The sequence below is a fragment of the Kitasatospora sp. NPDC048545 genome, from assembly GCF_040651155.1.
Taxonomy (GTDB): Bacteria; Actinomycetota; Actinomycetes; order Streptomycetales; family Streptomycetaceae; genus Kitasatospora.
In genome coordinates this window covers 1-56,093 of the sequence record NZ_JBEZIQ010000056.1, presented here as the reverse complement: position 1 = coordinate 56,093, position 56,093 = coordinate 1, and the positions used below count along the sequence as shown (strand labels likewise).

Below are 56,093 nucleotides of genomic sequence, written 5' to 3'. Positions count from 1 at the left end.
GTGCCGGTCGTCGCGCTCGCGGCGGACATCGCGCGCCTGCCGGACCCGGAGGCGGGCGACGTCGGCGCACACGGCGCACACGGCACACGGGAGGCACCCGGCGTCCTCGGTGCGGAAGCCGACGACGACGGGCCCGCCGCCGTCGCCCCCGAGACCGGTCCGACCGTCACGCCCGCGCTCGCCGCCGTCCCCGACCTGCAGCGCGCCGCCGAGGCCGTGCTGGACCAGACCGGAGCGACTCTCGGCGCCCGCGCCGTGGCGGTCTGGCTGGGGCTGCCCGGCGGAGCGCTCGCCCTCGCCGCACACGCCGGGCTGCCCGCCGACGAGGCCGCCGCGTGGGCCCGGGTGCCGCCCAGCGTCCGCACCCCGGCGCAGCGGGTGGTCGGCGGCGCGGCCACGGAGCTGTGGCCCGGCGAACCGGGCACCGACGCGCCGTCGGTGGGCACCGGCACGGCCCGGGCCGTCCTCCCGCTGCTCGACCGGGGCCGCCGCTCGGGCGCGCTGGAACTCGTCTGGGCCGCACCCGCCCCGCCGTTCGGACCGCCGCAGCGCCGCCGGCTCTACGCGCTCGCGGACCTCTGCGCGACCCTGCTCGGCCCTCCCGGCGACGCCGCCGCGCCCGAGGAGGCCGCCGCCCTCCTGGAGGGACTGCTCACACCCGCCCTGCTGCTGGAACCCGTCGTCCGGGACGGCCGGGCCGCGGACTTCACCATCAGGCGGGTCAACGACCGGTTCCGTGACCCGCTCGGCCGCCCCCACGACGCGCTGGAGGGCGCCTCGCTGCTGGAGACCTACCCGGTCGCCTGCGCGGCCGGCCTGCTCGACCGCCTGGTCCGCGCCCACGAGACGGGGGCGGCGCAACCGGCCGAACGCGTCCGGCTGGCCTTCCGGGGCACCGGGCCCGGCGCCCCCGCCGCCACCCCCGCCGCCGTCCTGCTCGCGGTCGTCCCGTTCGGCGGCCGGCTGCTGGTCAACTGGCGGGCGCAGGACGACCGCGGCGAGGACGACGAGTCGACCGACCTGCTGCGCCAGGCCCAGCGGCTCGCCCGGGTCGCCGGGTTCGAGGAACGGCCGGCCGAAGGCCGGATCCGCTGGAGCGAAGGGCTGCACGACCTCTACGGGCTGCCGCCGGACGCGGCGCCGGTGCCGCTGGCCCGGCTCGCCCGGCACACCCACCCGGACGACCGGCCCGCCATCCGGCGCCTGCTGGACACCGTCCGGCAGCGCCACCGCACCGCCTCGGCGGTCGTCCGCCTCGACCGGCCCGACGGCACCCACCGCTTCACCCGGGTGATCGCCGAGCCCGTGCTCGACGACCTCGGACGGCTCACCGCCATCCGCGGCGCCTACCTCGACGTGTCCGCCCAGCACTGGACGGAGGTCGCACTCGGCGCCACCCGGGAACGGCTCGCCGACATCGAGCAGGAGTCGGCCGAACGCGCCCAGCTGGCACTGCGCCTCCAGCAGGCCATCCTCCCGGCCGCACCGCCCCCGCTCGGCGTCACCGGCGTGCACGCCGCCGTCCGCTACCGCCCCGCCGCCAAGCGCGACCGGGTCGGCGGCGACTGGTACGACGTGCTGCCGCTGCCCGGCAAACGGGTGCTGCTCGCCGTCGGCGACGTGGCCGGGCACGGCGTCGGCGCGGCCACCGGCATGGTGGCGCTGCGGCACGCCCTGCGCGGCCTCGCGGTGACCGGCGCCGGCCCGGGGCGGCTGCTGGAGTGGGCCAACACCGTCGCCCTGCGCGAACCCGGACAGGTCACCGCGACCGCCGTCTGCGTGCTGCTCGACCCGGTCGGCGGCGAACTGCGCTGGGCCCGGGCCGGACACCTGCCGCCGATCCGGCTCGGCGCCGACGGAGCCCAGGTGCTGCCCCTGCCGCACGGCGTGCTGCTCGGCGCCCTGGACGACGCCCGGTACGAGGAGAGCACCGCCCGGCTCGACCCCGGGGACGTCCTGCTGCTCTACACCGACGGGCTGGTCGAACGCCGGGACCGCCCGGTCGAGGAGTCGGTGGAGCAGCTGATCCGCGCGGCCGGCGCACCCGGCCCCGACCTGGAGCAGTACCTGGACCGGCTGCTCGAACTGAGCCCCGCCGACACCGACGACGACACCTGCCTGATCGCCGTCCAGACCGAGTAGCCGGCCGGTCGCGGGCGACCGGGCCGTTACGGATCCCACGGCCCGGGTAGGCGCGACCCGTCGGGGACCGAGTTCGGAACGGAAGGGACGTCCACGGTGTTGCCGGGACTTCTGCTGGTGTCGGCGTCCGGCGCGTTCGTCGGCCTGTTGGTCGCGAACGACCCCGCCGACGGGCCCGAGCACCAGGCGACGGTCCCGGGCAACGACCTCGTGGCGCCGGAGGAACGGGCCGTCGAACAGGGCGGCAGGGAGACACCGGAACGACCGGGAGGCCGACGGCGACACCTGTTCGGACACTGACCACCACCCGTCCCACAGGCACGGAGGAGAGGCGATCCCATGTCGGGGGTCCGGCCGCCGTCCGCACGGCAGGCGCCGCAGGCACTACGGCTGCCGCTCGCGGACCGGTCCGGCGCGGCGGCCGAGGCCCGCGCCGCCACCGCCCGGTTCCTGTCCGACGTCGCGGACCGGGAGACGGTCCGCGACGCCGTGCTGCTCGTCTCCGAACTCGTCGGCAACGCGCAGCGCCACACCGCCGGACCCGGAGCGCTCCTGCTCGTCCGGGCCGACGGGGCACTGCGCATCGAGGTCAGCGACGCCAGCCCGCGCCCGCCGACACCCCGGGCGCCGTACACGTCGAACGGCGCGGGCGGCCTCGGCCTGTACCTGGTGGACCGGCTCAGCCGGCGCTGGGGCTGGCACGCCATCGGGCCGGGCAAGGCCGTCTGGTGCGAACTGCGGATCCCGCCGTAGCGGTGTCCCCGGCCCGCCCGGCGGCCGGCCTGACGGACCTTCGGTCCGCTGCGGCTCGGCCCGGTCCCGTCCGGCCCACTACCGCTCGCCGACCCCCGGCAGCACCGGCTTCACGTCCAGCACCGGGGTCCCGTCGATCGCCTCCAGGCCGCTGACCCGCAGCCGCAGGCCGTCCACGGCCAGGACGGTCACCCGGTGCAGCCCGATCGGGTTCGGCCGGTCCGGCGAGCGGGTCGCGAACACCCCGGTCTCCGGCCGGGACCGGTCCCCGCGCGGATGCACCGCCAGGACCTCCCGGTCGGCCCGGTCCAGCCAGGTCAGCAGCAGCACCTCCTGCCCGGCCGTCAGGTCCCGCAGCCCCCGCTCCACCGGAGCGTCGAACACCAGCCAGGCCTCCGGCCCGCCCTCGTCCCCCTGCCGGGGCGCCCCCGCCCGCGCCGTCAACGGCGACTCCACCCGCCCGATCGCCCGCACCTCGAAACACCGCTCCTGCTCGCCCTGTCCGCTCATCGCGCCCTCCGTGCGCCGGGGTATCCGTCCGTGAGCACCGTAACGCGGTGTGTCCGAATGTCGGTGATCCGGTGCAGACTGGAGTTTCCCTCTCGTGGTTGATGGCAGAGATGAGACGCCATGAACGAGTACGACGGTGAACTCCCCCCTCGCAACCCGGTCTTCAGTACCGAACTCGACCGCCTCCTCGACCTCGACCGAGCCGACCTCGGAGTCCCCGAGCACCCCGGCCTGTGGGAGCGGCTGCGCGCCGACCGGCGGCCGGTCGCCCGGCGCGGACTGCTCTGCCCCACCTGCCTCGACGCCCGCCCCGGCCGGCCGGAGTGGATGTACCTGTCGCTCCGTCAGGGGCGGCGCATCGCCGGCCACCACAACCCGCGCCGCCGCGCCCACCACGAACCGCGCCGCGCGGAGCGCGAGGCCTACCAGGAGCGCTACGCCCGCGCCGCCGCGCGCGACGGGCACGCCGTCGAGATCGAGCCCCGCGCGGCCGACGGCCGCTGCCGCGCCGCCGTCCTGGTCACCGGCGCGGACGGCCGCCGCTTCGGCTTCGAACCCCAACTGTCCTACGTCAGCGCCCGGTTCGTACGGCGGCGGGACCGGATCGCGCGGCAGGACGGCATCACCGCGGTCTGGCACACCGTCGACCCGAAGGCGCCGCTGATCGACCGGGTCCCGTGGGCGCGCACCGACGACCTGCCGGCGCAGGCCATCCGGGAGGGCCGCGACCTGCTGGTGCGCGGCGGCGTGCGTCGGCTGCGGCTGCTGAAGTGCGACCACACCGCGCCGGGGCCCTGCCCGGTGCGCGGCGGCGGCCGTTGCCACCGCTGGCACCCGAACTGGGAGGTGCTCGTCCCGCGGATCGACGACTTCGTGCGCCGCGTCGCCGGCGGCGTCTACGTCCCGGTCACGCTGCGCACCGCCGCCGACGGCACGCTGCGCTTCTGGGCGCCCGAGCAGGACCGGCGGCGGTACGTCGCGAACGGCGGAGCCCTCGCGGAGCCGGTCACCCGGCCGTCGATCCCCCGGCAGCGCGGCAGTTCGACCGGACGGCGGGAGGTCGAGTGCGTCCGGGTCCGCGAACCGCGGCACCACGCGCCGGTCCCGCTGCTGCCGCCCCGGGACACGGGCGAGCCGTACGTCGCGGCCGTGACGGTGGACACGCCCCTGTCCGCTCACCGGGTCATCCCGCCGGTGCGCGCGGGCCACTGCGCGGCCGGGCGGATCCCCTGCGGCGTGCCGGGGGCCCGGCTGTACCCGGGCGGCTGGTTCTGCGACGACCACCGGCCGGGGGCACCACGGTGACCGCACCCGGCCCGGGGCGTGGGGTCGACGGCCCCGTGCGGGACACTGCCCGGCACCGGTCCGGCTGCACCGGCTCACCCCGGGCGTACCGGAGCTCCTGGCGCAGACTCCGACCGGTGGTCGTTCCGCTGTACGACTAATCCACCCCTGCGGGTGGTGCGGGCGTATCGCTGCCGTCGTGCGCCGGGCCGCACGCCTATAAAGGGCCCGTCCTGTTGATCAACTGATGGGTTCTCACCATGGTGCAAGCCGTCCTGCGGGTACTCGCCGCAGCCTCGCTCGCCTCCGCGCTCTCCGCCGTCGCCGTCGCCCCGGCCGCGGCCGTCTCCCCGGCGGTACCCGCCGCGCGGGCGGCCGCGGACGACGACCTGACCACCCCCTGCGGTCCCGTCCGCGACTACCGGGCCTCGGACTGGTGGCGCACGACGACCGAGCCGCAGATCGCCCAGCCGGTCGCCTCCACCGCGACGAACGAACGCTGGCAGTGGCGCTACGACGTCAACACCCTGTGGCGCGGCGACACCCGGGAGAATGTGGAGGACATCTTCCGCACCGGCTTCACCCCCCGGGGCGACCAGGTCACTCCGCTCGCCGAGTACATCGTCCAGGGCGGCGGGCAGAACAGTGCGCACCTCAGCACCAGTTGCGAGATGTGGGTGGCCCAGAAGTTCGCCACGTACGGGGCCGCCAAGACGGGCTGGGTCTACGAGATCTACGCCCCCGGCGGCATCGACGTCAACGCGACCGCCCGGCTCAACGACTACCAGTCCCCCTACCTCTGGAACAAGGAGATCGACTTCCCCGGCGGGGTCGAGGGCCGGTACCTCAAGGGTGCCTGCAAGTACCACCTGACGTACACCGACCCGGACACGAAGGTCAGCACCTTCGAGAACCTCGGCTGCAAGACCAACGCCGACTTCGCGCCCTTCAAGTAGCAGCCGGCCGTCCGACACCGCCGTCGGGCGGCCTCAGCGCGTGCCGACCGGGGGAAGCCGCTCCAGGATCCGCTCCATGCCGCTGGTCCAGTTGGCCTCCAGGGCGGTGACGGCCTGTTCCATGTCGCCGTCGAGGAGGCACTGGGCGATTCGCTCGTGCTCCTCGGCGGCGCGTTCGAGGATCCCGTGGTCGCCGACCACCACGCGCTCGTAGCGGTGCAGGGTCAGCTTCAGCGAGTCGATCATCTCGCGCAGCCGGGTGTTGGCGCAGCCGGAGAGCAGCAGCGCGTGCCAGGCGTCGTCGTAGCGCTCTATGGTGCCGTGCGGGGCCTGCGGTGCGGAGAACGCGCGGGCCTCGGCCAGCAGCCGGGGGGCGATCGCGGACAGGTGCGCCGGGTCGGAGGTGCGCAGGGCCAGCGACTCCAGGGCGATCAGGATCGCGGTGAGGTCCAGGAACTCCTGCTTGCCGGTGGGGGCGAAGCGGAAGCCCTTGCCGCGTTCGCTGGTGATGATTCCCTCGCGCTCCAGGCTGATCAGGGCCTCGCGCAGCGGGGTCCGGCTGACGCCCAGTTCCTCGGCGAGCTGGACCTCGTTGATCGACTCGCCGGGGGTGAACCGGCCGCGGCCGAGCTGCTCCAGGAGTTCGTCCTTCACCTGCTCGCGCAGCGGACGCCGCTCGATCGCCATCGGGCTTCCCTTCTTTCCGGTTCCGTAGCGTACCGGCCGGGCGACCGGTGCTTTCGCCCGGCCGCCGGACGACCGTGGGGCTGTGCGGTGTGCGGTGTGCGGTGTGCGGTGTCGCGTGCCGTGCGCCGAGGGCTCAGGCGGTGCCGGCGCCGTCGACGGCGATGACCGCGCCGCTGACGAAGGCGGCGGCGTCGCTCGCCAGGAAGGCGACGGTCTGGGCGATGTCGCGGGGCCGGCCGATCCGGCCGAGCGGGCGGTCGGCGGCGTCGGCGTAGAAGGCGTCCGCGCTCTCGCCGAGCTGGCGGGCCTCCTCGGCGAGCATGCCGGTGTCGGTGTCCCCGGGGCAGACGCAGTTGACCCGGATGTTGTCGGGTCCGTGGTCGATGGCCATGGCCCGGGTCATGTTGACCACGGCGCCCTTGGAGGCGCAGTACGAGACGGCCCGGCCGCCGCCCCTGATGCCCCAGCCGGAGCCGGTGTTGACGATGCTGCCGCCGCCGGCCGCGGCCATCAGCGGCACGACCAGCCCGCTGAGCAGCATGACCGAGCGGACGTTGACGGCCATCACCAGGTCCCAGTCCTCGTCGGTGATCCCGGTGACGGTGGACCGGCGGATGATGCCCGCGTTGTTGAACAGCACGTCCACGCCGCCGTGGTGGTCGACGGCGGTACGCACGGCCCGTTCGCAGTCGGCGCGCCGGGAGACGTCGCCGTGCACGAAGGTGCCGCCGATCTTCTGGGCGGCACTTTCGCCGCGCGCGGCGTCGACGTCGACGAGGACGACAGCCGCGCCGAGTTCGGCGAGCAGGGCGGCGGTGGCGCGGCCGATGCCGGAGGCGGCGCCGGTGACGATCGCGCGCTTTCCGTGCAGGTCGATCATGGGGGAGCTCCTCTACGGGTCGGAATCAGGCGGATCAGGCGGGCGGATCGGTCAACCGGATCAGGCGGATCAGGCGGGCGGATCGGTCAGGCGGAGAGGCGGTAGACGGCGCAGGATCCGCGGCCGGTGATCACCCGGACGTGCCCGGAGAGGGCGTCGTCCAGCGCGGGGTCGCCGGTGTCCAGGAGCAGCGGGCGGCCGGCGAGGGCGGCGAGCTTGGCCTCGGTGGCGAGGACGAGCAGCCGCTCCCGGCCCGCGGCGCGCAGCAGTCCAGGGGTGAGCTGCTGGTTGCCGCGCCCGAGCAGGAAGCCCTGGCCGCCGATGGGGGAGAGGGCGATCCAGGGGGTGGCGGGCAGGGCGCGCAGCTGGTCGGCGCGGGCGTCCCGGAGCAGCACGCGGGCGGTGCGGCCGGCCCGCAGCCGCAGCAGGTCCACGCCGGTGAGGCTGGCGTGCGGCGCGCCGAGCGCGGTGGCGACGGCGTGGGTGGTGCTGCCGGGGCCGAGGACCAGCAGCCCGTCCGGGCCGACCCGTTCGGCGACCTCGGCGGCGAGTCCGGCCGGTGCGGCCGGGTCGGGTCCGGCGCTGCCGGTCTTGCGCTGCTGGACCCGTTCGGGCAGCACCGGGACGGTGAGCCGACCGTACAGCCGGGCGGAGACCCGGCCCTCGCGCAGCGCGGCCTCGTCGCGGTCCACCACCTCGGCGGGCTCCAGCCGCACGCCGCGCCCGGCCGCCCAGGCGGTGGCCACCTCGGCGGCCGCGCGGGGGTGGACGGCGAAGACGGCGGAGTGCATCTTGACCCCGGCCGGGATCCCGAGGACGGGCAGCCGGGGCTCGGGGCCGAGCGCGTCGAGGACGTCGCGGGCGGTTCCGTCGCCGCCACAGAACAGCAGCAGCCGGGCGCCGGCCGCGACCAGGGCGCGGACCGCCGCGCGGGTGTCGGCGGCGGTGGTGTCCGGTCCGGCGGGCCGGTGAACGGTCCGGGCGGGCAGGCCGGCCGCCGTGGCGGCGTCGGCGCCCATCGGCCCGGCGGCGGTGATCAGTTCCACCGGGGGGAGGTGCCGGAGGGTGAGCGACGCCCTCAGGACCGCCTCCGGCCGGGCCCCGAGTTCCCGGGCCCGCCGCTGGACATCGGCGCCGTCGCTGCCCTTGAGGCCGACCCGGCCGCCGAGACCGGCGACCGGGTTGACCACGAGTCCGACCAAGGGTCCGGTCACGGCTGTTCGGGCCGTTCCGCGTGCTCGGTCTGCCCCGTCTGCCCCGTCTGCCCGGCCTGTTCGGCCTGCTCAGCGTGCTCCGCGTGCCCGGGCCGCCCGGCCTGTTCGGTCTGCTCGCCGAGGACCTTGCGGCGGTAGGCGCGCCAGCTGACGGCCCAGACCGCCGGGTCGTCCAGCGACTCGGGCCGGACCCGGTGGACAGTGGAGCGGTGCGGTGCGGTGCGGACGGTCTCCGGGTCCTCGTACGCCTCGCGGGCGACCTCGGCGAGGATCGCCGCGTACTCGTCCAGGTCGGCCCGGGAGTAGGACTCGGTGGGTTCCAGGGTCATCGGCTCGGGCACGACGTACGGGTGGTGGCTGGTCCAGTAGTGGGTGCCGAAGTCGGCGGCGCGGTGGCCGAGGTCCTCGCTGTGCAGTCCGGTGTCCTCGTTGAGCCGCTGCCAGCTGTACCGGACCTGTTCGACCCGGGGCCGTCCCTCGGCGTACGGCACGGACACCCCGGGGATCCGCCGGACCCGGTGCAGCAGGTAGTTGTTGTTGAGCACGGCGGTCTCGGCGGCCTCGCGCAGGCCTTCGGCGCCGAGCGACATGATCCAGGCGTAGGCGCGCACCAGGTTGGGGACGACGCCGAGGTACGGGCGGACTTTGCCGATGGACTCCGGCCGGTCGTGGTCGAGCCGGTACCGTCCGCCGTCGAACTCGACCGTGGGGCACGGCAGGTAGGGAGCGAGTTCGGCGGTGACGCCGCAGGCGCCGGCCGCCGGGCCGCCGCAGGCGTGCGGGGTGGAGAAGGTCTTGTGCAGGTTGAAGTGGCACAGGTCGAAGCCGGCTTCGCGGGCCCGGGTGATCCCGAGGATGCCGTTGGCGTTGGCCTGGTCGTAGGCGCACAGGCCGCCGGCCTCGTGGACGATCCGGACGAACTCGGCGATCCGGGGGTTGTAGATGCCGGTGTCCTCGGGGTTGGTGATGAGCAGCGCCGCGGTGCGCGGGCCGACGGCGGCGCGCAGCGCGTCGATGTCGGGGTAGCCGTCGGCGTCCGGGTGCAGGGTGATCACCCGGTAGCCGGCGGTCTTGGCGCAGGCCGCGTTGGAGGGGTGGGAGAAGGCGGTGGTGATGACCTCGTCGCGCCGGTCGCCCTCGCCGCGGGCGGCGTGGTGGGCGCGGATGACGGAGACGTTGGTCCAGATCGCGGCGGAGCCGGCGCCGGGCTGCAGGCTGACCCGGTCCATGCCGGAGAGTTCCTTGAGCAACTGCTCCAGCCGGTGGACGAGTTCGAGCACGCCCTGGACGGTCGAGGCGTCCTGGGCGGGGTGCAGCGCGGCGATCCTGGGGTCGCGGACGAAGGTGTCGTTGACCTTGGGGCTGTACTTCATGGTGCAGGTGCCCTGTCCGACGTCGACGTTGAGGTCGGCGCCGAGGTTCTCCTGGGAGAGCCGCAGGTAGTGCCGGAGCACCTGCTGCTGGCCGAGTTCGGGCAGTGCGGGCGGTGTTTGGCGCCGCAGGGCGGCGGGCAGCCGGTCGGCCGGGTCGCCGACGGCGGCGGTGACGGCGGGCTCGGGCAGTGGGGGCAGGACGCCGCGCTCGCCGGGGGAGCCCAGTTCGAAGACCAGCTTCTCGTCCCAGCGGGCCTGGTGGAAGCGGCGCAGCGCGGGTTTGGGGGCGATCCTGGGGTCGACCGGCGCGTGCTGCTGATGATTCGTCACTTCACGATCTCCTCAAGGGCGTCGGCGAGGTGGTCGAGGTCGGCCCGGGTGTGCTGCTCGGTCACGCAGTACCGGCCCTCGTGCGTCCCGGCCGGGGTGCCGCCGTGCAGGCCGCGGGCGAGCAGGGCGTCGGAGACCTCGGCGGCGGTGTGCCCGCCGGTGTAGCGGACGGTGAAGTCGGCGAAGTGGACGGCGCCGGGGTCGTCGAGTTCGACGCCGGGGACCTGCGCCAGGCGCTGCCGGGCGTAGGCGGTGTGGGCGAGGACGGTCCCGCCGATCTCGCGCATGCCCTGCGGGCCCATGAGCGCGAGGTAGACCCCTGCGGCGATGCCGTGCAGGGCGGCGGCGGTGCCGACCCACTCCTTGCCCTCTTCGCGCAGCGCGAAGGAGGTGCGGTCGTACGCGACGTCGCCGAAGCCGTACTCGCCGGGGACGTCGGTGGGGGCGAGGCCGAAGAGGCGGCTCGGGTACTCGGCGACCAGGCGTTCGTCGTCGGGGCTGCCGATGAAGCCCGCGTTGCCGCCGCCGAAGCTCGGGTGGATGCCGAGCGGCTGGAGGTCGCCGCAGGTGAGGTCGGCGCCGAGGTCGGCGGGCGGGCTGAGCACCCCGAGACTCAGCGGGTTGACCTGGGCCACGGCCAATGCTCCGGCCGCGTGGGCGAGTTGGACGTAGTCCGGGAGCGCCGGGTCGATCCGGCCGCGGTGGTCGGTGAGTTGGGCGTACACGGCGGCCACGTCGCCGTCCGCGAGTGCGGCCCGGACGGCCGCCGGCTCGGCGGCCACCGGGTGGAGCTCGTGCACGCCCCGGGTGTAGTCGTGGATCCGGGAGAGCCGGTCCGGGTCGATCGCGCCGACCAGCAGCAGCCGGCGCCGCCCGGTGGCCCGTCCGGCCATCCGCAGGGCGGTCGCGGCGGCCTGGAACCCGTCGTACGTCGGCACGTTGACGACGTCGACGGCGAGCAGTTCGGCCATCAGCGACTGGTACTCCCACAGGGCCTGGAAGCGGCCGTGGTCCTCGTAGGGCTCGCCCGCGTAGGCGGTGAGGAACTCGCTGCGGTTGACGATCTCGTCCACCACGGCGGGCACGTGGTGGCGGTAGCAGCCGGCGCCGAGGAAGCTGCGGCCGGGCGGGACGGCGGTGTTGCGGGAGAGCAGGTCCTCCAGGTGGGCGACCAGCCGGGCCTCGGAGTCGAAGGGTTCGGGGAGTCGCAGTGGGCGGTCCAGCCGGAGCGCGGCGGGGATGTCGGCGTAGAACTCCTCGACGTGCTGTGCGCCGACCGCCGCCAGCATCGCCCTCCGCACCTGCGGGGCGGAGTTGGGGATGTACGGGTGGGTTCGGGGAACGCGTGTGCTCATGCCGGCACCTTCCGCGATTTCCGTCACAAGCCTTGACGGTCTTGTGAATGCTGAGTTCTGTATACAGCATTCGGCATTCACCAGTCGGGAGGCAAGATGTCCGCACGAACCCGGCCCGGAGAAAACCCCCAACTCGCCCGTGAGCAGCGGGAATTCCCTCAAGGCCCGGCCCGTCGCCGACTGCTCTCCGCCGGACTCGCCGCCGGCGCCCTGCTGATGACAGGCGCCACGGGCTGCGCCACCGGCGGCAGCGGTTCCGCGGACGCCAAACGGCTCACCGGCAGCCCGGACGCCACCGCCACCGGGAAGGTCACCGTCTGGTCCTGGGACACCGCGGCCAAGGCCCTGCAACGGCTCGGCCGGACCTTCGAGCAGACCCACCCCGGAACGACCGTCGAGGTCGTGGACATCGGCTACGACAACGCCTACGACAAGATCACCGTCGGACTCGGCGCCGGCAGCGGACTGCCCGACGTCCTCACCGTCGAGGGCCACAGACTGCCCAGCTACATCGGCAACTTCCCGAACGCCCTGGTCGACCTCACCGACCGGGCCCGCGGACTGGAGAGCCAGTACCCGAAGGACTCCTGGCGCGCCGTGACGGACGCCAGGGGCCGGGTCTTCGCGCTGCCCTGGGACAGCGGCCCGTGCGCCCTGTTCTACCGGCGCGACCTCTTCCGGCAGGCCGGCGTCGACCCGGCCGCCCTCGCCACCTGGGACGACTACCTCTCCGCCGGCACCGCCCTCAAGTCCGCCACCGGCAGGAAACTGCTCATCCTCGACGGCAAACGGGACAGCCTCTTCGCCCAGCTGCTCCAACAGCAGGGCCAAGCCTGGTTCGTGGACGGAAAGGTGGCCGTCGCCTCACCCGCCGCCGAACGCGCCCTCACCCTGCTGAAACAGCTGGTCGACCGCGACCTCGTCGACTTCGAGAACGGCTGGGACGGCCTGGTCTCCGGCACCCACGACGGCAAGGCCGCCACCACCCCCACCGCCGCCTGGTGGGACGGCACCCTCACCACCGAACTGGCCGACCTCAGCGGCAGGTTCGGCGTCGTACCGCTGCCCGCCTTCACCCCCGGCGGACCCCGCACCTCCAACAGCGGCGGCTCCACCCTCTGCGTCACCGCGCAGAGCCGGAACCCGGAGACCGCCTGGGCGTTCCTGTCCCACCTGCTCGCCGACAAGGCCAACCAGGCCTCGATGATGCAGCACGAAGGACTCTTCCCCGCCTTCCTCCCGGCCCTGGACGACCCCTGGTTCCAGCAGCCCGCCCCCTACTACGCGGGCCAGCCCGTCATGCGGCTGTTCGCCGACCTCACCCGCGCCATCCCCACCGTCGAGCGCACCGCCGACGACGCCAAGGCCGGCGACATCGTCACCACCGCCGTCAACCAGGTGCTGCACAACGGCGCCGACCCGGGCACCGTGCTGCGCTCCGCCGCCCGCCAGATCGCCGCCGCGACCGGCCGCCAGCCGGCCGCGTAGGAGCGGACGCCATGACCAGCAGCGTCCCCGTCCGCCTGCGCAAGCCGGACCGCGCAGCCGCCCCCGCGACCGCGACCGCCCGCCGCCGACGGCGCCCCCCGCACCGGGCGGCCTGGCTGTTCGCCGGGCCCACCGCCGCGCTCTTCACCGCCTTCTTCGCCTACCCGCTCGGCGCCAGCCTCTACCAGAGCTTCACCGCCCGACGCGACGGCGCCGACGTCTGGGTCGGCCTGGACCAGTACCGCCGGATGCTGCACGACCCGGCCTTCCTGCAGTCCCTGACCAACACCGGCCTGATCCTCGCCGTCCAGGTCCCGGTCATGATCGGACTGGCCCTGGTGCTCGCCGTCCTGCTCAACCAGTCCTGGCTGCGGTTCCGGGCCGGCTGGCGGGCGGTGTTCTTCCTGCCCGCGATCACCACCCTGGTCGCCTACGCCGTCGTCTTCCAGGTCCTGCTGCGCACCGACGGAGGCCTGGCCAACCAACTGCTCCAGTCGCTCGGCCTCGGCCCGGTCGACTGGCTGAACTCGCCGACCTGGGCCAGGATCTCGCTGATCGGCTCGGTCACCTGGCGCTGGACCGGCTACAACGCCGTCATCCTGCTCGCCGGCCTGCAGGCGATCGGCCGCGACCAGTACGAGGCCGCCGCCCTCGACGGCGCCGGAACCGTGCGCACCCACACCGGGGTGATCCTGCCGCAACTGCGGCCCGTCGTGCTGTTCTGCGTCGTCACCTCCACCATCGGCACCCTCCAACTCTTCGACGAGAACTACGTGCTGACCCGAGGCGGCCCCGGCGACGCGACCCTCACCCCGGTCGTCTACCTGTACAAGGTCGGCTTCCAGCAGCTCGACTTCGGCTACGCGGCCGCCATCGCCTGGACCGTGGTGCTGATCATCGCGGCCGTCTCGCTGCTCCAGTTCCGGCTCTACGGAAGGGAACGCCGCCGATGACCACGCCGCCGGAACGGCACGGAGGGCAGACGTCCCCCAGGCCGCCGGAACGGAACGGAGAACCACCCACGGCAGCACCGCCGGAACGGAACGAGAGGCCGACGGCCGGCCCGCGGCCGGCCACCCCGCTGCCCGCCCGCCTCGGCCGCGCCGCCGTCCTCGGCGCCCTCGCCCTCGGCGCCGTCGTCAGCCTGCTGCCCTTCGCCTGGATGCTGATCGCCGGAACCCACAGCAGCTCCGAACTCTTCCACTCCCCGCCGCCGTTCCTGCCCGGCGGGGAACTGCTGCGCAACCTGGCCCGCCTCCAGCAGAGCGTCGGTTTCGGCCGGGTGATGCTCAACAGCCTCGGCATCGCCGCCGTCCACACCGTGCTCAGCTCGCTGCTGTCCGCCATGTGCGGCTACGGGCTCGCCAAGTACCGCTTCCGCGGCCGCGGCCTTCTGCTCGGCCTGGTGCTGGCGACCATGATGATCCCGTTGCAGGTGCTGCTCGTCCCGCTGTTCCAGATGATGGCCGACCTCGGCTGGATCGACAGCTACCAGGCCGTCGTCCTGCCATTCCTCGCCAACTCCTTCGGCATCCTGCTGATGCGCCAGGGCTTCCTGGACTTCCCCGACGAACTGCTGGAGTCCGCCCGGATCGACGGCTCCGGCGAACTGCGCACCTTCTACCGGGTCGTCCTGCCGTGCGTGCGGCCGCAGTTGGGCGCGCTGATGATCTTCACCTTCATGGGGCAGTGGAACAGCTTCATCTGGCCGCTGCTGATGCTCGACACCCAGGACCGGTACACCGTGCCGGTCGCCCTCAACACCCTGACCGGACTGACCCACGTCGACCACTCCGGCCTGATGCTCGGCTCCCTCCTGGCCACCCTCCCGCTGATGCTGCTCTTCCTGCTCTTCCAGCGGCAGTTCGTGGCCGGCCTGCTGGGCGGAGCGCTGAAAGGATGACCGTGGACCGTCTCACCCGGGTGCCCGGCCTGCTGTACGGCGGGGACTGGAACCCCGAGCAGTGGCCCGAACCGGTGTGGGCCGAGGACGTGAAACTGATGGCCGAAGCCGGGGTCAACCTGGTCACGGTCGGCGTCTTCTCCTGGGCCCGCCTCCAACCCGACGCCCACCGCCGGGACTTCGGCTGGCTGGACCGCCTGCTCGACCTCGTCCACCGGCACGGCATCGCCGTCGACCTGGCCACCGCCACCGCCTCGCCGCCCGCCTGGCTGGTCCGGGCCCACCCCGAACTGCTGCCGGTCACCGCCGACGGCGTCCGGCTGGAGTTCGGCTCGCGCCAGCACTACTGCCCCTCCTCGACCGCCTACCGGGCCGCCGCCGTCCGGCTCACCCGGATGCTCGCCGAGCGCTACCGCGACCACCCGGCCCTCGCCCTGTGGCACATCCACAACGAGTACGGCGACCACGTCCAGGAGTGCTTCTGCCCCGCCTCCGCCGCCCACTTCCGCCAGTGGCTGCGCGAACGGCACGGCACGGTGCAGGAGTTGAACCGCTCCTGGGGTACCGCCTGCTGGTCCCAGGGCTACGGCTCCTTCGAGCAGATCGAGCCCCCGCGCACCGCGCCCGGCCCGGTCAACCCGACCCAGCTGCTGGACTGGCGCCGGTTCTGCTCGGACGCGCTGCTCGCCCTGCACCGCGCCGAGAAGGCCGTCCTCGACGAGGTCTCGCCCGGCGTGCCCGTCACCACCAACTTCATGTCGATGCTCAAGGCCCTCGACTACTGGGAGTGGAGCCGCCACGAGGACCTCGTCGCCGACGACGCCTACCCCGACCCGGCCGACCCCCGCGCCCACGTCAACGCCGCCATGAACTACGACCTGATGCGCTCCCTCAAGGGCGGCCGGCCCTGGCTGCTGATGGAACAGGCCCCCTCCGCCGTCAGCTGGCGGCCGGTCAACCTGCCCAAGCGCCCCGGCCTCTACCGCCTCTGGTCCCTGCAGGCCCTGGCCCGCGGCGCCGACGGCATCCTCCACTTCCAGTGGCGCGCCGCCTCCGCCGGCGCCGAGAAGTTCCACAGCGCCATGCTCCCGCACCGGGGCACCGCCTCGCGCGGCTGGCAGGAGACCGTTCGCTTCGGCGCCGAACTGCGCCGGCTCGGCGAACTCGCCGGCAGCCGGCTGCGCGGGCGCACGGCCGTGCTGCTCGACTGGGAGAGCTGGTGGGCCCTGGAACTGGACGACCACCCGTCCGCCCGGATGCGCTGGCTCGACCTGCTCCGCCCCTGGTACGCGGCCCTGTACGACCGCGGCGTCACCGTCGACTTCGTCCCGCCCACCGCGGACCTCGGCGGCTACCCGCTGGTGCTCGCCCCCAACCTCTACCTGCTCGACACCGCCACCGCCGACCGGCTCACCGCCCACGTCCGGGCCGGCGGCCACCTCGTCTGCGGCCCGTTCAGCGGCATCGCCGACCGGCACGACCACATCCACCCCGGCGGCCACCCCGGCCCGCTGCGGGACCTGCTCGGCCTCGTCGTCGACGAGCACTGGCCGATCCCGGACGGGACGCGCACCACCGTGACGCTCGACGGCGCCGAACTCCACGCCGCGCACTGGAGCGAGTGGATCGAGACCGAAGGCGCCGAGACCCTCGCCCGCTACACCTCCGGCGATCTGGCGGGCCTCCCGGCCGTCACCCGCCACCGGTACGGCACGGGGAGCGCCTGGTACCTCAGCTGCCACCTCGGCGCCGACCTCGGCCGGGTGCTCGACCTGCCGCTCGCCGAGGCCGGGGTGCACGCGGAACTGCCGGGCCTGCCGCCGGACGTCGAAGCCACCTGCCGCCACGGCGCCGACGGCACCCGGTACCTCTTCCTGCTCAACCACGGCCCGGTCGAACGCCGGGTGCCCCTCGCCGCGCCCGGCCCCGGCCCGTCCACCGGCCCCGGCCCGTCCACCCGTACCGACCGGAACACCGCCGCCGACCGGAACACCGCCGCCGACCTGCTCGCCGGCACCGACCTGCTCACCGGCACCGCCGTCGCCGCCGCCGTGACCCTGGCGCCGCTCGGCGCCGCCGTCCTCCGACTCCCCGCCGCCGAGGAGCGCCCGTGAACCCGCTGACCCGCCGCCGCCTCCTGGCCGGCTCCGCCGCCCTCGCCGCCGCCGGCACCCTCGTCCCGCCCGCCGTCCCGGCCGCGGCCGACACGCCCGACGACACCGCCGACCCCGCGGAGCCCCACCCAGCCGGGCCCGACGACCGCTACGCCGACGTCCTCGACCTGCACGGCACCCCCGCCCAGGCCTACCCGGGCGACCCGGACGGCACCAACCCGATCACCGTCTTCGCCGACCTCGGCGCCTGGCACGCCTACGCCCTGCCCCGCCCCACCGACCCGCCCGGCGGCTTCACCGGCCCGCTGTATGTCGCCCAGGAGTACCCCTGGTGGCTCAGCGACGGCCTCACCCGCCTCCACCTCACCGAACAGGGCCGCGCACTCGACCTCACCGCCGGCGGCCCGCCGCGCGGCACCTCGCTGCCCGGCCTGCTCCGCCTCTCCCACGACCTCGGCGACGGCCTCACCCTCACCCTGGAGCTGCGCTTCGCGGGCAACCGCACCGCCCTGCTCCGCGCCCGCCTCACCAACGGCGGGGCCGCCGCCCGCACCCTGCGCGCCGCCTGGACCGGCACCCTGCTGCGGCCCGCCACCGGCCCGCAGCGCAACGCGCCGCAGCTGGTGGCGGGCGGGCGCGGCGCGGAGGTCCGCTTCGCGCGCGTGCGGCAGACCTGGGACTACCTGACCGACGGCACCGAGCGCTTCGTCGTCCGCCACGCCCAGCCGGTCCGGGTCACCGTGAACGGCGACGGCCACCGCACCGACCTCGCCGACCCGGTACGGCTGGCGCCCGGGCGGACCCTCACCCTGGACTGGACCGAGAGCTACACCTTCACCGACGCCGAGCACGACCGGGCGGCGGCCGAGGCCGACGTCGCGCTGCGCGCCCCCGAGCGGGTCGCCGCGGCCGGCACCGCCCGCTGGGCCGGGTACGTCGCCCGCGCCACCGAGGGCGTCCCCGCCGCCCGCCGCCGCACCGCCGTGAAGTGCGTGCAGACGCTGGTCACCAATTGGCGCAGCCCCGCCGGGCGGATCCGGCACGACGCCGTCACGCCCACGCTGTCCTACAAGTGGTTCAGCGGGGTCTGGGCCTGGGACACCTGGAAGCAGGCCGTCGGCACCGCCGTCTTCGCGCCCGGCCTGGCCGCCGACCAGATCCGGTCGGTGTTCGACCACCAGGTCCCGCCCGGCTCCGCCGACCGCCCGCAGGACGCCGGGATGGTCCCGGACTGCGTCTTCTACAACGACCCGGGCACCGGCGGCGGCAACTGGAACGAGCGCAACTCCAAGCCCCCGCTGGCCGCCTGGGCGGTGTGGGAGGTCTACCGGCGCAGCGGCGACCGCGCCTTCCTGCGCGAGATGCTGCCCCGGCTGACCGCCTACCAGGACTGGTGGTACCGCACCCGGGACCACCACGGCGAGGGCCTGTGCGAGTACGGCGCGACCGTCGACCCGGCCAACGCCACCCCCGAGGACTGCCGGCAGGCGGCCGCCTGGGAGTCCGGCATGGACAACGCCCCGCGCTTCGACGCCGCCACCGTGGTGTCCAACCGGGACGCGGCCGGGACGCTGCTCGGCTGGTCGCTCACCCAGCGCTCGGTCGACCTCAACGCCCACCTGGCCGCCGACCACCGCCACCTGGCCGCGATCGCCGCCGAACTGGGCGACCGGGCCGGCGCCGAGCGGCTGCGCGCCCGGGCCGGGCGGATCGACGCCGCCGTGCGCGACACCATGTACGACCCGGTCGGCGGCTGGTTCCACGACACCGACCTGGCCACCGGCGCCCGGCTCACCGAGCGCGGCCGGGGCATCGAGGGCGTGCTCCCGCTCTGGTCCGGCAGCGCCACTGCCGCCCAGGCCCGTACGGTGCGGCGGCTGCTGCTCGACCCGGCGGAGTTCGGCACGCCGCTGCCCTTCCCGACGGTCGCCCGCAGCTCGGCGGCCTTCGACCCGGCCGGGTACTGGCGCGGGCTCGCCTGGCTCGACCAGACCTACTTCGCGGTCGAGGGCCTGCGCCGGTACGGCTGGGACGGGGACGCCCGCCGCACGGTCGAGCGGCTGCTGGCCACCGCCGCCGGGCTCGCCGGTGACGGTCCGCTGCGGGAGAACTACGACCCGCTGACGGGGGAGGGGCGCAACGCGACCAACTTCAGCTGGTCGGCGGCGCTGCTGCTGCCACTGCTGCGGGAGTGAGCGGCTTTGGCTCCGGGCCGTCCGACCGGGCATGATCGGGGCATGGTCGAACGAGTCATTGCAGCGTGTGACGGAGCAGCCAAGGGCAACCCGGGTCCGGCGGGCTGGGCGTACGTGGTGGCGGACGCCGCCGGGGTGCCCCAGCGCTGGGAGGCCGGGGCGCTCGGGCGCAGCACCAACAACGTGGGCGAACTGACGGCGCTGCAGCGGCTGCTGGCGGCGACCGACCCGGCCGCTCCGCTGGAGGTGCGGCTGGACAGCACCTACACCCGCGACTCGGTGACCAAGTGGCTGAAGGGCTGGAAGCGAAACGGCTGGAAGACGGCGGCCGGCAAGCCGGTCGCCAACCAGGAGCTGATCCAGTCGATCGACGCGCTGCTGGAGGGCCGGGACGTCACCTTCGTCTACGTCCCGGCCCACCAGGTGGACGGCGACCCGCTGAACGCCATCGCCGACAAGGCCGCCAGCGACGCCGCCCGCACCCAGCAGGACGCCGCCGGCACCGCCGCCGACCTCCCCGAGCCGGACCCGGCCGCCGCCGTCAAGCCCCGCACCACCCGGGGCGGCACCCGCGCCGCGGCCGGCGGCGGCACGTCCGGCGGCACCGGCGGCACCGCCGCGAAGCGCGGCTCCTCGGGCACCTCTCGCACCCTCGCCGCCCGCTACCCGGGGACCTGCCCGTGCAGCCGTCCGTACGCCAAGGGCGACAAGATCACCAAGGTCGGCAGCAGCTGGGGCCACCCGGAGTGCGTCGCCGCCCACGCCTGAGCCGGGCCCGCCTGACCAGGCCCCGCCCGGCCCGACCAGGCCCCGCCGAAACCGTTCACACCTGAGTCATCGGCCGCCGCGTGCCGTATGGATGGGTGGAGTTCCGGAGGAAGGTGAGCGCGGTGATCGTCTCGGAGACGGCGGAGTTCCACGTCGGGGACCAGGTGTGGGTCTACCGCGAGTCGTCCTACGCCGCGGTCGAGAGCGCCGTCGTCGAGGCCGTGCCGGAGGACCGGAGCCTGCGGCTGGTGTTCGCGGACGGTCGCCGTGGCCATCTGCGCTCGGGGCGGGTCGAGGTGCCGGCCCGTCGTTCCGGGCGGGTGGCGTAGAAACGGAACGCGACCGGCCGGCTGCGTGGTCGCGGCCGGCCGGCCGGTCGGTCGTGGTGGAGCGGTGGAGTGGTGCGGCGTCAGCTCGGCTGCGACAGCTCCTTGATGTCCTCGAAGCTCATGCCGAGCGCGTTGAACGCGCGGGCCTGGGACTCCGGGACGCCGAGCTTGGCGAGCTCCTTGAGCTGGGCGTCGGTGAGCGGGGCCGCGGCGGTGGCCGGGCCGTCCGCGGGGTCGAGGCCGCCACCGGGGCCGGCGGCGAGGCCGAGCACCGCCTTCATGAGGTCGGCGCTGGTGAGCTTCACCGCGCCGGCCGGGGCCTGGACGTCCGGGGCCGACTGGTTGAAGGCGAGCTTCACCGGGAAGTTGACGCCCGGCCTGGCCTTGCTCGCCAGCTGGGCGAGGTCGAAGGTGGCCGAGGAGAAGGCGCCGTTCTTCAGGTAGAGGTCGACGCCGACCTTGCGGTCCGGGACGTCGCTCGGCGCCTGGGCCGGGAACTTCTTGAACTGCTGCGGGAACTTGTCCGCTACCGGCTTGACGGCCTTGAACAGCTCGTCCACCAGCCGGCGGGCCGGGGCGCTCACCCAGATGTGCTCGGCGCCGTCCGTCTTGCCCTTGTCCTCGTACGTGACGGTGCGGCCGATCACGTCCTTGAGCGAGTTGAGGAGCTGCTTGGCGGCCTCCGGGTCGGCGGTGGGCGCGGCGCTCGGGGCGGCCTTCCCGCCGTCGTTCTTCTTCGCCTCGTCGGCGAGCTCCTGGAGGTCGAGCGAGACCCACTTGCCGGCCAGCGCGTCCTTGACCGCGCCCAGGTCCGCGGGCAGGTCCTTGCTGACGGCGTCCACCTCGGACGGGTCCTCGCCGATCAGCTTGACCAGGCCCTTGGCGTCGACGTGCAGGTAGCCCTTGGCGTCGACCTGGCGGTACTCCAGCAGCGCGGCGCCGCTGCGGTCGGAGAGCACGTAGGAGAGGCGCACCGACTTGTCGAGCGTCAGGTCCTTGTTCGCGGTCGAGCCCTTGGCCTCCTTGAAGGCCTCCAGCTCCTTGAGCGGCTTGTCCGCGGAGACCGCGACGGCGAGCGTGAGCCCGGACATCGCCTTGGCGCTCTTCTCGTCCACGCCGCCGTCGCCCTTGTCCGCGGTGGCCTTGGCGAAGGCGACGATCTGCTCCGGGGTGGCGTCGATGGAGAGCGCGAAGCCGGCCGACTTCCCGTCACCGACCTTGTCGAAGGCCTTGGACACCTTCTGGGCGGCGGAGAGCTGCTCGACGGTGCCGCAGGCGGCGAGGCCGGTGGCGAGGACGGATGCGGTGACGGCGACGGGCATCGCACCGCGGGCGGCCTTGCGGATGGCGGTGTTGATGGTGCAACTCCTGTGTGACTGGGCCCGGTCGGTGGACCGGAGCTTCCCTCCCCTGTGGCGTGCAGCGCCACAGCGTTCACACATCCGATCACACCATCGGCAAGCCGTCACACGATTATTTGGCACAGGCTTTAACCGATCCGGCGGAGAACAGCCGTGACGGCCTGCTACGTGTCCGGCTCGGCGAAGGCGGGAATGGGGCGGCGGAGGCCCGTCGACCATGCCGAACGATGGCAGAACCTTTGCCGGGAAAGGGTGTTCAGGGCCCGATCACCACCTGTTAGCCTCAGCCGATTTCCCGCCGGGCAAGGTCGGCGGACACGACGGGGTAAGAGGTACCGAAAGCATGGCAATACGCCGGGCGAAGCAGAAGGCCCAGGTCATCGAGAAGCTCTCGCAGGTGGCACCGCCGGGGGAGACCTTCATCGCGTGCGTGCATGTGGAGACCGGCCCCAGCCCGTGGCTCAACGCGGTGTTCGACGAGGTGCCGCTGCTCGGCCTGATCGTCGCACTGACCCGCCGGTTCTACTTCCTGACGCTCACCAACAGCTCGATCGTGGTCAACACGGCCAGCCGCTGGACCAACCGCCCCGGCGAGGTCGTCGCGGTCTTCCCGCGGCACGCCCTCCCGGTCAGCCGGGTCAAGCGGGCCTCGATCTGGAGCTCGATGTACCTGCAGCTGCCCAACGCCGCCAAGCCGACCCGCCTGAACATCCACCGCTACTGGCGCGCCGAACTGGACCAGCTGAGCACCGCCTTCCCGCCCGGGTCGATCGACCCGTCCTCGCAGCCGTTCGAGCTCGCGCCCAAGGGCATGCCGTACCCGGGTCAGCAGGGCCAGCCGTTCCCGCAGCAGCAGGCCTACCCGGCGCCGCCGGCGCAGCCGTACCCGCCGCAGCAGGGCCAGCCCTACCCGCCGCAACAGCCCTACCCGGCACAGCCGTACCCGCAGCAGCAGGCCTACCCGGCGCCGCCGGCGCAGCCGTACCCGCCCCAGCAGCCGTACCCGCCGCAGCCGGGCCAGCCGTACCCGCCGCAGCAGGGCCAGCCGTACCCGCCCCAGCAGCCGTACGGCGGCCAGCCGGGCCACCCCGCGCAGCGGTGACCCCGCCCCGGGCGGCCTGAAGGCGGCCTGAACACGTGTCGGCCCCGGCTCCCGCGAGGGAACCGGGGCCGATCGGCTTCGCCGACTACAGCTGCTGCAGGAAGACGACGACGAAGCCGACGGCGACGAGGACGAGCCCGAGGACCAGGCCCACCACGGTGGGCGTCAACCGGTCCCGGAACTGCTTCTCCGGGCGGATGCGCTGCGTCGCGTGGGTGCTGTACTCCCACCAGTTCACCACCTGCTGGAAGTTCACCCCGAAGTCGGCGGCCGGGTAGATCGCGCTGGTCTGAAGTCCCGGCAGCGAGCGGCGCCGCCCGTCGGTCAGGAAGATCCGCGCGGCGTGCGACGTCATGCCGTTGCCCTTGGTCTCCCGCACGTCGACCCAGCGGATGTCCTGCCACGGGTAGGTGCGGCCGCGCCCGATGCCCCAGCAGACGGTGACGCCGTCGGCGCCGACCCGGCTCCAGGACCGCCAGCCCACCGCGAAGCCCGCACCTCCGAGCACGAGCGTCCCGAGGACCAGCCAGAGCGTGGACAGGGCGCCCAACTTCATCCCGCCGAAGACGAGTTGGAGGGTGAGCACGGCGAGCAGGGGTACGAGATTCGACCACGAGGGCCGGAACAGGTCTTTCCCCCGGAAGATCAGTTCGTTCACACGGCGCACACTACGCCTGGGTTCGCGGGGTGGAGAAGGGGGGTGGGGCGTCGCCTGCGGCACCACCCGCCCCGGCGGGCGGACGCTCCGCCGGTCCCGCATCGCGCCGGTCAGCCCCCGTCGTAGTCGGTGGCGGCCAGGACGGCCAGGCGGCGGCGGTCGCGGGCGACCGTCAGCAGGGCGAAGTCCATGCCGTCCTGGTTGAACCAGTCGTTGGAAGCCTCGAAGGCGTACCAGTCGCACCCTCGGGCCCGCTCCGCCACCTCGGGGACCGGGGTTCCCTCGGGGGCGCCGACCAGGGCCGTCAGCGAGCGCCAGGCGGCCAGCCGGCCGTAGGCGCCGTACCACCACCCGTCGCTGTGGCCGCCACCGAGGGACGCCGCACCGAACAGGCGGGACCAGGCCTCCGCCGCCGAGCCCGGGACGACCGTCAGCCGGTCCGGTGCGGCCGGCACGTCCACCAGGCAGTCCAGCGGCAGCGCGGCCAGCAACGGGTGGACCGCCGGCCGCCCGGTGAGCGGCTCGTCGAGGAGGAAGACAGCCGACTCCACCCGCCCGTCGGATCGCCCCGCCCAGCGCTCCACCGCCGCGGTGAGGGCCGGCTCGTCGGGCCCCCGGTGCACCCCCGGCGCCGGGGCCGGTACCGCGGAGCCGACCGGCAGCGGCCTGCCGTCCGGCAGCCCGTACCGGACGCCGTACGCGGCGCCTCCGCGGGAGTACCGGGGCAGCCTCGGCTCGCCCTCCAACGGCATCAGCGACCAGGGCAGCAGGGCGAGCGGGTGCCCGGCCCAGGAGGGCGAGGACTCCGCCCAGGCCACCGCCTCGGGCAGCTCGGCGATCGGTGCGCCCCGGAGCGCCGACTCCTGGACCAGGCAGGCCCGCAGCTCGTCCGGGGCGTCGTCGTGCGCCCGGCCGGGCGCGTACAGCACCGCCAGGTCCGCGGTGCTCTGGTGGGCGGCCAGTACGGCGGCCGCCCGGCGGACCGACCGTCCGGTGCGCGGGCCGTCGGAGAGGCCGAGCCGCACCGCGTGCGCCACGTTCTCCCGCCCGGGCGTGGTGACGAGGTCCCAGAGGATCCGGTCGAACAGGTACCGGTGCTCGGCGCCCTCCCGGCCGGAGCCGTAGCGGGCGTTCAGCGCGGCCGCGACGTCGGCCAGGTAGCCGGTGTCCCCGCGCCCGAGGTGCTCGTCGAGGAGCCGGCAGACGTCCCCCACGAACTCCCGGCCGGCCAGTCCGTCGACGAGCCGCTCGATCTTCTCCGTCATGCGGGTGAGCCTACGGGCCTGTGGGGTGGGCCCACGGTGCCGGACGGAACGAACCGCTGCCGACGTCTTGTCAGGCGGCCCGGCCCTCCCTACCGTCGAGTGGCGAAACTGACAGACCGTCTCACAAGACGTCGTGCCACCCCGTGAAGGAGCGACGATGCCCAGGACAGGTCCCCGGCGCCGGTTCGGCGCCCGCCCCCTCTGCACGCTCGTGGCGGCCCTCGGCCTGCTCGCCCCGGCCGCCGCCACCGGAACCAGCGCCGCCGCCGCACCGGCCCTGCGGGAGGTGATGTTCGTCGGCAACAACTGGGACGGCACCGCCGACGTGATCGAGTCCTCCGGCGCCCTCACCAAGGTCGGGCGGATCGATGTCATCCCCGACAAGGACCAGCGGCTCGCCGAGATCTACCTCGACCCCGTGAAGCTGGCCTTCTTCCTCGGGGTGCGGCTCGGCCCCGGCGAGGGCCACGACCAGTTCGTCGACGACATGTACAGCACGCCGGACGGCACCGCTGTGGTCGTCTCCCGGCCCAGCTTCGCCGACGTGGTCTCCCTGGACCTCGCCACCGGCCGGATCAACTGGCGCTTTCCGGTGGCGGGTTACCGCGCCGACCACATGGCGCTCTCGCCCGACGGCACCCGGGTGGCGGTCTCCGCCTCCACCGCGAACACGGTCCACCTCCTGGACGTCCGCACCGGCGCCGAGCTCGGCTCGTTCCACACCGGGGACAAGCCGCACGAGAACATCTTCACCGACGGCGGCCGGCAGCTGTGGAACATGTCCATCGGCAACGTCGAGACCGCCCTGGACGCGCCGTGGCTGGACTGGACGAAGGGCGACCGGCACATCACCGTCGTCGACGCGGCCACCCTGGCCCCGGTCCGCGTGATCGACATGCGCAAGCGCCTCGACGACGCCGGGCTCGGCGGCCTGTCCAACGCCGTCCGGCCCGCCGTCTTCTCCCCGGACGGGACCCGGCTCTACTTCCAGGTGTCGTTCTTCAACGGCTTCCTGGAGTACGACGTGGCGGCCGACCGGATCACCCGGGTGAAGACCCTGCCCGTCGGCCCGGCCGCCGGCACGGACCGCACCACCTGGCCCAACGACTCCCGCCACCACGGCCTGTCGATGAGTCCGTCCGGCGACCGGATCTGCGTCGCCGGCACGGTGGACGACTACGCGACGGTGGTCGACCGCGCCACCCTCCAGGAGGGGCCGCTGGTGCCCGCGTCCAAGCCGTACTGGGCGACGGTGAGCGGCGACGGCAGGTCCTGCCTGATCTCGGAGAGCGGCGCCGACCGGGTCACCGCGATCGACTTCGCGACCGGGCTCAGGACCGTCTCGGTCGCGGTCGGCCGGCACCCGCAACGGGTCCGGCTCGGCCACGTGCCCACCGGCTGGACCGGCCCCACGACGAGGTAGCCCCGCACGGACCGGGTGCCGCCGGTGGTTCCCGGCCTCCGAATACGCCGCCGGCACCCGACAGGCCTGCGCCGCCCAGCCACCCGGCCGGGTGCGCGGGCGCCGGGTGCGTGGGCGGCGTGTCGGAGAGTTGGCGGAATCGTGTCCCTCACAACGGCGGCCCCGTTGACCGCCGGCCCGCCGGAGGGTTGGCTCGGCCCGGAGCGGCCGCGCGGGGGCGGGAGGCGGGGCGGCCCGGCCGAAGGGGAGGAAACGTCATGAAGACCACGACGGTACGGGCGGTCTGCGTCCTGGCGGCCACGCTGCTGGCGGGCACCGCGGCGCCGGCCGCGCAGGCGCAGCCCGCCCCCGTGCGGGACGACACCGTGCGGGTGAACGTCGCGCCGGACGGCACGCCTGCCGACGACTGGTCCGAGCCGCTCGGACTGAGCGCCGACGGCCGCTACGCCCTCTTCACCTCGCTGGCCTCGAACCTGGTGCCCGGCGACACCAACCGCCTGTACGACGTCTTCGTCCGCGACCTGTGGACCCGGCGCACCGAGCGGGTCAGCCTCGCCGACGACGGGGCGCAGCTGGACGGTTCGACCGTCCAGGCCGCGATCAGTGCCGACGGGCGGTACGTCGCCTTCAGCAGCGACGCCCGGAACGCCGTCCCGGGGCAGCCCGGCAGCGGCCGCACCGACGTCTACGTCCACGACCGCAGCACCGGCCGCACCGAGCGGCTCACCGCCGGCAGCGGCGTCGGCAACTCGCTCGGGCCGGTGATCAGCGCCGACGGCCGCTACGTCGCCTACTCCTCGGACCGCGCCGACCTCGCCCCCGGGGCCGGCCCCGGCACGGCGAACATCTACCTCACCGACCGGTCGACCGGCAGCACCCGGCTGGTCACCACCGGCCACGACGGCGCCCCCGCCGACGGCAGCTCGGTCGAGCCGTCCCTCAGCGCCGACGGCCTGACCGTCGCCTTCCGCTCGAAGGCGGCCAACCTGCTGGCGCCCGGGTCGTCCCCGGTGCAGGCCGCGCCCGTGCCCGCTCCGGCGAAGCCCGCGCCGTCCCGGCAGCTCTTCCCGCTCTACGCGTACGACGCGCGCACCGGCCGGATCCAGGGCGCGAGCATCGACGCGGGCGGCACCCTGCGTGACGCGGTGCGCCAGGCCCGGCTGAGCCCCGACGGGCGGTTCGCGCTGTTCCGGGTGTTCCAGCCGGACCAGGGCGCCACCCGGGTCGCCCTCTACGCCCGGGACCTGCGCGCGGGCACGGTCACCGAGGTGGCCGCCGACGGCACCCAGCCGGCCGTCATGACGGCCGACGACCGCTGGGTCTACTTCGCCTCGGACGTCGGCACCCTGGTGCCCGGCGACACCAACGGCGTCGCGGACGTCTTCCGCCGCGACCTGTGGACCGGCCGGGTGGAGCGCGTCGGCACCGCGGCCGGCCCGTCCTCCTCACCCGCCGTGGACGCGTTCGGCACCACCCTGGTGTTCGGCGCCCTGGACGGTGGCCGTCAGGACGTCCTCGCCCGCCACCTGCCGCTGTTCTGACCGACCCCCGCCGTCGGCTCCCGGAGGGTGCGGCGCGCCGCGACCAGGGTGAGCAGGCCCCACAGGACGGCGGCCGCGGCGCTGACCCAGACGCCGCTGCCGCGGAAGGCGAGGTCGTCGTCCAACGGGGCCGGCGGGGCCCAGCCCTGCGGGTCGACCAGCACGTTCATGGTGGTGCCGACGTCGGACCTGCCCGAGCAGCCGAAGCCGCCGACCGTGCCGTGCGGCAGCGGCTGCCCGTCGGCGCGGCGGATGTCGCAGACCCAGCTCACCCGCCCGCTGCGGTCCTTGGAGCTGTGGGCGCCGGTGACCACGACCGCGGTCTCCACCCCGCGGTGGGCGGTGATCTGCGCGCGGATGCTCGCCGTCGGAAGCACCATCAGCAGCACACCGAGCAGGACGGCCGGCCAGATCACCCAGCCGCGCGCCCGGATGAATCCCAGCCCGATGACGCCGGCGGTGAACGCCAGGAACGCGGGGATCGTGCAGAGGACCTGGTAGTCCGGGTCGGTGGCGATCGCCAGCAGGCCGATCACCGGCACCGGGGTGAATCCCACCAGCCACGCCGTGCGGCGGACGGCCCGGGGCGACAGTTCCGGCACCGGGCGTCTGCGGACCCGCTTGGGCGGCGGGACCACCCCCGGGGCGAGCGGTCGCTTCTGCTTCTTCTTCCTGCCTGTCATGGAGCCCCCGTTCGGTCGTGCCTGGTGCGGTGCCCGGTTCCGTGCTGCCTGCCTGCCGCCGTGCAGGCGGCCGGGCGCGCCCGTTCCCGTGCCTGCGCCAGTGTGACCTCAGCCCCGGCCGCCCGGAAGGGCGGGTGCCGGACCGCCGAACCCGGTGAGCCTCCGTCAGGCCGTTCGTACAGGAGTTACCGACGAGTTCATCAGGCGCTCGTCCGACGTCTTGCGGACCGTGCCGACGGGCACGTCGGATACACGACGTCCCGCCACCCGGCGGGTCCACGACACGCCCCACGGAGCCCAGATGCCGCTGCCGTCCGTCCGCCGTGCCCTCGCCGTCGGCGCCGCCGCCACCGTGATCGCTGCACTCGGCGCGGCCCCCCAGGTCGTCCGGGTGCACAGCGCGCCCTGGACGGTGAGCAGCTGGGGCAAGAGCTACACCTACACCGACCTCTCCGACCACTACCCGCTCGCCGCGCACTGACGCACCGCCGGTACGGGACCGGACCGCCGGGCGCGGGCACTGTCCGGGGGTGCGTCAGTGGACGTGGTGTGGGATGCGTCACCGTCACGCCCCGGAGGCGGTTCGGCCCCTTACGATCCTGAACGCCGAGGTCAGGCGCCGTCGTACCCCGACGGCGCCCGCTCGGTGTCCAGCGATCGGCCCGAGGAGAAGCGCACGTGTCCACCCCCACCACCGCGCCCGACAGCTACTACCAGCGCACCGGCGAGAACCGCTACAAGCCCACCGCCCAGGCCCAGGGCGCCTGGCACCCCGACGAGCAGCACTTCAGCCCGCTCGGCGGCCTGATCGTCCACGCGATCGACCGGTACCGGGCGGACCGCCCCGGCAACGGCCTCGCGCTGGCCCGGATCAGCTTCGACATACTCGGCCTGATCGCCCTCGACGAGGTCGAGGTCACGGTGGAGACCGTGCGGCCCGGTCGCACCATCGAGCTGGTCGAGGCCACCGTGGTGATCGGGGAGCGCGCCGTCGTCCGGGCCCGCGCGTGGTTCCTCGCCGAACTCGACACCACGGCCGTCGCCGGGACGCACGAGGAGCGGCTGCCCGCGCCCGAGGAGTTCGAGCCCTGGGCGATGAGCGGGATGTGGGGCGGCGGCTACATCTCCTCGATCGACGTCCGCCACCGGGCCACCGCCCCGGGCCGCGCCGCCGCCTGGATCTCCACCCCGGTCGAGCTGGTCGCCGGGGAGGCCGGCAGCCCGCACGCCTCCTTCGTCGCCCTGGTGGACACCGCCAACGGCATCGCCGCCCGGCAGGATCCGACCGAGTGGATGTTCCCCAACACCGATCTGACGATCCACTTCTTCCGCCGTCCCGAGGGCCGCTGGACCGGTCTGGACACCACCGTCAGCTTCGGCCCGGCCGGCCACGGCGTCACCAGTACCGTCCTGCACGACGAACTGGGCCCGCTGGGCCGCGCCGAGCAGATCCTCACCGTCCGGCCCCAGAGCGGGAGTTGACGTCCGGATCCGTCGAGCGGATCGAGGGCGCCGGGCCGGCCGCGCAGGCGCTCGGCCGCTGACCCGACGGGAGCCCGGCGGCGCCACCGCGAGGGGCGGCGCCGTCGGGGCGGGCGCCCGGACTCGCCCGCCCGGGCTCACGCGGGCGGGCTCAGCCGGGCAGTGAGTCCATGAAGGAGCTGACGGAGAAGACCGCCTTGCCCGGACCGGCCGGTCCGTAGCCGGGCGGGGAGGAGAGGCCGAACTCCTCCAGGGTCGCGCGGTAGGTCTGCAGCAGCCGGATGTGGTACTCCAGCGGCGCGCCCTGCGGGTTGGCCTTTCCGAGCGGGGTGGTGGGCTCGGGGCACCAGGTGGTGAAGCGCGGGACCACGCCGTGGGACATGAAGTAGCGCAGGCCCTCCTCGGTGGAGGCGATCGCCTCGTCCACGGTGGTGAAGCCGAAGGGTTCGGCCATCTCCACGCCCGCGACGAAGTTGGGGATCACGTTCTCCGGGCCGAACACCTCGGTGGAGTCGAGGATCCGGCGGTGCCACTCGTCGCGGCCGACGTAGCGCTCCTTGCCCGGGCAGTAGAGCTCGAAGAGCCGCTTGTCCCACACCTCGAAGTTGGGGTGGTAGATCCGCACGCCGTAGTCGTGGAAGCGCTGGACGTCCTCGCGCGGCAGCGCCTGCGCCACGACCTTGCCGATCCACCGCCCCGGGAAGCGTTCCTCGATGGCCTTGGCGTACCGGCCGTAGAAGTCGGCCTCGTCCCGGCCGCCGACCTGTGAGGTGATCGCCCCGCCGGTGAGGGTGTACGCCTGGGAGGTGCGGGCGGTGTCGTACCGGTCGATCAGCGCCAGCGCCTCCAGCACCTCCTCGACCGGCTTGACCCCGGTGTACGGGCGGCCGGCGGCCTTGTGCTGGCGCCAGTTGTGGTTGATGTCGCAGTACTGGCACTCCTCCTTGGCGCCGAAGTACTGGCAGACCCGGAACACCGTGAGGTAGATCAGGTAACCCCACTGGATGGTCGGGGCGACCTCCATCACGGACTTCCCGTTGGCGAGCGTGTGCCGGTAGTAGTCGGGCATCGGCGGAAGGCCGACGTCGGCGATCCGCGAACCGTCCAGGTAGAGGCCGAGCGTCCCGTCCTCGTCGGCACCGACCCGGTACGGCGAGTCCGGGTTGACCCGCACCGACACCACCGTGCGGCGCAGCCCGTACGGCCCGCCGGTCAGCACGACCTCCTCCGGCGGCCGGTTGAGCGCGGCGGCACCCAGTTCGGGCAGGGTGCGGTGGTCGAAGGAGAAGATGAAGTACGACTTGGGCTTGACCTCACCGCCCCCGTCGGCGCCCGCGCTGCCGCTGAGCGCGGACTCGTCGAAGGCCATGCCGCCGCGCAGCAGGTCCTCCTTGATCACCGCCTCCCGGGGCACGTCGGGATAGCGCTCCATGAGCCCCTCGACGAGTGCGGTACGGCTGTGGGCCTGGCTCTCCATGCGCTGGTCTTCCTTCCTGGCCCCGATCCTCCACGGCGCCGTGCCCATTGTTCTTCCCCTTACGCGGTCGGCCGCGCACCGGTCGCCCGGGGAAGATCCATCCGGGCGGCGCCGGCGGGTCATTCGCCGTCGAACGGCCGCCGTCGGAAGGGCGAGGTGTGCCCGACGCGAGCGGGACACGACGGTGGGCGCCGGGTTGACGCGGTGCGCGGGCGGGTCGGGCCCGACGGTCCGGTTCCGGGGCGTCGGGGCGCGGGACGGACCGATGCATGACAGGGGCGTCCTCGAACGCCGGCAGCACGAACGTTCACCCTATCGGGTGTAGAAGATCGTCCGGTGCGTTCCGGAACGCACCTGCGCGCCTACGGTTGGGAACCGAGTCGGACGGGCCCCGGCGCCCGGAGTCCCACGGCCCGGAGTTCCCTTCCCGGCAAGCCGTATGACGGTCCGTCATATCGTGCGATCCTTCCCAGAGGAGGCTTCATGCCCCTGCGTGTCAGACCGGACTCCCCACCCGGGCCCGCCACCACGGCGGTGGGCTCATGAGCTCCCCGGCGATCGAGCGGATCCTGCGCGGACCTACCGGACTGGGCACCGCCGGGCTGCAGTTGAGGCCGGAGGCTACGGTGCCGGAGGCCGTGACGCCGGAGCCCCCGGCGCTGCGGGCCGTGACACCGGAGGTCGAGGTGCCCGGCGCCCGGACGGCCGAGGCGCTCAGGCTCGAGGTCGCGGCACCCGAGGTCGCGGCACCCGAGGTCGCGGCACCCGAGGTCGCGGCACCCGAGGTCGCGGCACCCGAGCTGCCGGTCCCCGGGGTCTCGACTGCGGAGGCCCCGGTGTCCGAGGCGGTGGTGCCCGACTCGGTGGTGCCCGACGTCCGGGTGCCCGACGCCCGCGACCTGCCCGGTCCGGCCCTGCAGGTCCCCGCCCTGCACGTCCCCGCCCTGCCCGGGCTGTCCGGTCCGGCCGTCCCCGGGGCGGCTGCGGCCGCCGAGGCACCGAGCGGCGGCAAGCCCAGGGCCGGCGACCCGATCCCCGGTCTCTACCACCACCCGATCGCCGAGCCCGACCCGGCCCGGGTGGAGGCGCTCAGCCTGAGGATCAAGGCCTGGGCGATCGACGAGATCGAGCTCTACCCGCCGGAGTGGGAGAAGGACTTCGACGGGTTCTCCACCGGGCGCTACATGGTGGCCTGCCACCCCGACGCGCCCAGCGTCGACCACCTGATGCTCGCGGCCCGCCTGATGGTGGCCGAGAACGCGGTGGACGACTGCTACTGCGAGGACCTCGGCGGATCGCCGGTCGGCCTGGGCAGCCGCCTGCTGCTCGCGCACACCGCGCTCGACCCGCTGCACACCACGCCGGAGTACCACCCGGCCTGGGAGGCGTCGCTGTCCGAGGACCCGCCCCGCCGGGCGTACCACTCGGCGATGCAGTACTTCACCCACGCCTCCACGCCCTCCCAGTCGGACCGCTTCCGGCACGACATGGCGCGGCTGCACATGGGGTACCTGGCCGAGGCCGCCTGGGACGAGACCGACCACGTCCCGGAGGTGTGGGAGTACCTGGCCATGCGCCAGTTCAACAACTTCCGCCCCTGTCCGACGATCACGGACACCGTGGGCGGCTACGAGCTGCCCGCCGACCTGCACGCGCTGCCCGCCATGCAACGGGTGATCGCGCTGGCCGGCAACGCCACCACGATCGTCAACGACCTGTACTCGTACACCAAGGAGCTGTCCAGCCCCGGACTGCACCTGAACCTGCCCGTGGTGATCTCCGAACGCGAGGGCGTCCCGCGCAAGGAGGGCTACCTGAAGGCCGTCGAGGTCCACAACGACCTGATGCGCGCCTTCGAGGCCGAGGCGGCCGCGCTGGCCGTCGCCTGCCCGGTGCCGGCACTCGTACGGTTCCTGCGCGGCGTGGCCGCATGGGTCGACGGCAACCACTACTGGCACCGGACCAACACCTACCGGTACACCCTGCCCGACTTCTGGTGACCGCCCCGCCGGCGCCACCCGTTTCCCGTTGACCATCCGTAAGAACCCTGGAGTTGACCCATGTCCCTGACCGACGACCTCACCACGTCCGGCACCATCCCGGGCCCCGCGACTCCGTACCAGGGTGACATCGCACGCTACTGGGACCACGAGGCTCGCCCGGTGAACCTTCGTCTGGGCGATGTCGACGGCCTCTACCACCACCACTACGGCATCGGCGAGATCGACCGCGCCGCGATCGGCGACCCGGCCGACAGCGAGCGGGAGAAGAAGGTGATCGCCGAGCTGCACCGCCTGGAGTCCGCCCAGGCCGACGTGCTGCTCGACCACCTCGGTGACATCCCGGCCGACGGCACCCTGGTCGACGCCGGCTGCGGCCGCGGCGGTTCGATGGTGATGGCCCACCAGCGCTTCGGCTGCCGGGTCGAGGGCCTGACCCTCTCCACCCAGCAGGCCGACTTCGGCAACAAGCGCGCGGCCGAGCTCGGCATCGGCGACTTCGTCCGGTCCCGCGTCGCCAACATGCTGGCAATGCCCGTCGAGACCGGGACGGTCGCGGGCTCCTGGAACAACGAGTCCAGCATGTACGTCGACCTGCACGACCTGATGGCCGAGCACTCCCGGGTGCTCAGCGTCGGCGGCCGCTACGTGACCATTACCGGCTGCTGGAACCCGCGCTACGGCCAGCCGTCGAAGTGGGTCTCGCAGATCAACGCCCACTTCGAGTGCAACATCCACTCCCGTCGCGAGTACCTGCGGGCGATGGCCGACAACCGCCTGGTGCCCCAGGCCGTCATCGACCTGACCCCGGACACCCTGCCGTACTGGGAGCTGCGGAACACCACCTCGCTGGTCACCGGCATCGAGGAGGCGTTCATCGAGTCCTACAAGGACGGCTCGTTCCAGTACGTGCTGATCGCGGCCGACCGGGTCTGATCCGGGTCCGCTCCGGGACCGATCCGGGACCGATCCGGGACCGATCCGTTCCGTGCCCGGAACCGCCGGTACGGCTCGACGGTGGCCTCCGCGCGCATGCGGGGAGGCCACCGTCGTGTGCGCGCGGGCCCCGCTACGGCCGGGTGAAGGTGAGGTGCGTGACGCCGCTCGGACTGGCCACCGCCTCGGTGCGGAACCGCTGTTCGAGCCCTTCGAGACCGGTCCAGAGCGACTCGCCCCGGCCGAGGAGGATCGGCACCACGACCACGTGCAGGTGGTCGACCAAGTCGGCCTCCAGGAAGGCCCGGACGGTGCGCGGGCCGCCACCGATCCGCACGTCCCCGCCGCCGGCCGCCTCGCGGGCCTGCCGCAGTGCCTCCTCCGGCGTGGCGTCGATGAAGTGGAAGGTCGTGCCGCCCTCCATCTCCAGCGTCGGGCGCGGGTGGTGGGTGAGGACGAAGACGGGGGTGTGGAACGGCGGGTTGGGGCCCCACCAGCCCTTCCACTCCTCGTCCTGCCAGGGGCCGCGCTGGGGGCCGAACTTGTGACGGCCCATGATCTCCGCCCCGATGCCGTCGCCCCAGGTGCGGGCCATCGCGTCGTCCACGCCGGTGTCGCCGCCCTCCTTGCCCTGCATCCGCCGGAACGTCCGGGTGCCGAAGAACCAGCCGTGCAGCCGGTGGCCCGCGTGGCCGAACGGCGCGTCGAGGCTCTGCCCCTCGCCGGTGCCGTAGCCGTCGAGGGAGATCGAGAAGTTGTGGACCCGGACCAGGGACATCGGCTTCCTCCGCCGTTCGGCGCCTCGGTGCGGGCTGGCCCGCACCCTGTTCGCGGGCCCACGCTAACCTGCGGGCCCGGTGTCCTGAGGCTCCGTCACCGTGCCTGGCGTGGCGTGGGCAGCGGTCCGTGCGTGCGGGGGCGTCCGGGCCGGCCCGTGCGGGCCGGGCCCGAGTGCCGGATGTGGACGAAGGGGAGGGGACCGGGGGAGAAGCAGTGCACCCGTCACGCTATTGTCGTGCCTTCTTCATGCGAAGCACGCCCGGGTCGGCGATGCTTCGTCGGGCCGCCCGGAGGTGGGCGGCCCGCACGTTCCGAACCTCGGGGGGTTCCCATGACCATGCGCCGTACCCTGTCCGGATTCCTCGCGACCGGCCTGCTCGCCGGTGCGGCCGCGCTGTTCGCGACCGCCCCGGCGGACGCCGCCCCGAGCCGCACGGGCGACCTGCCGTTCGGCTCGGCCACCACCGTCGGCCTGCACAACACCTACGACCCGGCCGCCTTCCCGTACCTGGCCCAGGGGTTGGACACCGGCACCGGGATGATCGAGCTGGACCTCTGGCCGAACGTCGTCACCAAGGAGTGGAAGGTCAGCCACTCCAACCCGCTCGGCAACGGCAACAACTGCACCGCCGCGACCACCCCCGCCCAGCTCTACGGCGGCGGCACCGACAAGAACCTGGAGAACTGCCTGGACGACGTCCGGGTCTGGCTCGCCGCGCACCCGGCGGCCGGGCCGCTGGTCGTCAAGCTGGAGCTCAAGCCCGGCTTCTCCGCCAACCTCGGGATGGGCCCCGACCAGCTGGACGCGCTGATCGCCCAGCACCTCGGGTCCGCCGTGCTGCGCCCCGCCGACCTGCTGGCCAAGCCCGGCGGCGGCTCCTATCCGAGCCTGGACGCAGCGGTGCGGGCGGGCAACTGGCCGAGCCGCTCGGCGCTCGCCGGGAAGGTGCTGCTTTACGCGATCCCGGGAACGGTCGAGTTGGGCAACCCCTTCGACACCCTGCACACCGACGTCGAGTACGGGCGGCACCTGCGCGACCTGGCGGCGGCGGGCCGGATCGGCCAGGCCCAGGTGTTCCCGTCCGTGCTGGGCGCCGCGGCGGGCGACCCGCGCGGCCGGTACACCGGAGCGGACGCCTCGATCCGGCCGTGGTTCGTCGTCTTCGACGGTGACGCCGCGACCTACCTCAACGGCATCGACACGTCCTGGTACGACGCCGCGCACTACCTGTTGGTGATGACCGACGCCCACAAGGTCGCGCCGGAGATCAGCGGCACCGACCCGACGGCCGACCAGGCGCGGTCCCGGGCCCAGCAGTTGGCGAAGGCGCACGCGAGCATCGTGTCGAGCGACTGGCGCAAGGTGACGGCCGTGCAGTCCCTGGTGCTGCCGCGCGGCTGACGCCCGGACGGCGGCGGGCCGGCCCGGCCCGCTGCCCCGCCGTCCTGCGGCCGTCTCCGCCTCGCGGGTGGCAGTCGGCACCGGCGGTGACCGACCAGGTCACGTCGCCTGTGAGTACGTCGAGTTGACCCCGGATGAAGAGTTGGATCAGGGCTTCCGGGCGGCCCGGACCGTCGCCATGCTGGTTGTCATGACCCGAACTCTACGCGCGTGGAAGACCCGCGTCGCCGCCACCGCCACCGTTGCCCTGGTCACCCTCGCGCCGATCGCCGTCGCCACCGAGGCGCATGCCGCGGTGAGCGGCTCGGTGTGCAAGTCCGCGCTGCCCTCCCAGGCCCGCACCACCCTGAACCTGATCGCCTCCGGCGGCCCGTTCCCGTACAGCCAGGACGGCGTCGTCTTCCGGAATCGGGAGCGCGTGCTGCCCTCCCAGTCGACCGGCTACTACCACGAGTACACCGTGGTGACTCCGGGCTCCCCGACCCGCGGCACCCGCCGGATCATCACCGGCAAGCAGTACCACGAGGACTACTACACCGCCGACCACTACGTGACGTTCCGCAAGGTCGACTTCGGCTGCTGACCCGGCCCGACACACCACTTCCTCAGGGCCCCGGCGCCGCACCCCCGCGCCGGGGCCTGCGGCGTGCCCGCGATAGCGTCGGCCCCGCACCGTCCGACTCCCTGGGAGGTTCCCGTGCCACAGATCCTGGTCGACCACTCGGCCGAACTCGACCTCGACCGGGCGGCCCTGGCCGACGAGGTCCACCGGGCGATCACCGGCGTCATCGACACCACCGTGGCCGACTGCAAGACCGTCTTCCGCCCCGCCGGCCACCACCGGGTCGGCGACGGCACCACCGGCGAGGCCGTCGTCCTGGTCGAGGTCAAGATCCTGGCCGGCCGCAGCGCCGAACAGCGCGCCGAACTGACCGACCGGGTGCTCGCCGTCCTGCGCTCCGCGATCGGCGTGCCCGCCGCCATCGGCGTCCAGGTCACCGAACTCGACCGCGACACCTACCGGTTCGTCCACCACGCCGGGCACTGACCGGCGGGCGGAAGCACAGCGGTCCCGTGTGCCCGGCCGGGAAGCCGGACACGCGGGACCGCTGTCGTCCGGGCGGGGATCAGTCCGTCGGGCAGTGCGTTCCCGCCGCCGGAACGGTGCCGTCCAGCAGGAAGGCGTCGACCGAGGCGCGGACGCACTTGCTCGCGCCGTACGCGGTGTGGCCCTCGCCGTCGCGGGTGAGCAGGACGGCGTTGCCGAGCTCGGCGGTGAGCTTCTCGGCCCACGCGTACGGGGTGGCCGGGTCGCCGGTGGTGCCGACCACGATGATCGGCGCGGTGGCGGTGGACGTGATGACGTGCGGCTTCTCGGTGGCGCGGAACGGCCAGATCCGGCAGTCCGGGTCGAAGAGCGCCGAGAGCGGGTCGTGCTTGCTGACCAGCGGGGCCTTGGCGGCGAGGTCGGTGAGTGCCGCCTGCAGCTGCTCGCCGGCCGGGGCGTCGGTGGCGCCGTCGGCGCAGTGGATGGCGGTGTAGGCGTCGGCCGAGGCCTCGTAGTGGCCGTCCTTGTCACGCCCGTTGTAGCTGTCGGCCAGCGTGAGCAGGTCGTCGGCCTTGCCGCGCGCCATCGCCCAGCCGAGGGCGTTGCGCAGCCCGCTCCAGGCCTTCTCGCCGCCGTAGAGTCGGCTGATCACACCGGTCCAGGCCGCGCTGGAGGTCAGGGTGCGGCCCTTGGAGGACTTCAGCGGCTTGTCCTTGAGCCCGTCGAGGAAGTCGGCGAGCTTCTGCGGGGCACGGCCGGCGTCGGTGCCGAGCGGGCACGGGTTCTTGGTGACGCAGTCGGCGGCGAAGGCCTTCAGGGCGCGTTCGAAGCCGGCCTGCTGCTCGATGTTGTGCTGCACCAGGGAGAAGGAGGGCGAGGTGGCGCCGTCGAGGACGAGCCGGCCGACCCGGTCCGGGAACTCCTCGGCGTACAGCGAGCCGAGGTAGGTGCCGTAGGACATCCCGAGGTAGCTGAGCTTCTGGTCGCCGAGGGCGGCCCGCAGTACGTCCATGTCCCGGGCGGTGTTGCGGGTGCCGACGAAGGGGAGGACCTGGGCGTACTTGGCCTGGCAGGCGTCGGCCAGTTGCTTGCCGTGGTCGTCGCCGGGCGCGTCGGTGTTGAGCCAGCCGTCCCGGGCCTGGTCGTCGAGGCACTTGAGCGGGCTGGTGCCGGCCACGCCGCGAGGGTCGAAGCCGACGATGTCGTACCGGTCGTGGACCGGGCCGTCGAAGTCCTTCGGACTGTAGGTGACCATCTGGACGCCGGAGCCGCCCGGGCCGCCGGGGTTGAGCAGCAGGGAGCCGATCCGCTGGTCGGCCTTGGTGGCGGGGTTGCGCACCACGGCGACGTCCAGCGCTCCGGTGGCCGGGGCGGTGTAGTCGAGCGGCACCTTGAGGGAGGCGCACTGCAGGGCCGAGGTGTCGGCGTCGTTCTGCGGGTCCTTCGGGCAGGCGGCCCAGGCGAGTTGCTGGCCGTAGAAGGCCTTGAGCGCCGGGTCGGCGGCGCCGGTCGGCTTGGCCGTCGGCGTGGGGGTCGGGGCGGCGCTCGGCGCGGCGGCGGCGGCCGTGGTGGCCGCGGGCGCGGCCTTGCCGCTGCTCCCGCCGGTGCAGCCGGCCAGCAGGGCGGCGGCGGCGAGGGTCGCGGCGGCGGCGGGCAGGGCGCGTCGGGAGGTTCGGGTGATCATCGAATGCACCGCACACAAATATCACCGGGTTGTCACATCCGTCACATCGGATTTTCAGGCTCGACCCCTCACCGGACCCGGCGGCCGCCCGATTCCACCGTGCCCCGAACGGTGTCATGCTGAGGTCATGACAGACAGCAGTGCGGTGATCCCGCTCCGTGAGCGGTCGGAAGTCGGCGGTCGGCGGCGGGAGTTGGCGGCGGCGACGGTCGGGTCCGTGGTCGAGTCCTTCGACTGGAACATCTACGCCGTCCTCGCGCCGTACTTCGCGGCTGACCTCTTCGGGCACGGCAAGCACGGGGTCAGCGGCATGCTCGGGGCATACGTGACCTTCGCGGTGGGCTTCGGGGCCCGGCCGGTCGGCTCGTACCTGATCGGGAGGCTCAGCGACACCCGGGGGCGCAGGTTCGCGCTCAGCCTCGGCATGACGGTGATCGCCGCGGCCAGTCTGGGCATCGCGGCGGTGCCGGGGCAGGCCGGGATCGGTGTCTGGGCGGCGGTGGTGGCGGTCGTCGCGCGGGTGGTGCAGGGCCTTGCCTTCGGCGGGGAGGCGCCGAGCGTGGCCGCGTACGTGACCGAGACCGCCCCGCCGCGGCACCGCTTCGCCTTCAGCTCGGTGTCCTACGGCGGGATCATCCTCGGCTCGCTGCTCTCCTTCGGGGTACTCACGCTGCTGATCCACACCATCGGCAAGTCCGGTCTGGAGAACGGTGGTTGGCGCTGGGGCTTCGTGGTCGCCGGGCTGCTCGGGCTGGCCGCGGTCTGGGTCCGGCGGTCGGCGCCGGAGAGTGCGGAATTCCATCGGGCCCGGGCACACGCGGCGGTCGGCGGCCGCCCGCCGTTCCTGCGGATGCTCCGCACGCACCGGTGGGCGGCCCTCACCGTCTTCCTCAACACCCTCGGCGGGACGGTCGGTTACTACTTCGCCCTGGTCTACCTGCCGCAGTACGCCGCCGCGTACCACGTGATCGACAAGGAGTCGGCGGCCTCGTTCATGACCGTGGTGCTCGGGGTGGTGCTGGTCACCATGCTGCTCACCGGCGCCGCCGCCGACCGCTTCGGTCTCCTGCCGGTCGCCCGGATCGGGTTCGGCCTGCCGATCCCGCTGGTCGGGCTGCTGCTCGCGGGGCTGCGCCAGGGCTGGCTGCCGTTCCAGGTCGTCGCCGTGCTGCTGGGAATGCTGGTGGCGACGGTGCTCGGCACTCTCAACGTCTTCACCGGGCTGCTGTTCCCGACCGAGGTGCGGGCGGTCGGCCTCGGCGTGGTCAACGCGGCCACCATCGCCGCGTTCGGCGGCACCTTCCCGCTGCTCGCCGAGTGGCTGGGCGACCGGCACCGCCTCGGCGTGATCCCCTGGTACGTCACCGTCTGCACGATCGGTCCGGCCCTCGCGCTGCTGACGGCGACGAAGGTGCCCTCCTTCGCGGCCGCCGTCGCGAAGGGCCGGACCGTGGCCGGGCGTTCACCCGCATCCGACTGACGGACGATCATCGGCTGTGGTTGAGTGGTCCGGACAGACGCCGAACGGGGAGGGCGAGCGTGGACGCCAACACGCCGGACAACAGTGCACCGGACAGTGCAAGGGGCAGCGGGTCGCAGCGCAGCGCATTCGACGTCGGCGCGCCGGGGACGGCCGCACCCGACGCGGCCGGATTCGGCACCGACGCGTCCGGCACCGATGCGTTCGGCGTCGACGCCTCCGATAGCTGGCTCACCGAGGCCGATTTCGAGGCGCCGCCGCAGGTCGACCTGCGGACCGACCGGGCGCACTCCGCCCGGGTCTACGACTACCTGCTCGGCGGCAAGACGAACTTCCCCGCCGACCGCGAGGTCGGCGACCGCGTCATGGCCGACCTGCCCGGCGCCCGCGAAGGAGCCACCGCCGCCCGCGCGGTGATGCACCGGATGGTCCGCCGGCTCGCGGAGGTGCACGGCATCCGGCAGTTCCTGGACGTCGGCACCGGCATCCCCACCGCGCCCAACCTGCACGAGATCGTCCAGTCGGTGGACCCGGCGTCCCGCGTGGTGTACGTGGACAACGACCCGATCGTGCTGGCCCACTCGCGCGCGCTGCTCACCAGCACCCCCGAGGGCCGTACCGCCTACGTCCAGGGCGACCTGCGCGATCCGGAGCTGTTCCTGGCGGACCCGGGGGTGGCCGCCACCCTGGACCTGACCGAGCCGGTCGCGCTGACCCTGGTCAACATCGTGCACTTCCTCTCCGACGAGGCCGCGCACCCGCCCGTCCGCAAGCTCCTGGACGCGCTGCCCGTCGGCAGCTTCCTCGCGCTGACCGCCGGGACCGGTGACACCGCGCCCGACCGGGCCGAGATCGGCGCCCGCCGCTACGCGGAGGCCGGGATCGAGGTGCACATGCGGTCCCGCGAGGGTGTGGAGCGCTTCTTCGCGGGGCTCGAACTCGACGCCCCGGGTGTGGTGCTGATCAACCATTGGCACCCGGAGCTGGGCGAGGCCCCGTCCCCGTCGTTGGCCGACGAGCAGGTCCCGGTGTACGGGGGAGTGGGCCGCAAGGTGTAGCCGGCGGTGGGGCGCGGCCGTTCGGCTACGGCCTGCCACCGCCGATATTCCGTCATTTCGACGACCGTCAAACCCGGAGGGCGCAGAAACGATCGTCTTTGCGTGTACATGCCATTAAAGTGACTGCCCGTCGATCCCCCACTCGACAGGCGGAGACTCATGACCATTGCACGCAGATCCATCCTCAAGGGCACATCGGCGGCCGGAGCCGCCCTGGTGGCCGCAGGTTCGACGGCGGCCGCGCAACCCGCGGCCGCCGGGCCGGCCGACGACGCGCCCACCGGCCCCTTACTTCAGACCACCCCGCACCGGGTCGGCACGGCCGCGGTGACCGGCCTGCACCTGCAGTTCGGCACCGACGCGAGTACGGAGATGACCGTCTCCTGGCTCACCCCGCAGTCCGTCCGCCGCCCGCAGGTCCGGTACGGCACGACGGACGGCGGTCTCGGCCGGGTCGTCCAGGCCGAGACCCGTACCTACCGGGACTCGCTGGACAAGGTCGACGTGTACGTCCACCACGCCCGCCTCACCGGCCTGCGCCCCGGCACCACCTACCTCTACAGCGCCGGCCACGACGGCACCGCCGCCGAGACGGGCACCTTCACCACCGCCCCACGCGGCCGCGCCCCCTTCACCTTCACCAGCTTCGGCGACCAGGCCGCACCCAACCTCCGGCGCCGGATCACCTTCCCCGACGGCATGCCCTCGCCGCTCGGCAAGTACCCGGTCTTCATGAGCAGCCAGGTCGGCACCTCGGCCTCCGCCGACATCGTCTCCGCCGTGGAACGCGTCGGCCCGCTGTTCAACCTCATCAACGGCGACCTCTGCTACTCCTCCTACGCCGGCCGCCACGGCCAGAGCCGCACCGCGACCTGGGCCGACTGGTTCATCAGCAACAGCCGCTCCACCCGGCTGCGCCCCTGGATGCCGTGCGTCGGCAACCACGAGAACGAGGGCGGCAACGGGCCGATCGGCGCCCTCGGCTACCAGGCCTACTTCTCCCTCCCCGACTCCACGGCCTCCTCCGACGAGGAGACCCGGGGCATGTGGTACGCCTTCACCGTCGGCTCGGTGCGCTTCATCAGCCTCGCCAACGACGACGTGGCCATCCAGAACTCCGGCGACATCTACCTCCGCGGCTACTCCGGCGGAGCCCAACGGCGCTGGCTGGAACGCGAACTGCGCGCCGCCCGGGGCAACCGGGGGATCGACTGGATCGTGGTGTGCATGCACCATCCGATGATCTCCAGCTCCATGCACGGCGCCGGCAGCGACCTCGGCATCCGCGAGACCTGGGGCGAACTGTTCGACGCCTACGGGGTCGACCTGGTGCTGTGCGGCCACGAGCATTACTACGAGCGCTCCCACCCCGTCCGCGGCACGCTGCCCAACGACACCCGCACCCCGGTGCCGACCGACACCCGCACCGACATGATCGACACCGGGCGGGGCACCGTCCACATGATCATCGGTGCCGGCGGCAACGCCGCCACCACCCAGGACGACCTCTTCCCGGTGCCCAAGGGCCGGGTCGTCGTCGGGCTGGAGGACCCCAAGCCGGGAGCGCCCTACCGGGAGTCGGTCTGGCTCACCGAGGACGCGCCGTGGGCCGCCGTCCAGGACCGCGAACACGCCCACGGCTTCGCCGCCTTCGAGGTCGACCCCGGCGACCGGCGCGGTGCCACCACCACCATGAAGGTCACCTACTACACCTTCGACGGGCCGCACGGCGACCTCACGCCGGTGGACACCTTCACCCTCTACCGGCGCCGGACCGACGGGCGCGACGGCTGACACCGGGCGGGGCGGAGCCGTTGGGTGCCCGACCGCTCCGCCCCGCCCCGCCCGGCGCCACTGCGCCGCCGTCCGCCCGGAGCCGCCGGGCGGACGGCGACTCACCGGCGGAAGACGCCGGTCAGCACGTCCCACCAACTGCGCCGCTGCGCCGGGACGGTCGGGACGGTCGGGGCGGCCGGCCCGGTCGCCCCGGCGCCCGCGGACGCCGCCCCGATCCGGGCGGCCCGTTCGGTGTCCACCGCCCGTTCGGCCTCCGCCGCCACCGCGGCCGCCCGCTCCGCCTCCGCGACCGACACCGGGTCCGGCTCGATGTCGCGGGGGGTGAACTCCACCGGCAGCGCCGTCAGGTGCCGGGAGATCCAGGCCGAGCTCCAGGTCAGCTCCTCCTCCGGCACGGCGAGCCGGACGTCCGGCAGCAGGGTGAGCAGGATGTCGATGCCGGCCTCGGCGACGTGCCGCCCGATGTCCTGGCCCGGGCACTCGTGCGGTCCCGCGCCGAAGGACAGGTGCGAGCGGTTGCCGTACAGCGGGGTCGCCAGGTCGGGGCGGACCACCGGGTCGACGTTCCCCGCCGCGAGCCCGAGCAGCAGCAGGTCCCCGGCCTTGATCTGCTGCCCGCCCAGCTCGGTGTCGGCCGTCGCCCAGCGGCCGGCCACCAGGGACATCGGCGGGGAGTCCCACAGCACCTGGTCGAGTGCCTCGCCCAGGGTCATCTGGCCGCCGGACAGGTGGGCGCGGAACCGCGGGTCGGTGAGCACCATCTTCAGTGAGTCGGCGATCAGGTTGACGGTGGTCTCGTTGGCGGCGAGCAGCACCACCCGCAGGTGCTCCATCACCTCGTCCTCGGTCAGCCCGGCCGGGTGCGCCAGCAGCCGACTGGTGAGGTCGTCGCCGGGCGCCTCCCGCTTGAGGGCGATGGTCCGGCGCAGGCCGGCCACCACGTACTCGTTGCTGGCGATGGCCGTCTCGGTGCCCTTCATCAAGTCTCGTGCAGCATCTACCAGTTGAGGCCCGTACTCGTCGGGCATGCCGAGCAGCTTGGTCATCACCAGCATCGGCAGGTGCTCGGCGAACTGGGTGATCAGCTCGGCGTGGCCGGTCGGCCCCACCACCTGGACCAGGTCGGTGGTGAACCGCCGCACGTGGCGGCGGATGCCGCGCCGGTCGAAGCGGTTCAGGCCGTCCAGGACGGCGCCGCGCAGCCGGCGGTGCTCGTCGCCGTCTGCGAACACGCAGATCGGCTGCCAGGCGATCACCGGCAGCAGCGGGGAGTCCATCGAGAGCTCACCGGTGCGGAAGGCCGTCCACAGCCGCGAGTCGCGGGAGAACAACGAGGGGGTGCGCATCGCGGTGATGTTGGCGCCGTGGCCGAGGACCAGCCAGGCCCGGTGGTCACCGTGCAGCAGCACCGGGGCCACCTCGCCGTACTCGGCGCGCAGCTTCTCGTAGAGGCCCGCCGGGTCGGACTCGGCCTCCGGTCCGTAGAGGCGCCGCAGGCCGCCGGGGCCGATCGGACCGGGCGCGTCCGCCGTGCCGGGCGGGTAGGCAGGGTCGAACGAGGGCGCGGGGTCGGTCCGGCCGTCGGCGCGGCCGTGCGCCGGGCAGCCCGGCGGCGGGGAGGGGACGGCGTCGTCGGGGAACGGGGTGGTCACGGGGTCTCCGGTCACAGGGTTCGGGTGGTCGGTGCGGCCAGCTCGTACAGGTAGTGCATCAGCGTCATCAGGGTGTCCCGGCTGGACTCGCGGCTGCGCGCGTCACAGGCCACGATCGGCACCTCGGACGGCAGGTCGAGCGCGCCGCGCAGCTCGTCGAGGGCGAAGCTCGGCGCCTCGGGGAAGCCGTTGACGGCCACCACGAACGGGACGCCGCGCTCCTCCAGCCGCCCGATCACCTCGAAGCTGACCTCCAGTCGGCGGGTGTCCACCAGCACCACCGCGCCCAGGGCGCCCTCGAACAGGCCGTTCCAGAGGAACCAGAACCGCTCCTGCCCGGGGGTGCCGAAGACGTACAGCACGAGCCGGTCGCTGATGCTGATCCGGCCGAAGTCCATGGCCACGGTGGTCGAGGTCTTGTGCTCGACCCCGGTCGGGTCGTCCACACCGACCCCGGCCTGGGTCATGGTCTCCTCGGTGGTCAGCGGGCGGATCTCGCTGACCGAGCCGACCAGCGTCGTCTTGCCGACACCGAAGCCCCCCACGATCACCACCTTGACCGCCGTGGTGACGGTGTCCGGCAGCAGGTCCGCACCGGCCGGACCGGCCGGCGTGTCAGAGCCGCTGAAGACCATGGATCACCGCCTCCAACAGGGCCCGGTCGGGAAGTTCCGCCGCCGGGACGGCGGCGCGGGCCTCGATCAGTTCGTCGTCGAGCAGGTCCGCCAGCAGGACGGTGACCACGCTCGTGGGCAGCTCCAGGTAGGCGGAGACCTCCGCCACCGAGAGCGGGGAGCGGCACAGCCGCAGAATGGCCGCGTGCTCGGGCTGCAGGGCGGGGGTCGGATCCGCACGCGAGACGATCAGGGTGACCAGGTCGAAGACCCCCGGCCCGGACGGACCGCTGCGGCCTCGGGTGATCACGTACAGGCGGTCGGGCTCGGGGCCGTCCCAGCCGCCCTGGTCTGCCGTCATGCAACCGCCTCACTGTGCTCGTCCGCGGACCCGCTCCGCCGCCGGGACGGCGGCGCGGGCCGGTTCACGCGACCGCCTCGGGATTGCGCGGCGGCGTCGACAGGTGTTCGCCGATCCGGGCGACCAGGTCGCGCATCTGGTGGCTCACCAGCCCGGCGTCCACGCCCTCGTCGGCGAGCACCGCCAGGTAGGCGCGGTCGCCGGCCGCCATCAGGTAGAAGTAGCCGCCGTCCACCTCGATCACCACCAGCCGCATCGAGCCGTCGCCGTGCGGGAACTCGTGCCCGATCGCGCCGGCCAGGCTCTGCAGCCCGGCGCAGGCGGCGGCGAGGCGGTCGGCGGTGTCCGGGTCGGTGCCGTACTGGGCGATCCGCAGGCCGTCGCCGGACAGCACGATGACGTGGCGCACGCACGGGACGCTGTGCGCGAGGTCGTTGAGGATCCAGTCCATGTTGCTGCGGTGCGGAATCACTGCTCGCCTTTCCCTGCCGTCTCTTCACTGGTGTGTCCGGGGCCCGGGTGCCCGCTCCCGGGCGCACCGGGCCGGCCGACCGCACCCGCCTGGCCGGTCTGCCCGGTCTGGCCGGCCTGCCCGGCGGGACCGGCTTGCCCGGCGGACGGGCCGGACCCGGTGCCCTTGATGCCGTCCATGAACGCCTCCAGCCACAGGCCCGGCTGCTTCGGCTCCTTGGCGGGGCGGGGGTCCTGCCCCGCCGGCCCGGTTGCCGGACCCGGCCCGGCCGCGGGCCCGGCCGTCGGACCGGCGGGCTGCGGGGCGGCGGGCGCCGGCCGCGCGGGCGCCGCGAAGGTGCGGGTCAGCGACGGACGGCGCCGGCGCTGCGGCAGCCCGTTGGCCGTCCGCTCGGTCACGATCACCTCGTCGTCCCCGGCCGTCGCCGAGACGGACGGCGAACCCCACGGACTGGTCGACCCGTACGACGGGCCGACCCCGGCCGAGGTGGTCCGGGCGCCCCAGGGCCGCGTCGGGGCCGCGTGCCGGGGCGGGTTCGGCGGGAGCGGGCGAGGACCGGAGAAGGCGCCGATGCCGTGCGCCCGCCCGGTCGGGGGCGCGGTGGTGAGCAGCTCCTGCGGTACGACCAGCACCGCGCGCACCCCGCCGTACGCGGAGCGGCGCAGCGACACCTGGAAGCCGTACGCCTGGCAGAGCCGGCCGACGATGGCGAAGCCCAGTCGGGGGGACTCGGTGAGGTCGTCGAAGTCCTTGGAGACCATGGCCTCGCGCATCGCGCGCTCGGCGCGGGCCCGGGCCTCGTCGGTGAGGCCGAGGCCACCGTCCTCGATCTCGATCGCCATCCCGCTCTGCACCTCGGAGGCGCTCAGGTGCACGTGGGTGTGCGGCGGCGAGTACCGGGTGGCGTTGTCCAGCAGCTCGGCGACGGCGTGGATCAGCGGTTCGACGGCCGGGCCGGTGACCGAGATCTGGGCCACCGGGTGCAGGTCCACCCGCTGGTACTCCAGGATCCGGGACATGCCGCCGCGCAGCACGCTGTAGAGCGCGATCGGCCGGGTCCACTGACGGCCGGGGCGGGCGCCGGACAGGACGGCGATGCTGTCGGCCAGACGGCCGGTCAGCGCGTTGCCGTGGTCCAGGCGCAGCAGGTCGTCGAAGACCGCCGGGTCGTTGCCGTGCCGGTCCTCCATCTCCCGCAGGTCCTTGGCCTGCCGGTGGATGATCGCCTGGACCCGGCGGGCGATGTTGACGAAGGCGCGCTCGGCGGAGTCACGCCGGCTGACCTCGTCGTCGACGGCGACGGCGATGCCGCGCGCCACGGACACCAGCGACCTGCGGAACCGCGGGGAGACGGACACGAGGTCCTGCTCGATCGGGTTCAGCAGCACGTCCATCGAGTACCCGTACCGGGCCCCGGCGACGACCCGGCGCAGCTCGACCTCGGCCAGCCGCGCCAGCTCGTCCTCCTGCCCGGCCAGCCGGCGCTGCAGGTCCTCCGCCTGCCGGGTGCTGCGGTCACGCAGCTCGGCCAACGCCCGCCCCCGGCGGGCCGACTCGGCGGCCACCACGGCCACCAGCACGGTGGCCGTCGCCCCGCACCACAGCACCCCGGCCCGGGCCCCGGCGGCCACCACCGCCACGGCGACCGCCACGGCCGCCGCCATCACGGCCGTCGGCAGCAACCAGCCGAGCAGGGGCGTGGGGCGCCGTCTGGCGGGTGACGATCCAGCTCGAAGCATTCAGCATCCTCAAACGATCGGAACAGTACGGGGACGGACGGCGACCGGCTCCGGAGGGCGTGGTGCTGCAGCATAGCCAAGTTCAGGACAATCCTGACCGAAGCTCAAAAATACTGCCCCTCAACCGACTTGTGGCAACTTGCCGGACATGCCCGACATCTCGCACACCAGTCCCACATCCGGCGGATCGCCGCCCCGCACCAGGCTTCTCGCCTCGCGCCCCCCGCACCGCCAACCCGGGCCGGATTCCCCCATGTGAAGGGTTTCCGCTCCAAGTCCCCACGCGTCTCACCGAGTTCGTGCTATGGCCGCTGATATCCGTCAACCCTTTGTCGGTTGATCACCCGGAGGCCTCGATGACCGCCGAGACTGATCCGCTCGTCCACACCCCGGCCACCCGGGGCCCGTCGCGCGGGCGGTGGCAACAAGTGTTGCTCTCGGACGCAACGATCGTTGACGGATTCGCGGTGCGGTCCGTACAGTGCGGCGCATGGAGACGGACGATCTTGGTCGGCGGGTGGCGGAGGATGTGGCCGGTGGGGGCGGGGTGGAGGGGTTGCGGCGGCTGTCGGGGGTGATCGAGGCGCTGGAGGAGCGGCGGACCGAGGTGGTGGAGGAGTTGCGGCGCGGGCGGGAGGCGACCTGGGAGGAGATCGGGCGGGCCTGTGGGATGACCAGGCAGGGGGCGACCCGGCGGTGGGCGGAGCGGCTCCGGGCGCGGTCGTTCGGGGTCGCGGCGGCCGCGTACCAGGCCGGGCGGCCGGGCTACCCGCAGGCGCTGATCGGGTCGGCGGTGCCGCGGCAGGCCCGGCGGGTGCTCGATCTGGGCGCCGGGACGGGCAAGTTGACCCGGCTGCTGGTCGAGGCGGGCCTGGACGTGGTGGCGGTCGAGCCCGACGAGGGGATGCGGGCGCAACTGGCCGCGGCGGTCCCCGGGGCGGCCGTACGGGCGGGCTCGGCGGAGCGCATCCCGCTGGCGGACGGGAGCGTGGACGCCGTCGTGGTGGCGCAGGCCTGGCACTGGTTCGACCCGGCGGCCGCGGTGCCCGAGATCGCCCGGGTGCTCGCCCCCGGCGGGACGCTCGCGCTGGTGTGGAACGTCCGGGACGAGACGGAGCCCTGGGCCGCCGAACTCGGCGCGCTGATGCACCGTTCGGCGCGGCAGCGGATCGACACCGAGCCGGTCCTCCCGGCACCGTTCGGCGCGCCCGAGCGGCTGGAGATCCGCTGGGAGCACGGAACCACGCGGGCCGGGATCGTCGACATGGTCGCGTCCCGCAGCTACGTCATCGCGCTGCCGGAGGACGAACGGGCCCGACTGCTGGCCGACGTCGAGGAGTTGCTCGCCACCCACCCGGACCTGGCCGGACGGGACGCGATCGCCCTGCCGTACGTGACGAGGTGCACCCGTGTCCGCCTCGGCTGAGCCCGCGCCCACACTCGCGCCCACGTCGGCTCCCGGGCACGGCCCCGGGCCCGTCACCGTCCGCCGCCTGGGCCGCACGGACGCCGAGCAGTACCGGGCGTTCCGCCTGGAGGCACTGCGCGAGACACCGAGCGCCTTCACCTCCGGCCACGCCGAGGAACGCGCCAAGCCGATGGCCGCCACGCTGCACCGCCTCGCCGAGGCGGAGGACGGGCCGGGCGCCCTGCTCGGGGCCTTCGACGCCACCGGCACGCTGATCGGCACCGCCGGGCTCAAGGTGGCAAGGCGGAGCCAGGAGCGGCACAAGGGCACGCTGTACGGCATGGCGGTGGCCCGTACTGCCACCGGCCGGGGGGTCGGCCGGGCGCTGGTGCGCGAGGTGCTGCGGACGGCCGGCGAGGACGGGCGGCTGCGGCAGGTGCTGCTGACCGTCTCGGAGGGCAACGAGGCGGCGCTGCGGCTCTACACCGACTGCGGTTTCGAGGTGTGGGGGCGGGAGCCGAGAGCCGTCCTGGTGGATGGACTGGCCGTCGCGAAGCTGCACATGGTGCGCATGCTGGACATGCCGGGTCTGCCGGGTCTGCCGGGCACCGGGCCGGCGGCGGCCGGTGCTGACAATTGTCATGGCGGGCCGGTGTGCGAGCACACTGCCCTGCGTGCCGGGCCCGCACCCACGATGGGTCCATGACCTCCACCGACACCCACACCGAACCCGCTCCCGAAGCCGTCGCCGGCCTGCACCACCCCGACACCCGACGGGCGTTCCGGACCGTGCACCGGTTCGTCCTCGCCTACCTCGGCCTCAGCGTGCTGACGCTGGTGGCCGCCTTCGCCCTCCGCGACCACCCCTCCGTCGTCACCCCCGCGGTCTGGGTCCGCGGCACCATCGTGGTTCTCGGTGCCGCCGTGACCCTGCTGTTCACCGTCCGCGCGGGCCGTGGCTCCCGCGGCGCGTTCCGGCGGCTGCGGATCATCGCGACCGTCATGCTCGCCGCCATCGTCACGATCGTCGTCCTGCCGGGGGTCTTCCCGGTCTGGATGAAGGTCGAGCAGGGCCTGTGCGGACTCGCCCTGCTGGGCGTGGCCGTCCTGGTCAACGGACGGCACCTGCGTACCCTGTTCGCCAGGCTCTGAGGAGGGGGCGCGAGGGTGACCGACCTCGACCGCGAGACCGTACGGAGCCCCGCTCCCCGCTGGGGGCGGGGCCGACGGCGACTCCTGCTGGGCGCCGGGATGCTGGTGTTCCCGGCGCTCACCGCCGTGGCCGTGAGTGGCAACGTCTCCGGGGCGGCGGCGGGCGCCGGGTACGCCGTGGTCGCCGTGTTCTGCCTCTGCTACGCGCTGACCGCCCTCGCCCTCGAACGCGGCCGACGTCACTGGATCAAGCCGCTGTTGGTGGTGATGACCGCGCTGTTCGTCGCCGCGCTGCCGTTCGCCCACGGCGACGCCTTCTTCCTCGCCACCGTGGTCGTCTCCTCCGTCGCGGTGTTGTGGCGCGAACAGGCCGCGCGAGTGGTGACCGTCGCCACTGCGGCGGCCTTCCTGGTGCCCTGGGCGGTGCGCCCCTGGCACACCGGCCCGGGCGGATTCCAGGCGCTGGCCCTGCTTTTCACCTCGCTCACCTGTGGCGCCTTCGCCGAGATCGCCGCCACCAACCAGGAGTTGGTCGCCGCCCGGGCCGAGGTGGCCCGGCTGGCCTCCGAGGCCGAACGGGACCGGATCGCCCGGGACCTGCACGACCTGCTCGGCCACTCGCTGACCGCGATCACCGTCAAGTCCCGGCTGGCGCAGCGACTGGCCGGGAAGGACAAGGACCTCGCGGTCGCCGAGATGGCGGGCGTGGAAACGCTCTCCCGGCAGGCGCTGTCGGACGTCCGCGCCGCCGTGACCGGCTACCGGGAGGTGACCCTGGCCGGTGAACTCGCCCGGGCCCGCGAACTGCTGCGCGCTGCCGGGGTGGTGGCCGACCTGCCGAGGGCGGCGGACGCGGTCGGGCCGGAGCACCGCGAACTGTTCGGCTGGGTGCTGCGCGAGGGCATCACCAATGCGGTCCGGCACGCCAGGGCCGGCCGCTGCTCGGTGGTGCTCACCGCGACCTCGGTCGAGATCCGCGACGACGGCACGGGCGGCACGGACCGAACGGGCGGAACGGGTGGCACGGACCGAACGGGCGCGGGTACGGAGCACGGCACGGGCGGCACGGCCGGCCCGGGCGCCGGCACCGCGGACGGCAAGGGCCTCACCGGACTGCGGGAACGCGTCGCGGCGGCGGGCGGTACGGTCGAGGCGGGACCGCTCGCCCCGCGCGGGTGGCGGCTGTTGGTCACCGTCCCTCCGGCCGACACCCGCCGCGGCCCCGCCGGCCCCGCCACCCGCGGCGGCCCCGCCGCCTCCGACTCCCCGCACGAACGGACGACATGACGATCCGCCTGCTGCTCGCCGAGGATCAGGAACTGGTGCGCACCGCGCTGTGCACCCTGCTCGACCTGGAGGACGACTTCGAGGTGGTCGCCGCCGTCGGCCGCGGCGACCGGGTCGTGGCGGCGGCGCTGGAGCACCGGCCGGACGTCGCCCTGCTCGACATCGAGATGCCCGGACTGGACGGGCTGGCGGCGGCCGCCGTCCTGGCCCAGCAGGCGCCCGGGTGCCGGGTGGTCATCCTCACCACCTTCGGCCGGGCCGGCTACCTGCGCCGGGCCATGGAGGCCGGCGCCCTCGGCTTCGTGGTCAAGGACGCGCCCGCCGAGGTGCTCGCCGATGCCATCCGCCGGGTCGCGGTGGGGGAGCGGGTGGTGGACCCGGAACTGGCGGCCGCCACCCTCGCGGCGGGCGCCTCCCCGCTCACCGCCCGCGAACGCGACGTGCTGAACGCCTCCCGCCCGGGTGCCGGGGTCGCCGAGATCGCGGCGAAGCTCTACCTCTCCGAGGGAACGGTCCGCAACTACTTCTCCTCGGCCATCGCCAAGACCGGCACCCGCAACCGGACGGAGGCCCTGCGGGCCGCGGACGAGCGCGGCTGGCTCTGACCCCCGACGGGCCGGCCGACGGCCGCCGGCGAGGTGCCGAAGGACGTTCCCGCACTCTCGTTGGACATCCGGCGGGTGCTGGGCCGCGCCGAGCGGCAGCCGCTGCGGGCGGACTTCCGCTTCGATCCGGACACTCCCGTGCTGGTGTCCGTCACCCTCACCCCGCCCCGGGGCCGCAGTGTCACCGGGCGGATCAGCCGTGAGCTGCTGCACCGGGGCCTCTCCGGGCGCAGCGGCGACGGCGACGTCCGGATCCGGCCGGTGCCCGGCGGCGAGGGCGGCCGCCTGCGCTGGCTGCGCCTGGCCTCCCGGGAGACGAGCGCCGTCCTGGAACTGCCCGCGGCCGCCCTGTCGGACCGGCTCGCGGCGACCTACCGGCTCGTCCCGGCCGGGGCGGCGCGTGAGGCCACGGAGGAGGACTGGGAGGCCTTCATCAGGGAGCTGCGTGCCGACCCGTGAGCCGCGCACGGACCTGCGGTGCCGGTGGCGGGCGCCCGAGGGGGTGACTGTCGGTGCGGGGGCATAGCTTTGGTTCCGTCGGCGGGCCGGAGCAGCCCCCGTGATTCCATCACCGTTGCCCGAAAGGGGACTTCGTCGTGTCCGTCGCCGTGGAAGAGCAGGTCACGTACCTCGAACTGTCCGAGGACGAGGGGAGTGCGCACAAGTTCTACGAGGTGCGGATCGCCGGTGCGGTGGTGACCGTCAGGTACGGGCGGATCGGCGAACCCGGGCAGAGCAAGGCCACCAGCTACCCGAGCATCGAGAAGGCGTCCGCCGCGGCCGCGAAGAAGATCGGCGAGAAGGTCCGGAAGGGGTACGCCCCCGCCGTCCGGGGCGTGCGCCAGCGCCGCGCGGTGACCAGGCGGCAGATCGTCAGCACCCGCTCGACCGCCCGCCAGGCCCCGCTGCTGTGGCGGTTCCGGTCCGGCTCGCCCGCCTTCGGGATCTTCGTCGGCGAGGAGCACGCCTGGGTCGGCAACGAGCGCGGCGACGTCTACACCCTCACCCACGACGGCGAGGTCACCGCCCGCTACGGTCTGCCGGACGGCGTCAAGTGCATCGTCGCGGACGACTGGTGGATCTACGCCGGCTGCGACGACGGCAAGGTGTACGACCTGGGCGGCAAGGTCCCCCGGGTCGCGTACGAGATCGCCCAGGACGTCGACATCTACTGGCTCGACATCCACGACGGGGTGCTCGGCGTGGCCGACGAACGCGGCGGCCTGACCACGGTGGACCACGAGGACGAGTTCCAGTGGCGCCGCCAGGCCGACGGCCGGGACGGCTGGATGGTGCGCTGCGACACCGACGGCGTCTACCACGGCCACTCGCGCGGCGTCGCCCGCTACGACAACCGCAGCGGGGACCCGCGCTGGCACGCCCCCACCCAGGGCGAGGTGCTGTTCGGCTGGCAGGAGGCCGAGGAGGTGTTCGCCGGCACCGCGCGCGGCTGGGTGCACCGGCTGCGCAAGTCGGACGGCGCCGAGGTGGCCGCCTACCGCTGTGACGCCGCCGTCTTCTCCTGCGCGGCCTCCCCGGACGGCGAGTACGTCTTCGCCGGGGACAACCACTCGTCGGTGTACTGCTTCGCCGCCGACGGCACCCGGCTGTGGAAGCTCGCCACCGGCTGCGGCTCGGCGTACAGCATGCAGTACCGGGACGGCCGGCTCTACCTGGTCACCACCGACGGTTCGCTGGCCTGCCTCGACGCGAGCGAGCAGGCCGTCCGGGCGGCCGAGGGCGGCACCCTGCCGAAGACCGCCGAGGTGAGGAGCGCGGGCTGGGAGCCGGTGCTGGCCGGTGCGGAGCTGGAGACGGTCGTGGTGGCGTCGGGCGGCGCGGCCGGCGGCGGGATCGAGGTGGAGTGCGTCCAGGACGGCACCCGACTGCGGGTGCGGGTGATCTCGCAGGGCTACGACCCCACCTGGCGGGTGCAGTTCCCGAAGGACGTCCGGGTGCCCGGTGCGCGCTACCTGGTCGCCGAGGTCCGGGAGTCCGCGTCGGGCGGCTTCTACCGGGCGCGCGGCGAGATCAAGCGTCTCGTCTGACCGGGGCCCCGGGCGGCCGCTCCGGGGAAGCGGCCGCCCGACGGGTCTCCTCGACGAAGGCCCGACCGCCGGATCAGGACCGGCAGGCGCGGCCGGGAGATCCGGACCGGCGGGCGAGGCCGGGAGATCCGGACCGGGGACCTGGGCCGGGAGATCCGGACCGGCGGGCGCGGCCCGGGTCAGGAGGCTCAGGTGAGACGGAGCACCAGCTTGCCGGTGTTCTCGCCGCGGAACAGCATCCCGAAGGTCTCCGGGAAGTCGTCCACGGTGCCCTCCACCACCTGCTCCTTCACCGTGATCCGGCCGTCGCCGATCCAGCCGGCGATCTCGGCGGCCGCCTCCGCGTACCGCCGGGCGTAGTCGAACACCACGAAGCCCTCCATCCGCGCCCGCCGTACCAGCAGCGACAGGTAGTTGGACGGGCCCTCGACGGCGGTCTCGTTGTTGTACTGGCTGATCGCTCCGCAGATCACCACCCGGGCGTGCATCGCGAGCCGGGTCAGCGCGGCGTCCAGGACCGGCCCGCCGACGTTGTCGAAGTAGACGTCGATGCCGTCGGGGGCGTGCGTGCGCAGTGCCTTGCGGACGTCCTCGGCGCGGTAGTCGATCGCGGCGTCGAAGCCCAGTTCCTCGGTGAGCAGCGCGCACTTCTCGGGGCCGCCCGCGATGCCGACCACCCGGCAGCCCTTGACCTTGGCGATCTGCCCGACCATGCTGCCGACGGCCCCGGCGGCGCCGGAGACGACGACGGTCTCGCCCTCCTTGACTGCCCCGACGTCCAGCAGACCGAAGTAGGCCGTCATGCCGGGCATCCCGAGGGCGCCGAGGTACGTCGACAGCGGAGCGAGCGCGGGATCCACGGTGATCGCGCCCTTGCCGTCCGACACCGCGTACTCCTGGACCCCGAAGGCCCCGACCACGTGGTCCCCGACGCGGAACTTCGGGTGGTCGGAGGCGATGACCTCGACCACCGAACCCGCCCGCATGACCTCGCCCAGCCCCACCGGTGGCAGGTACGACGGCCGGTCGTCCAGCCACCCCCGCATCGCCGGGTCCAGCGACACGTACCGGGTACGCCCCAGGAACTCCCCGTCCCCGGGGACCCCGACCGGTTCGCTCCCGTGCGCCCAGTCCTCCGCCCGGACCTCCCCGACCGGCCGTCGGGCGAGGCGGATCTGACGGTTGACTGCGGTGTCTCCGGCCATGAGGTCTCCGTAAGGTGTTGTTCGGCCCGGGAGGGCCGGATGTGGCTGATGAGGTCTTGCCTTCAGTGGCTTGCCAGGAGTGGCCGTCCGGC

Annotated in this window: 51 protein-coding genes (1 of these 51 running past the window's edge); 32 read left to right on the top strand and 19 right to left on the bottom strand. The window is 73.8% G+C overall.

Annotation, left to right across the window (positions count from 1 at the left end; all coding sequences use genetic code 11):
* From AB0D10_RS36725 to AB0D10_RS36715, 3 genes are all read left to right on the top strand, one after another.
* Positions 1-2,142, top strand: partial view of a SpoIIE family protein phosphatase gene (locus tag AB0D10_RS36725; protein ID WP_360264251.1) — the 3' portion only. It extends 207 nt beyond the left edge of the window; only the last 2,142 of its 2,349 coding nucleotides appear in the window; the start codon falls outside the window, past its left edge; its stop codon occupies positions 2,140-2,142.
* 96 nt (positions 2,143-2,238) lie between these two features.
* Positions 2,239-2,442, top strand: coding sequence for a hypothetical protein (locus AB0D10_RS36720; protein WP_360264248.1), 204 nt, complete (start codon positions 2,239-2,241; stop codon positions 2,440-2,442).
* A 39-nt stretch (positions 2,443-2,481) separates the two neighbouring features.
* Positions 2,482-2,895: an ATP-binding protein gene (locus tag AB0D10_RS36715; protein ID WP_360264245.1), complete on the top strand. Its 414-nt coding sequence runs from the start codon at positions 2,482-2,484 to the stop codon at positions 2,893-2,895.
* 78 nt (positions 2,896-2,973) lie between these two features.
* Here the strand turns inward: AB0D10_RS36715 and tsaA are convergent, their stop codons facing one another.
* Positions 2,974-3,405, bottom strand: coding sequence for a tRNA (N6-threonylcarbamoyladenosine(37)-N6)-methyltransferase TrmO (gene tsaA, locus AB0D10_RS36710; protein WP_360264242.1), 432 nt, complete (start codon positions 3,403-3,405; stop codon positions 2,974-2,976).
* 120 nt (positions 3,406-3,525) lie between these two features.
* On the opposite strand from tsaA, the gene AB0D10_RS36705 reads away from it, so the two are divergent.
* Positions 3,526-4,710 (top strand): hypothetical protein, encoded by a 1,185-nt coding sequence (locus tag AB0D10_RS36705; RefSeq protein ID WP_360264239.1) that lies wholly within the window; start codon positions 3,526-3,528, stop codon positions 4,708-4,710.
* 239 nt (positions 4,711-4,949) lie between these two features.
* Positions 4,950-5,645, top strand: coding sequence for a hypothetical protein (locus AB0D10_RS36700; RefSeq protein ID WP_360264237.1), 696 nt, complete (start codon positions 4,950-4,952; stop codon positions 5,643-5,645).
* 33 nt (positions 5,646-5,678) lie between these two features.
* Here the strand turns inward: AB0D10_RS36700 and AB0D10_RS36695 are convergent, their stop codons facing one another.
* The 5 genes from AB0D10_RS36695 to gcvPA form a co-directional block, all read right to left on the bottom strand.
* Positions 5,679-6,332: a GntR family transcriptional regulator gene (locus tag AB0D10_RS36695; RefSeq protein ID WP_360264235.1), complete on the bottom strand. Its 654-nt coding sequence runs from the start codon at positions 6,330-6,332 to the stop codon at positions 5,679-5,681.
* Between the two features lie 133 nt (positions 6,333-6,465).
* Complete coding sequence (locus tag AB0D10_RS36690; protein WP_360264232.1) at positions 6,466-7,212, bottom strand: SDR family NAD(P)-dependent oxidoreductase; 747 nt, start codon at positions 7,210-7,212, stop codon at positions 6,466-6,468.
* A gap of 86 nt (positions 7,213-7,298) precedes the next feature.
* Complete coding sequence (locus AB0D10_RS36685) at positions 7,299-8,426, bottom strand: NAD(+)/NADH kinase (RefSeq protein ID WP_360264229.1); 1,128 nt, start codon at positions 8,424-8,426, stop codon at positions 7,299-7,301.
* Entirely contained in the window at positions 8,423-10,129 is a 1,707-nt protein-coding gene (gene gcvPB, locus AB0D10_RS36680) for an aminomethyl-transferring glycine dehydrogenase subunit GcvPB (RefSeq protein WP_360264227.1), read from the bottom strand. The genes AB0D10_RS36685 and gcvPB overlap by 4 nt, the downstream gene beginning before the upstream one ends.
* Complete coding sequence (gene gcvPA, locus AB0D10_RS36675; RefSeq protein WP_360264225.1) at positions 10,126-11,484, bottom strand: aminomethyl-transferring glycine dehydrogenase subunit GcvPA; 1,359 nt, start codon at positions 11,482-11,484, stop codon at positions 10,126-10,128. The genes gcvPB and gcvPA overlap by 4 nt, the downstream gene beginning before the upstream one ends.
* Before the next feature lie 96 nt (positions 11,485-11,580).
* Between gcvPA and AB0D10_RS36670 the strand changes: the two genes are divergently transcribed.
* From AB0D10_RS36670 to AB0D10_RS36640, 7 genes are all read left to right on the top strand, one after another.
* Complete coding sequence (locus AB0D10_RS36670; RefSeq protein WP_360264223.1) at positions 11,581-12,972, top strand: sugar ABC transporter substrate-binding protein; 1,392 nt, start codon at positions 11,581-11,583, stop codon at positions 12,970-12,972.
* An 11-nt stretch (positions 12,973-12,983) separates the two neighbouring features.
* Positions 12,984-13,925, top strand: coding sequence for a sugar ABC transporter permease (locus tag AB0D10_RS36665; RefSeq protein ID WP_360264220.1), 942 nt, complete (start codon positions 12,984-12,986; stop codon positions 13,923-13,925).
* Positions 13,922-14,875 carry an ABC transporter permease subunit gene (locus AB0D10_RS36660; protein WP_360264218.1) on the top strand — a complete coding sequence of 318 codons (954 nt, stop codon included), beginning with the start codon at positions 13,922-13,924 and terminating at the stop codon, positions 14,873-14,875. The genes AB0D10_RS36665 and AB0D10_RS36660 overlap by 4 nt, the downstream gene beginning before the upstream one ends.
* A complete protein-coding gene (locus AB0D10_RS36655) occupies positions 14,872-16,989 on the top strand; it encodes a beta-galactosidase (RefSeq protein ID WP_360264215.1) in 2,118 nt (705 codons plus the stop codon). Before AB0D10_RS36660 ends, AB0D10_RS36655 begins: the two co-directional genes overlap by 4 nt.
* Positions 16,986-19,184, top strand: a complete 2,199-nt coding sequence (locus AB0D10_RS36650) for a trehalase family glycosidase (protein WP_360264212.1) — start codon at positions 16,986-16,988, stop codon at positions 19,182-19,184. The genes AB0D10_RS36655 and AB0D10_RS36650 overlap by 4 nt, the downstream gene beginning before the upstream one ends.
* Before the next feature lie 42 nt (positions 19,185-19,226).
* Positions 19,227-19,952 (top strand): ribonuclease H, encoded by a 726-nt coding sequence (locus AB0D10_RS36645; RefSeq protein WP_360264210.1) that lies wholly within the window; start codon positions 19,227-19,229, stop codon positions 19,950-19,952.
* A gap of 122 nt (positions 19,953-20,074) precedes the next feature.
* Entirely contained in the window at positions 20,075-20,281 is a 207-nt protein-coding gene (locus tag AB0D10_RS36640) for a hypothetical protein (protein WP_360264207.1), read from the top strand.
* Between the two features lie 80 nt (positions 20,282-20,361).
* Here AB0D10_RS36640 and AB0D10_RS36635 read toward each other — a convergent pair whose 3' ends face one another.
* Positions 20,362-21,603: a hypothetical protein gene (locus AB0D10_RS36635; RefSeq protein ID WP_360264205.1), complete on the bottom strand. Its 1,242-nt coding sequence runs from the start codon at positions 21,601-21,603 to the stop codon at positions 20,362-20,364.
* 382 nt (positions 21,604-21,985) lie between these two features.
* Between AB0D10_RS36635 and AB0D10_RS36630 the strand changes: the two genes are divergently transcribed.
* The gene (locus AB0D10_RS36630; RefSeq protein ID WP_360264202.1) at positions 21,986-22,744 is read left to right on the top strand and encodes a hypothetical protein; all 759 of its coding nucleotides are present in this window, start codon (positions 21,986-21,988) and stop codon (positions 22,742-22,744) included.
* Positions 22,745-22,829: 85 nt separating this feature from the next.
* On the opposite strand, the gene AB0D10_RS36625 is transcribed toward AB0D10_RS36630, so the two are convergent.
* Together AB0D10_RS36625 and AB0D10_RS36620 are read right to left on the bottom strand one after the other, a co-directional pair.
* The gene (locus AB0D10_RS36625; RefSeq protein WP_360264200.1) at positions 22,830-23,402 is read right to left on the bottom strand and encodes a PH domain-containing protein; all 573 of its coding nucleotides are present in this window, start codon (positions 23,400-23,402) and stop codon (positions 22,830-22,832) included.
* A gap of 110 nt (positions 23,403-23,512) precedes the next feature.
* Entirely contained in the window at positions 23,513-24,667 is a 1,155-nt protein-coding gene (locus AB0D10_RS36620) for a DUF6183 family protein (RefSeq protein ID WP_360264197.1), read from the bottom strand.
* Between the two features lie 157 nt (positions 24,668-24,824).
* Here AB0D10_RS36620 and AB0D10_RS36615 point away from each other — a divergent pair, with 157 nt between their 5' ends.
* Positions 24,825-26,090 (top strand): YncE family protein, encoded by a 1,266-nt coding sequence (locus tag AB0D10_RS36615; protein WP_360264195.1) that lies wholly within the window; start codon positions 24,825-24,827, stop codon positions 26,088-26,090.
* A 257-nt stretch (positions 26,091-26,347) separates the two neighbouring features.
* Positions 26,348-27,631 (top strand): hypothetical protein, encoded by a 1,284-nt coding sequence (locus tag AB0D10_RS36610; protein WP_360264192.1) that lies wholly within the window; start codon positions 26,348-26,350, stop codon positions 27,629-27,631.
* Here AB0D10_RS36610 and AB0D10_RS36605 read toward each other — a convergent pair.
* Positions 27,595-28,314 (bottom strand): hypothetical protein, encoded by a 720-nt coding sequence (locus AB0D10_RS36605; protein ID WP_360264190.1) that lies wholly within the window; start codon positions 28,312-28,314, stop codon positions 27,595-27,597. The genes AB0D10_RS36610 and AB0D10_RS36605 overlap by 37 nt on opposite strands.
* Positions 28,315-28,615: 301 nt before the next feature.
* Between AB0D10_RS36605 and AB0D10_RS36600 the strand changes: the two genes are divergently transcribed.
* Both AB0D10_RS36600 and AB0D10_RS36595 read left to right on the top strand, forming a co-directional pair.
* Positions 28,616-28,795: a hypothetical protein gene (locus AB0D10_RS36600; RefSeq protein WP_360264274.1), complete on the top strand. Its 180-nt coding sequence runs from the start codon at positions 28,616-28,618 to the stop codon at positions 28,793-28,795.
* 197 nt (positions 28,796-28,992) lie between these two features.
* On the top strand, positions 28,993-29,796 hold the full coding sequence (locus tag AB0D10_RS36595) for a thioesterase family protein (RefSeq protein WP_360264189.1): 804 nt from the start codon (positions 28,993-28,995) through the stop codon (positions 29,794-29,796).
* Between the two features lie 151 nt (positions 29,797-29,947).
* On the opposite strand, the gene AB0D10_RS36590 is transcribed toward AB0D10_RS36595, so the two are convergent.
* Positions 29,948-31,273, bottom strand: coding sequence for a radical SAM protein (locus tag AB0D10_RS36590; RefSeq protein ID WP_360264186.1), 1,326 nt, complete (start codon positions 31,271-31,273; stop codon positions 29,948-29,950).
* A 542-nt stretch (positions 31,274-31,815) separates the two neighbouring features.
* On the opposite strand from AB0D10_RS36590, the gene AB0D10_RS36585 reads away from it, so the two are divergent.
* Positions 31,816-33,273: a family 2 encapsulin nanocompartment cargo protein terpene cyclase gene (locus AB0D10_RS36585; protein WP_360264184.1), complete on the top strand. Its 1,458-nt coding sequence runs from the start codon at positions 31,816-31,818 to the stop codon at positions 33,271-33,273.
* 60 nt (positions 33,274-33,333) lie between these two features.
* The gene (locus tag AB0D10_RS36580; protein WP_360264181.1) at positions 33,334-34,209 is read left to right on the top strand and encodes a geranyl diphosphate 2-C-methyltransferase; all 876 of its coding nucleotides are present in this window, start codon (positions 33,334-33,336) and stop codon (positions 34,207-34,209) included.
* Between the two features lie 133 nt (positions 34,210-34,342).
* Here AB0D10_RS36580 and AB0D10_RS36575 read toward each other — a convergent pair whose 3' ends face one another.
* On the bottom strand, positions 34,343-34,987 hold the full coding sequence (locus AB0D10_RS36575) for a dihydrofolate reductase family protein (RefSeq protein ID WP_360264179.1): 645 nt from the start codon (positions 34,985-34,987) through the stop codon (positions 34,343-34,345).
* A gap of 333 nt (positions 34,988-35,320) precedes the next feature.
* On the opposite strand from AB0D10_RS36575, the gene AB0D10_RS36570 reads away from it, so the two are divergent.
* From AB0D10_RS36570 to AB0D10_RS36560, 3 genes are all read left to right on the top strand, one after another.
* Positions 35,321-36,391 carry a phosphatidylinositol-specific phospholipase C domain-containing protein gene (locus AB0D10_RS36570; RefSeq protein WP_360264176.1) on the top strand — a complete coding sequence of 357 codons (1,071 nt, stop codon included), beginning with the start codon at positions 35,321-35,323 and terminating at the stop codon, positions 36,389-36,391.
* A gap of 190 nt (positions 36,392-36,581) precedes the next feature.
* Positions 36,582-36,974: a ribonuclease domain-containing protein gene (locus AB0D10_RS36565; protein WP_360264174.1), complete on the top strand. Its 393-nt coding sequence runs from the start codon at positions 36,582-36,584 to the stop codon at positions 36,972-36,974.
* Positions 36,975-37,088: 114 nt separating this feature from the next.
* Complete coding sequence (locus tag AB0D10_RS36560) at positions 37,089-37,439, top strand: tautomerase family protein (protein ID WP_360264171.1); 351 nt, start codon at positions 37,089-37,091, stop codon at positions 37,437-37,439.
* Positions 37,440-37,518: 79 nt separating this feature from the next.
* Here the strand turns inward: AB0D10_RS36560 and AB0D10_RS36555 are convergent, their stop codons facing one another.
* Positions 37,519-39,123 carry an alpha/beta hydrolase gene (locus AB0D10_RS36555; RefSeq protein ID WP_360264168.1) on the bottom strand — a complete coding sequence of 535 codons (1,605 nt, stop codon included), beginning with the start codon at positions 39,121-39,123 and terminating at the stop codon, positions 37,519-37,521.
* A 127-nt stretch (positions 39,124-39,250) separates the two neighbouring features.
* Here AB0D10_RS36555 and AB0D10_RS36550 point away from each other — a divergent pair, with 127 nt between their 5' ends.
* The 3 genes from AB0D10_RS36550 (at position 39,251) to AB0D10_RS36540 (ending at position 43,455) form a co-directional block, all read left to right on the top strand.
* Positions 39,251-40,603, top strand: a complete 1,353-nt coding sequence (locus AB0D10_RS36550) for an MFS transporter (protein ID WP_360264166.1) — start codon at positions 39,251-39,253, stop codon at positions 40,601-40,603.
* A gap of 269 nt (positions 40,604-40,872) precedes the next feature.
* The gene (locus tag AB0D10_RS36545; RefSeq protein WP_360264271.1) at positions 40,873-41,661 is read left to right on the top strand and encodes an SAM-dependent methyltransferase; all 789 of its coding nucleotides are present in this window, start codon (positions 40,873-40,875) and stop codon (positions 41,659-41,661) included.
* A gap of 159 nt (positions 41,662-41,820) precedes the next feature.
* The gene (locus tag AB0D10_RS36540) at positions 41,821-43,455 is read left to right on the top strand and encodes a metallophosphoesterase family protein (RefSeq protein WP_360264163.1); all 1,635 of its coding nucleotides are present in this window, start codon (positions 41,821-41,823) and stop codon (positions 43,453-43,455) included.
* A 101-nt stretch (positions 43,456-43,556) separates the two neighbouring features.
* Here AB0D10_RS36540 and AB0D10_RS36535 read toward each other — a convergent pair whose 3' ends face one another.
* The 5 genes from AB0D10_RS36535 to AB0D10_RS36515 form a co-directional block, all read right to left on the bottom strand.
* On the bottom strand, positions 43,557-45,110 hold the full coding sequence (locus AB0D10_RS36535; RefSeq protein WP_360264160.1) for a cytochrome P450: 1,554 nt from the start codon (positions 45,108-45,110) through the stop codon (positions 43,557-43,559).
* Positions 45,111-45,121: 11 nt separating this feature from the next.
* On the bottom strand, positions 45,122-45,745 hold the full coding sequence (locus AB0D10_RS36530) for an ATP/GTP-binding protein (protein ID WP_360264157.1): 624 nt from the start codon (positions 45,743-45,745) through the stop codon (positions 45,122-45,124).
* Complete coding sequence (locus tag AB0D10_RS36525; RefSeq protein WP_360264154.1) at positions 45,726-46,085, bottom strand: DUF742 domain-containing protein; 360 nt, start codon at positions 46,083-46,085, stop codon at positions 45,726-45,728. Before AB0D10_RS36525 ends, AB0D10_RS36530 begins: the two co-directional genes overlap by 20 nt.
* 64 nt (positions 46,086-46,149) lie before the next feature.
* Entirely contained in the window at positions 46,150-46,536 is a 387-nt protein-coding gene (locus AB0D10_RS36520) for a roadblock/LC7 domain-containing protein (protein WP_360264151.1), read from the bottom strand.
* A gap of 17 nt (positions 46,537-46,553) precedes the next feature.
* Positions 46,554-48,296 carry an ATP-binding protein gene (locus AB0D10_RS36515; protein ID WP_360264148.1) on the bottom strand — a complete coding sequence of 581 codons (1,743 nt, stop codon included), beginning with the start codon at positions 48,294-48,296 and terminating at the stop codon, positions 46,554-46,556.
* A gap of 490 nt (positions 48,297-48,786) precedes the next feature.
* Between AB0D10_RS36515 and AB0D10_RS36510 the strand changes: the two genes are divergently transcribed.
* The 7 genes from AB0D10_RS36510 to AB0D10_RS36480 all read left to right on the top strand — a co-directional run bounded on the left by AB0D10_RS36510 (position 48,787) and on the right by AB0D10_RS36480 (position 54,796).
* The gene (locus tag AB0D10_RS36510; RefSeq protein WP_360264145.1) at positions 48,787-49,722 is read left to right on the top strand and encodes a methyltransferase domain-containing protein; all 936 of its coding nucleotides are present in this window, start codon (positions 48,787-48,789) and stop codon (positions 49,720-49,722) included.
* Positions 49,706-50,410 carry an N-acetyltransferase gene (locus AB0D10_RS36505; RefSeq protein ID WP_360264142.1) on the top strand — a complete coding sequence of 235 codons (705 nt, stop codon included), beginning with the start codon at positions 49,706-49,708 and terminating at the stop codon, positions 50,408-50,410. The genes AB0D10_RS36510 and AB0D10_RS36505 overlap by 17 nt, the downstream gene beginning before the upstream one ends.
* On the top strand, positions 50,407-50,856 hold the full coding sequence (locus AB0D10_RS36500; RefSeq protein WP_360264139.1) for a hypothetical protein: 450 nt from the start codon (positions 50,407-50,409) through the stop codon (positions 50,854-50,856). The genes AB0D10_RS36505 and AB0D10_RS36500 overlap by 4 nt, the downstream gene beginning before the upstream one ends.
* A gap of 15 nt (positions 50,857-50,871) precedes the next feature.
* Positions 50,872-52,143, top strand: a complete 1,272-nt coding sequence (locus AB0D10_RS36495; protein WP_360264137.1) for a histidine kinase — start codon at positions 50,872-50,874, stop codon at positions 52,141-52,143.
* Positions 52,140-52,748 (top strand): response regulator transcription factor, encoded by a 609-nt coding sequence (locus AB0D10_RS36490; RefSeq protein ID WP_360264134.1) that lies wholly within the window; start codon positions 52,140-52,142, stop codon positions 52,746-52,748. The genes AB0D10_RS36495 and AB0D10_RS36490 overlap by 4 nt, the downstream gene beginning before the upstream one ends.
* 33 nt (positions 52,749-52,781) lie before the next feature.
* Complete coding sequence (locus tag AB0D10_RS36485; protein WP_360264131.1) at positions 52,782-53,207, top strand: SsgA family sporulation/cell division regulator; 426 nt, start codon at positions 52,782-52,784, stop codon at positions 53,205-53,207.
* A 137-nt stretch (positions 53,208-53,344) separates the two neighbouring features.
* A complete protein-coding gene (locus tag AB0D10_RS36480) occupies positions 53,345-54,796 on the top strand; it encodes a WGR domain-containing protein (protein WP_360264128.1) in 1,452 nt (483 codons plus the stop codon).
* A gap of 188 nt (positions 54,797-54,984) precedes the next feature.
* On the opposite strand, the gene AB0D10_RS36475 is transcribed toward AB0D10_RS36480, so the two are convergent.
* Positions 54,985-56,001, bottom strand: coding sequence for an NADP-dependent oxidoreductase (locus tag AB0D10_RS36475; protein ID WP_360264125.1), 1,017 nt, complete (start codon positions 55,999-56,001; stop codon positions 54,985-54,987).
* Between the last annotated feature and the right edge of the window lie 92 nt (positions 56,002-56,093).

What these genes read in the sequence shown, in the direction of transcription:
- AB0D10_RS36715 (WP_360264245.1), top strand. Translation starts at nt 2,482, where the DNA reads ATGTCGGGGGTCCGGCCGCCGTCCGCACGGCAGGCGCCGCAGGCACTA.
- tsaA (WP_360264242.1), bottom strand. Translation starts at nt 3,405, where the DNA reads ATGAGCGGACAGGGCGAGCAGGAGCGGTGTTTCGAGGTGCGGGCGATC.
- AB0D10_RS36705 (WP_360264239.1), top strand. Translation starts at nt 3,526, where the DNA reads ATGAACGAGTACGACGGTGAACTCCCCCCTCGCAACCCGGTCTTCAGT.
- AB0D10_RS36700 (WP_360264237.1), top strand. Translation starts at nt 4,950, where the DNA reads ATGGTGCAAGCCGTCCTGCGGGTACTCGCCGCAGCCTCGCTCGCCTCC.
- AB0D10_RS36695 (WP_360264235.1), bottom strand. Translation starts at nt 6,332, where the DNA reads ATGGCGATCGAGCGGCGTCCGCTGCGCGAGCAGGTGAAGGACGAACTC.
- AB0D10_RS36690 (WP_360264232.1), bottom strand. Translation starts at nt 7,212, where the DNA reads ATGATCGACCTGCACGGAAAGCGCGCGATCGTCACCGGCGCCGCCTCC.
- gcvPA (WP_360264225.1), bottom strand. Translation starts at nt 11,484, where the DNA reads ATGAGCACACGCGTTCCCCGAACCCACCCGTACATCCCCAACTCCGCC.
- AB0D10_RS36670 (WP_360264223.1), top strand. Translation starts at nt 11,581, where the DNA reads ATGTCCGCACGAACCCGGCCCGGAGAAAACCCCCAACTCGCCCGTGAG.
- AB0D10_RS36665 (WP_360264220.1), top strand. Translation starts at nt 12,984, where the DNA reads ATGACCAGCAGCGTCCCCGTCCGCCTGCGCAAGCCGGACCGCGCAGCC.
- AB0D10_RS36660 (WP_360264218.1), top strand. Translation starts at nt 13,922, where the DNA reads ATGACCACGCCGCCGGAACGGCACGGAGGGCAGACGTCCCCCAGGCCG.
- AB0D10_RS36655 (WP_360264215.1), top strand. Translation starts at nt 14,872, where the DNA reads ATGACCGTGGACCGTCTCACCCGGGTGCCCGGCCTGCTGTACGGCGGG.
- AB0D10_RS36645 (WP_360264210.1), top strand. Translation starts at nt 19,227, where the DNA reads ATGGTCGAACGAGTCATTGCAGCGTGTGACGGAGCAGCCAAGGGCAAC.
- AB0D10_RS36635 (WP_360264205.1), bottom strand. Translation starts at nt 21,603, where the DNA reads ATGCCCGTCGCCGTCACCGCATCCGTCCTCGCCACCGGCCTCGCCGCC.
- AB0D10_RS36630 (WP_360264202.1), top strand. Translation starts at nt 21,986, where the DNA reads ATGGCAATACGCCGGGCGAAGCAGAAGGCCCAGGTCATCGAGAAGCTC.
- AB0D10_RS36620 (WP_360264197.1), bottom strand. Translation starts at nt 24,667, where the DNA reads ATGACGGAGAAGATCGAGCGGCTCGTCGACGGACTGGCCGGCCGGGAG.
- AB0D10_RS36615 (WP_360264195.1), top strand. Translation starts at nt 24,825, where the DNA reads ATGCCCAGGACAGGTCCCCGGCGCCGGTTCGGCGCCCGCCCCCTCTGC.
- AB0D10_RS36610 (WP_360264192.1), top strand. Translation starts at nt 26,348, where the DNA reads ATGAAGACCACGACGGTACGGGCGGTCTGCGTCCTGGCGGCCACGCTG.
- AB0D10_RS36605 (WP_360264190.1), bottom strand. Translation starts at nt 28,314, where the DNA reads ATGACAGGCAGGAAGAAGAAGCAGAAGCGACCGCTCGCCCCGGGGGTG.
- AB0D10_RS36600 (WP_360264274.1), top strand. Translation starts at nt 28,616, where the DNA reads ATGCCGCTGCCGTCCGTCCGCCGTGCCCTCGCCGTCGGCGCCGCCGCC.
- AB0D10_RS36590 (WP_360264186.1), bottom strand. Translation starts at nt 31,273, where the DNA reads ATGGAGAGCCAGGCCCACAGCCGTACCGCACTCGTCGAGGGGCTCATG.
- AB0D10_RS36585 (WP_360264184.1), top strand. Translation starts at nt 31,816, where the DNA reads ATGAGCTCCCCGGCGATCGAGCGGATCCTGCGCGGACCTACCGGACTG.
- AB0D10_RS36580 (WP_360264181.1), top strand. Translation starts at nt 33,334, where the DNA reads ATGTCCCTGACCGACGACCTCACCACGTCCGGCACCATCCCGGGCCCC.
- AB0D10_RS36575 (WP_360264179.1), bottom strand. Translation starts at nt 34,987, where the DNA reads ATGTCCCTGGTCCGGGTCCACAACTTCTCGATCTCCCTCGACGGCTAC.
- AB0D10_RS36570 (WP_360264176.1), top strand. Translation starts at nt 35,321, where the DNA reads ATGACCATGCGCCGTACCCTGTCCGGATTCCTCGCGACCGGCCTGCTC.
- AB0D10_RS36565 (WP_360264174.1), top strand. Translation starts at nt 36,582, where the DNA reads ATGACCCGAACTCTACGCGCGTGGAAGACCCGCGTCGCCGCCACCGCC.
- AB0D10_RS36555 (WP_360264168.1), bottom strand. Translation starts at nt 39,123, where the DNA reads ATGATCACCCGAACCTCCCGACGCGCCCTGCCCGCCGCCGCCGCGACC.
- AB0D10_RS36550 (WP_360264166.1), top strand. Translation starts at nt 39,251, where the DNA reads ATGACAGACAGCAGTGCGGTGATCCCGCTCCGTGAGCGGTCGGAAGTC.
- AB0D10_RS36540 (WP_360264163.1), top strand. Translation starts at nt 41,821, where the DNA reads ATGACCATTGCACGCAGATCCATCCTCAAGGGCACATCGGCGGCCGGA.
- AB0D10_RS36530 (WP_360264157.1), bottom strand. Translation starts at nt 45,745, where the DNA reads ATGGTCTTCAGCGGCTCTGACACGCCGGCCGGTCCGGCCGGTGCGGAC.
- AB0D10_RS36525 (WP_360264154.1), bottom strand. Translation starts at nt 46,085, where the DNA reads ATGACGGCAGACCAGGGCGGCTGGGACGGCCCCGAGCCCGACCGCCTG.
- AB0D10_RS36520 (WP_360264151.1), bottom strand. Translation starts at nt 46,536, where the DNA reads ATGGACTGGATCCTCAACGACCTCGCGCACAGCGTCCCGTGCGTGCGC.
- AB0D10_RS36515 (WP_360264148.1), bottom strand. Translation starts at nt 48,296, where the DNA reads ATGCTTCGAGCTGGATCGTCACCCGCCAGACGGCGCCCCACGCCCCTG.
- AB0D10_RS36510 (WP_360264145.1), top strand. Translation starts at nt 48,787, where the DNA reads ATGGAGACGGACGATCTTGGTCGGCGGGTGGCGGAGGATGTGGCCGGT.
- AB0D10_RS36500 (WP_360264139.1), top strand. Translation starts at nt 50,407, where the DNA reads ATGACCTCCACCGACACCCACACCGAACCCGCTCCCGAAGCCGTCGCC.
- AB0D10_RS36490 (WP_360264134.1), top strand. Translation starts at nt 52,140, where the DNA reads ATGACGATCCGCCTGCTGCTCGCCGAGGATCAGGAACTGGTGCGCACC.
- AB0D10_RS36475 (WP_360264125.1), bottom strand. Translation starts at nt 56,001, where the DNA reads ATGGCCGGAGACACCGCAGTCAACCGTCAGATCCGCCTCGCCCGACGG.